Origin of the sequence: Oceanospirillum sediminis (assembly GCF_014164585.1) — a bacterium.
Lineage (GTDB): Bacteria > Pseudomonadota > Gammaproteobacteria > Pseudomonadales > Halomonadaceae > Oceanospirillum > Oceanospirillum sediminis.
In genome coordinates this window covers 182580-240250 of record NZ_JACJFM010000004.1, presented here as the reverse complement: position 1 = coordinate 240250, position 57671 = coordinate 182580, and the positions used below count along the sequence as shown (strand labels likewise).

Sequence of the window (57671 nt, the reverse complement as noted above, 5' to 3'; positions counted from 1 at the left end):
GATTGTGTCTCTTTGACAAAGTGTCCTATGAGCAACTGGAGAAAATGCTTCTCTTTAACAGGGGCATTCTTGCTCAGGCATTGATGTACTTTCCTGTTGATGGCGGGTTCCTGTATGCTGTAAACAACCTGTAGCCAGAAGGCTACAGATTGTTCTGATAAACAGGCTTAGCTGGCTTTGGGTTGTCTGCCCTGTTTGATATGGCGATCACGATTAATCGCTTTCTGGCGTTCGCTTTTTTTCAGCAAAACATAAAGCGCACCTGTACCACCATGACTTTTTTGCGCACTATTAATCGCGATGACCTGTGGGAACTGTGGCAGCCATTTGGCCAGGTAGCTTTTTACGACACAAGGCAGAGAGTCAGCGCTTTCCCCACGGCCTATTGTGATCATAGCGACCCGGATATCATGTTTATAGCAATCCTCGATAAACTGAAATACTTCTCCACGGCATACCTGGACGGTCTTCTTTTGCAGGTTGAGTGCGGCGTCAACCGGATATTTTCCTTGTTTCAGGCGCTTATAAACCCCTTCCTGTACGCCGTCCTTTTTATACTCTACCGGGTCAAATGGACCCAGCAGGTCAACATATTCTTCTGACAGGAAGTTGTTATCTTCTGCTGTTTCCTGAAGAGCGGCTTCTCTTCGGGCTTTTAAGGTGTGAGCATCCTCTTTTTTTGCGGTTTTTACATTCGCTTTATCATTCTTTCTCATCGGTACCACACCGCGCATTTCACGCAGAAAGTAGTCGAGATCATCGTCCTGGTCAGCCATAAAAGCCTCCACATAACTTTAAGGTTGCTCTTTTGTTTCAGGCCACTATATAAGGCCTGTTTATCAATAATAAAAGTCATTCCACCTATAGAATAATCACTACAAACGTAATTTCTGCCATAATTCAGGATATACTCTGACATAAGTAATATTTTTGCTATCTTCAAAAAAACAGGTTACAGAATAAACCTGTACTGAATACAGGCGATACAGGTGTTTTCCAGCACCCCCGGAGATAACTTAACCGGTCTGAACTGCCCCAAAGCATGCTGGTTTTTTCAGGAATGAATAATGAGTACGGATTCCCGACCCCAATGGATTATCCCTGCTGTCCTCGGTGCAATCATGCTGGCAGCTTTTTACGGTATTTTTCTGCAACAAGAATCTGATCAGGAATATGAACAGGAAAAAGTTCAGACTTCACTTGAAGTGGCTCACAAAATAATTACCGGCTGGATTGATGATCAGAGACATCTGGTCTCTACGTGGGCTCATTTTCCTGAGGTTGTTGTCTATGCTGATGAACTGAATCGCTTACCTCTGGAGCGTCATGCTCTGGTAAAACAGCCAGCCCGGCTGGCACTGAAAACTTTTTTTTCTCCATTGGTAAAATCTGGAAAAATAGATCGCTATACTCTGGTTGATGGCGATGGTTATATCCGGGCATCTTCCAGCAACAGTTTACTGGCTCAGCGGTCAGGCATGGCTCGTTTACCGGCGATTTTCTCTCCATTATGGCAAGGGAAAAAACAGTGGGTGCTGCCATACAATAACCCGGAACCCAGTCGCAATAAAGACGGTGTTTACGTACGTAATCAGCCTCATTTGTTAATTGCGGCTCCGGTAATGTCGGGACATGGTATGAGTGCTGCTCTGATTTTTGCTGTCAACAGTCAGAGAGAGTTGCATCGGATGCTGACACCTGTTATCAGTCCGGATATTCAGGCCATGACAATCATCTCCGGAGAGAAAACGCTTTTCGAGATCGGAACATGGGTTAAGGCCGGAGGTGATGTAAAGTTACTTGAGTGGGGTGGTCCTGATCATACTCTTGAATATCGAATACTCTATCGGTCATCTTCTTATATATCAGGCATGCAGTCGGTTTATATCCTGTATGTTCTCATCATACTGGCAGCCCTGGCGGGTATTCTGGCCAGTCGCGCTCGGGCGTACAAGCGTTACTGGACGGGGGATGGTTCAGAGTTTGTGGGAGAAGTCGTCTTTGCCAAAGGGCGTCGGGCGTTTCTGATTCTGGATAGTCTGGGGCAGGTTGTTAAAACCAATGCTATAGCGAGAGAGCTGTTATCCGGTAATACGGATACAGGCAAAAAAGAGATGCAGTCGCTACTGATTGAGCTGGCACTTAATCTTCAGACTGAAGATGGATACTCTGCCCCTGAATTTGCCGCGCTGCTCAGAGATAGTGGGAAAGAGCTGTTTTATGGTGTCTGGCGTTTAAAGCATCGAAAGTATAACGTGTCCTGTCGTTTTACTGCTCATGAAGATGGCGGTAATGTTCTGGTCGAAATTAATGATATTACTGATAGCTATGATGAAAGAAATCAGTTGAGACGACGCAGCCAGGCGCTGGATCATGCAGCAGAACTGGTTTTCTGGGTTAATAAAGAGGGACGACTGGTATATCTGAATAAAACGGCCACTTCCGTTCTGGGTTATTCTCCGGCTGAACTTGAATCTTTTGCTCTTAAAGACATCGATGCAGCCCTGAGTGATGATGGCTGGAGTCTTATCTGGGGGCGTGTTCGTCGGGGTGAAAAGGTGCAGCATGAAGCGGCTCTGGTTAAGAAAAGCGGTTCTTCTTTTCCGGCTGAAACCCATATGAGTTTTTACAGCAGCAGGACAGACTCCTTTGTCTGTATTTTTGCCCGTGATATCACCCATAAGAAACAGCTCGAAGCTGATCTGTATCGTAGCAGGACGCAGCTGACTGATAAGCTGAGTATTACTTCAAAAGAACTGGAAGCACGGGAAGAAGAGAATAAAGCGCTACTTGAATCAATACCCGATCTGCTTCTGGTGATGAACTCTCGCTTTGAAGTGATGCACTTTCAGCAGCCTGTCGGCAGTAATGATGTACTGGATATTGTCATCGGTCAGACTCTGTTTGACAGTTTTGCTCTGGATATTGCCATTCTGGAGCAGGCGCTGAAAAACGATGGCCGCTATTTTACTGAGATACAGCGCCTCTCAGGCCCGCACTGTCAGTTCCTTGAGTTGAGGATGGCCCGAGCCTCAGATAATCGTATTTCTGCTCTGGTCCGGGATATTACTGAACGTAAACAGCAGGAGCACCTGCGCCAGTTTCATAATCACCTGCTCAGTAGCCTGACGACTATGCAGACCCGTTTCATCTGCGATTTTGATAAGAAGCCTGACTTTGAAAAGCAGTTGACAGATCTGATGTCTCTGGTGGGAGCGGGTTATGGGGTTTGTCTGCTGACTGAATCTCTGAGCTGTACACTGAATATGTCCAAATGCTATGAGTTAGCAGATCCTGGCTATGACTGGCTTAGTGAGGAGTGCCGACATTTGATTATTCAGTGGTGTCAGGATTGTCTGCAACAGTGGTATACCCATAATAGCCATATCGGCCCTGAAATTATTACTATGGCGCAATGGGATCTTCCGCAACACTGCAGACTGGATAACACGCAATTGTCTCCAGGGCTGATTATCCTGCCTATTCTGGTTGGAGAAGATATTCAGATGTCTTTCACTATTCTGTTACAGGATATTAGAGGCTGGAATAATCCTGGTGTGTTTGATTCCTGGGTTGCAACTTGTGCTGCGCTGCTGGCCGGGTATGAGAATGATCGTGAGCGGGTAAGGGCCGAACAGAATCTGTTAATTGAGAAAGACCGGGCTGAAGTGGCCAGCCAGGCTAAGACTGATTTTCTTTCCAGAATGAGTCATGAGTTCCGAACACCTCTGAACGCGATCCTCGGTTTTAGTCAGTTAATGGTAATGGATCAGGACAATTTGAATGAAGAGCAGGCTGATCATCTCTTTCATATTGAAGAATCCGGACAAAAAATTCTGAAGCTGGTAGATGATATTCTGGAGCTTTCCCAGATGGAAAATAAAGAGCTGGAAGTTAATCTGCAGGATGTGAATCTTTCAGCGGTTGTACAGGATTTATTGCCAGAACTGGCTGAATCTGCAGAGAAAAAAGAGATTGTCCTGTCAACAAACCTGTCATCAGAAGTGATTAATATTCATGGCGATCCAGAGCGTCTGAAACAGGTTGTGCATTGCCTGATAGACAATGCGATTCAGTATAACCAGCCTGGAGGTTCTGTTTCAGTTGATCTGGTGTCAGGCGACAGGAGTTGTGAGCTGGTGGTAACAGATACCGGGCAGGGGATTGATCCGGATTTCCTGGAGAAAGTATTTTTGCCATTTGAAACGGCTGAAGGGCTTCTGTCGCAGGGCGTGGGCAATGGGCTGGCTGTTGCCCGGCATCTGGTTGAATTAATGGAGGGGAATATCAGGGTCACATCGGAACCGGGCAAAGGTAGTTGCTTTACCGTTTCGTTTCCGGTTACTGCCCGGATGACGGATGTAGTTCATCCTTTTATGGCATCTGTTGCGCCGCAGGATGCTTTTCCAGACCTGGCGCCTGAGTCAGCAGATCCTCAGGTTAGTGATGATTCTATTGAGTTGGGTTGCATGGCAGCAGAGTATTTTGACGTTCTTTATATTGAAGATGAACGCTCCGGACAGCGGTTAGTGAGTCAGGTAGTCGAAAAAATAAACCGGGATGGCGGTGCTGTTGGGCTTCGGCTGGCGATCAATGCTGAACAAGGCATCGAACAGTTTCTTGATAAAACACCGGATATGGTCTTACTGGATATGCACTTGCATGATGTCAGTGGTATTGATGTATTGGAAGCCATTCGTTCACTGGGAGAGGGGCAGGAGGTTCCTGTTATTGCTTTGAGCGGAGATGTGGAGCAAGAGGCTATTAATCAGGCACTGGAGTCTGGTTTTGATGATTACCTGTGCAAACCGGTTGATGTTTCCGTATTGATTGCAGTCATACAACGTTACATGAACTGATGTACAGGTTGAGTGCCTCAGCAAGCAATGAGGGATCTTGTTGATTTATGAATATGACTGACTTTATTCCAGGCGGGTATCGGGCTGGAGAAACTCAATGAAGATGTCTCTGAAAACGAAATATCTGATACTTTTTTCTGTATTCGCTGTCACGTTAATGCTGTTATTTTCCCTGGCTGTTTATGGAGAGTTGCAGAAGTTACATCGTTCTGTTTCCGAGGTCAGTCAGGAAAAGGTGACGGACTCACTGATTAATGAGGTTGTTACCAGAAGTGAAGTGTTGCTGGAAGCGATGTCCGCCAGTATTGCTTACCCCGTTTACCAGAGTAATCTGGTCGAAATTGATGAGCAGCTTGATCTGATAGCTTCGACACCGCTGGTGCATCAGGCGCTGGTGTATGACCTCAATGGGCATATTCTTCATGATGGTACTTCGGGTATAGAGCACTTTGGTAGTTTTGTTCAGAACATTCTGCCAGTGAGAATATCCCTTCAGGATGCTGGGTTTCGAGTACTTTCTGACCAGTTACTGATGAATCACCCCGTCTTTTATCAGGGGGAGAGAGTGGGTGGTGTGTTGCTCTGGCTGTCTCTGAATCCGGTACATCAATCTGTGCGGGAAGCTGATCTGGCCATATCAGAAGTACTTGATCAGTCAGAACAACAGTTTCTGCGTTTTTTGATTTATCTGATAGTCTCTTTTGCCTGCCTGGCATTGTTGTTAAGTGGTTTACTATCCCACAGCATCAGCCGACCGGTTCAGGCTCTGATGGAATACTCTCAGACACTGGCTCTGGGACGATGGGACTTACCGCCTCTGCTTTGCAAAGGTGATGAATTCAGTCGACTGGGCAGTGCCTTCCGTAATATGGCGATCCAGATTCGTAATAATGTCCGCAATATTGAGAAGCTGGCGTTTAATGACACTTTAACCGGAGCCGGGAATCGTACTTTTTTTGAGCGTAAGGTCGCTGAGTTTATTTCAGATCAGCCTGAAAGTGCTGTCACTCTTTTGCTGCTGGATCTGGACAATTTTAAGTGGTTTAACGAAACCCGTGGGTTACATGCTGGTGATGAGCTATTGAAAAAGGTAGTCGAGCATTGCCGTGTGGAGACTGAGCAATGGGCAGATCAGTGGGCTTTTTCTGATCGCCATATCCTTTTTATCCGTTTTGGCGGTGATGAGTTTGGTATTGTTCTGCTGGGACCAATATCCCGACATGGAACGGATAGTTTGCATCAGAGATTAATGGGTCTGTTTAACCCTCCGGCAGGGGGGCAAAAAATTCTGCACGGGATGCAGGCCAGTATAGGTATTGCATCTTACCCGGATAATGGTCGTTCGGCAGCGGATATTCAGAATAATGCCACCATTGCACTGAATGAGGCTAAAAAGCAGGGCAAGAATCGAGTCGTTTATTTTGAAGATGAGATGAACGTCAGGCTGCAGAGGCATTATATTCTGGAACAGGCACTTCAGGGAGCCAGAACGCGTAACGAACTCTATATGATTTATCAGCCTCAGGTCAGTCTGGAAACAGGACTGGTGACAGGGTATGAAGCTCTGATGCGCTGGCAGCACTCCGAGCTGGGCTTTATCAGTCCGGCTGAGTTCTTTCCGGTTGCAGAGCAGTCGCCAATTATTCAAGAGCTGGGCGAGTTTGTGATTAATCAGGTGATCAGAGATATTCCTCGTTTATGCCGTCAGCATGGTTATCCGGTAAAAGTTTCGCTCAATGTTTCAGCCGCTCAGTTTTTTTACCATGATGTTGCTGATCTGGTTTTGAAACGGGTCAGAGAATATAAAGTCTTACCTGAAACATTAAGTGTTGAGCTGACTGAAACAGCCTTGCTGGAAAAAGACGATGTGGTTATTGAACAGCTTCAGCGTCTGCGATCAGCGGGCATAGTGATTATGCTGGATGATTTTGGTACCGGGTATGCTTCTCTGTCATATCTGAAGGAGTTTCCTGTCAGCGGGCTGAAAATTGATCGGAGCTACACCTCTCGTCTGTGTTCAGGTGATCAGGGGGATTTTGCTCTATTTGAAAGCCTGTTATTTCTGGCCAGAAATCTGGGGCTGGCCACTGTGGTGGAGGGCATCGAAAATCATCACGAAGAGATGCAGGCAAAACTGGCAGGTGCTAGTGTCGCACAGGGGTTTAAATATGGTAAGGGCTTGCCTGTTGATGAGCTGCTGATAGCAATTGCTTGTGAACAGGGGGCTGAAGAGCCGGTATCTGACGTATAGGGTTTCTGCTTGAGTATCAGCATATTCCATTGTAGCCGGAATATGCTGATCAGGGTCGCTGAAGCGCTGGTTTTACAGTGTTTTCAGGTATTCAATCAGTGCTTTTCGGTTGTAAGGAGAAAGGTTAGTACCATAAGTATGGCCTTTATTACTGTTGCCATACAGTCGGGTATCAAAAGTGAAAGCTGACGCACTGTTCTGAGCCATACCAACTTTGATCGGATCAATATCCCAGCTACCCAGTTTAAAGGTTTCCGGGCGCTCCTCAGGCTTTTTCAACAGGTCATCCAGAGTCGGAACCGACCCGTTATGCAGATAGGGGGCTGTGGCCCAGATTCCATTCAGTGGACGGGCTTTGTAACTTTCCGGGTTTTTCCATGGGCGACTGCTTTTTACCTTCAGATATTCTATTTGAGCTGCAGTCAGTGTGGAGAAGGGCCGATTAACCAATAAGCCCAGTACCTGGTTTTTCAGAATTTCAGCCTTCAGTGCTTCCTCTCCGAATTTTTCTCCGCCAATAACGCCGACTTTTTCGCCCTGAAGAATGCCTGTATAAGCCGTGCGTAAAGCATTTCTGGCCATAACCGGATCAGTGCCAATCGCTGTCTGAGATACCATTACTGAGCGATAAGTATCCATAGGGGCCACTTTTTCGTGGCAGGATGCACAGTTCAGCTCATAGATTTTTTCCCCTCTGGCTGCCATGTCCTTGTTAATTGGGGGAAGGATATCTTCAGGCCAGGCCGGTGGATGCAGTTGTTCGATCCATTTCTCCATGACTGCCAGATTTTTGATCTGAACAGAAGACTTATAACCCAGTTTGCCGAAACGATTACTGACTTGAATATCGCCAAATACGCCCAGTACTTCACCGGCATTACGTGCCAGTGGACCGGGTGGTTTATTCGATGCAATCCCATTCCACTGCACGACATCAGACTGGGCAGTGCCCCACAGGAATGGATAGCTGACCGGTGCATCTGGTGGAGAGGCATTTTCAGGCACTCGCAGGTTTGTTGCAGAAACAGCATTAAATATTTCTCCGAAAGCATCAACACGGGCGTTGCCGTATGCTACTTCTGTTTTATTCATCAGCTCCCGTTCGCTGCGTATACGAGTCCACTTTCCGAGCTCGGTTAACAATTGCTGGCGAGCCTCAGGGTTATTGCTCTGCTCTTTCAGCATACGTTCAGCAAAACGATCAAACTTTTTAGGGTCCATATATGTGGCTTTAAGCGCTGCCGTCATATCTGTAAAGAAAGACTGAAAATCTGCCTGGGTCGGTGCACCATCAATTAACATAGCATCACCTTTATAGGTGATTACCGATGTGTGACATGCAGAACAATTAAGGCCAGCATAGGAGGCTTCAATTTTGCTGGAATCATTTTTGTTTTTCTGTACGTCCTTAGTAAAACCAATGGGGAGTCCATCAGGGTTCCAGTAGCTTTTATTTTGAGGAATATAACGGTATTTAATTATATTGTCTGGTGCAAGAATAAGTTTTTTACTATCTCTCTGTTCCAGGTTTATAAACATGTCGTAAGGTAAGAAACGACTACCCTGGCTCATATGCCAGAAGTCAGCCCGAGTGGCATCATCCCAACCCTGCTTCATATAATGAATTGTGTTGATTTCCTCTTCACTGGCTGATGACCAGGCGTCTTTAGGAGCATCATTGTTGTTGAGAGCCAGATCTTTATTACCGGGCTGAAGGTAGTTACAGCCACTAAGAATAGCTGTAGTCGCAAGACACAGCCCTGTTAGTTTAAGTTTCAAGGTAAACTCCTTTTTTGCTTATCAGGTCCGGGTAAATCAGGTTTATTATTTATCTTTGAACAGAATGATTTTATTTTTTTTTTATATGTGATGTCAGTATATGTGTAATAGATTGTAATCAGTGTGTCTGTTGTTTTTATAAGTGTAATTTTTAAAAGGCGATATATATTGTCGTTAGAGTGATTGCTCTTATTGTTTTTTATTGCTGGTGGCTTTTTGAATGGTATGCAGGCTCTTGCAAAATAGTTGTATTATCTGATGTGGTTTTTATATCTTATTTCATAGCTGGCTGAATAAAAATATTTCGATATTCTCTAGCTGCTGGTAGGAAATTATGGCTCTATCTTACATAGAAACTTCTGTTCAGGAGCTCAGGGAATAATGTGCGGTAATGATGACATATCAAATGATGTGAGAGTTCCCGGCATCGTGGCCGGGAATTCGAGAATAGCGAGAAGAGATAAGATTATTATGAATGGTAGTCATCCAGCTCAGCGGATGCTCCCTGAAATTGCAGCCGGGCCAGTTTTTTGTAAAGGGGAGAGGCTTCCAGTAACTGCTGGTGATGGCCTACGGCTTTAAGCTCGCCCTGGTCAAAGACAGCAATACGGTCTGCATGGATAACGGTGGCCAGTCTGTGGGCAATAATAAGGGTTGTTCTGTTCTCCATCAGTTCATCCAGAGCCTGTTGAACCAGGCGCTCGCTCTGGGCATCCAGAGCACTGGTTGCTTCATCCAGAAGCAGTATCTGTGGGTCGCGCAGAATCGCCCGGGCAATGGCCAGACGTTGTTTCTGGCCGCCAGAGAGCCGTATTCCCTGCTCCCCCAGAAAGGAGTGATACTGATCCGGAAGTTGCCGGATAAACTCATCGGCATGAGCCGCTCTGGCTGCTTGTATGATCTCCTCCTCTGTCGCATCCGGAGCGCCATAACGCAGATTATCCATAATACTGCCTGTAAACAGAGCTGGCTGCTGAGGAACCAGCGCAAACATGTTTCTCAGTTGTTGCAGATTCCATTCTGGTAACGGCTGATTATGGATAGATATCTGTCCTTGCTGAGGGTCTCTGAATCGTAATAGCAGATCGAACAGAGTCGATTTACCAGCGCCTGAAGGCCCCACCAGAGCAATGCGTTCCCCCGGATGGATATCCAGTGTCAGATGTTTGATAGCGGGTGAGTCAGGGCGAGTCGGATAAGTAAAGCTGATATCCCTGAAAGAGATCAGAGAGTCATAGTTGATCTCTGTTTTGTCTGACGAAGAGTGCTGGCTGATATCCTGTCCTGATGCCTGGCTTTCGTCAGGAGAACGAATAGAGCTCTGAGCAGCCATCAGTTCCTGGATGCGCTCTGCTGCTCCGGCAGCGCGCTGAACTTCTCCATATACTTCTGTGACCGCAGCCAGAGAGCCTGCCACCATAATGGCATAAAAGACAAAGGCTGCCAGATCACCCCCGGAAAGCTCTCCGGTAATGACATCATTACCACCAATCCAGATCATTCCTGCCACTGACCCCATAACCAGCAGCATTACCAGTGCAATCAGAGTCGCTCTGTGCCGGATACGTTTCAAGGCTGTATCAAAAGCGTCTTCTGCTGAGCGAGAAAACTCCTGACAGGCCATATCCTCCCGTGTGAAGGCCTGTACAATACGAATATGCTGCAGGCTTTCACCGGCCCAGGCTCCGGTATCGGCAATTTTGTCCTGACTTTGCCGGGACAAGCGTCGCACTTTACGACCAAACCAGATGACAGGGAAAACAATAGCCGGTACCGCAAGCAATACGATAAGGCTCAGTTTAAAATTGCTGAGAAACATCAGAATAATACCGCCGGTAAAGGTCAGGGTATTTCTCAAGGCGAAAGATAGTGATGAGCCTATTACCGTCTGTAACAGTGCGGTATCGGTTGTCAGACGGCTCTGGATTTCGCCCGACAGATTGTCTTCATAAAAGCCAGGGTCAAGACTGATCAGATGCTGGTAAAGCTTTTGTCTGATATCGGCAACAACCCGTTCGCCCAGCCAGGACACCATATAGAATCGAAAATATGCGCCGATGGATACCAGAACAACCAGAATCAGGAATATTGTCAGGGCATTGGCCAGGCCTTCTGGAGACTGGGCGACAAAACCCTCATCAAACAACAGGCGAACACCCTGCCCCAGTGCCAGTGTTAAACCCGCTGTACTGATAAGAGCGATGACTGCCAGTATAAGCCGGGCTTTATAAGGCCGGATAAAGGGCCATAACCAGGTGATCATAGATAACCTCTCATAGGAAAATAAAACACAGTCTTATGTACCGGAATAAAGTCAGTCAGGGCTGGAGAGTATGTCATTGACTGTAGAAACACTTTTATTCGGCAGCTCAGACTGTACATGCGTAAATCGTTTGCATGGATGCCAGAGAAAACGAATCAGAAACAACGACTGATTCGTTTTATGCCTTCCAGTACTTCTTCAGGTTTGCAGGCACAGCAATTAATACGCAGGTATCGGCTGTACAGGTCGCTGGTTGGTGAAAAAACATCACCAGGCAGAAACAATACGCCTTTTTCCAGTGCTTTCTGGTGTATGGGCATCGCTTTCCAGGGTTCAGGAAGTTCTACCCACAGCATAAAACCAGCCTGGGGAAGAGAAACGCGGGTGCCTTCCGGGAAACGCTGCAGAATCCACTCTCGGGTCTGTAGTACCCGTCCGGCATGTAAGCGGGTATTTTTACGGACACTTTTCTGGTAGAGACCCTTCTCCAGCATACGGGCTACGCTTAGCTGGCAGGGCGTACTTACACTGACATTGGTCAGAAATTTACTGGATGTTGCCGGAGCCGGAGTGCCTGCCGGTATCAGCCAGCCGACTCTGAGGGCGGGGGACAGGCTTTTAGAAAATGAACCACACTGACTGACAACATGATGCTGATCAAGGGCCTTAAGAGGGAGAACTTTCTGGCTATCGTATGCCATATCCATGTAAATGACATCTTCGATCAGGCGTGTGCCATGACTGTGGCACAGTGCTATTAGCTGACGCTTTTTCTGATCGGACATAATAAATCCCAGTGGATTATGTCCAACGGGATTGACAACGCAAGCGTTAACCCGGATAGCAGACATCATGGTGGACAGTAACTCCAGATCCATACCAGATTCTGGTGAGGTCGGAATTTCCAGTGCCTTAAGGCCCAGACTCTCCAGTTGCTGAAGAATCGTAAAATAGGTCGGGGATTCAATGGCTACAATATCTCCTGGCCGGGTACATTCGATCAGTGCAATTCGGAGTGCTTCAGTACATCCGTTGGTTATCAGTAATTGCTCTGGCTGGCAGAGAATTTCTTTTTCATGAAGATAATCTGCCAGTGCTTTCTGCAGCGCGGGTTCACCCCCTGTCGGGCTGTAGCCTCCATAAGCCCAATGTGTTCTCTGGCTGATCTGGCGCTGCACTTTTGCCAGCTCTTCCAGCGGCATCAGTTCTGGCTCAGGTACTGCTGTGCCCAGGTTGATGACGGGCTTCTGCCGGGCCAGCGACAACATTCGAATAACCAGTTCGCTCACTTTAACCCGCTCGGCTCCCGGCGTTGCTGCAGGCATTTGCGGTTGCAGAGACTGCTGGCGCTTGTCCGGTGTCAGGAAATACCCGGAACGGGGACGAACCTGAACCAGCCCTTCATCGATTAGTTGCTGATAGGCACTCTGAGCCGTACTCAGGCTGATATTAAACTCCTCGCTGATCTGCCTCAGGCTGGGAAGCTTTTGCTCTGGTTCCGTATGATGGCGGAGTAACTTCTTAAGTTTAAGACTTATGTTCAGGTACAGGTGAGCGCTGTCTGTTCTTTTTTCAGGGGGGTATGGCATCTGTATGCTGCTTTTTTCAACTGTATGCTTATTTTTAGCATATCTGTATCTATTCTGTCTGCTTGTAGTCTTCCCATAATGACCAGGCTGACCAGGGTCGGAGCATATCTGGCCTGGAATCTTCTGCTATATACCTGAGCAAAAGTGCTTTGATCTTCTCCGGTAACGGCTGAAGAATACTGCACTGTTCAGCAGAGAAACTTTTGTTCGGATATTTATACGGGATTCACCCTGATATTAAGAGGGGAATGTCCTGTTATCTGATGAGCTGATGAATAAAAAGGATAAAAGCTATGACTTCGCCTGCGCCTGAACTTAATCTGTCTGATTATGCTAATCGTCTTCCGGGTTCTCCGGTACGTGAAATTCTGCATGTCAGCCAGCAGCCTGGAATGATCTCATTTGCAGGTGGATTACCTGATGCGGCGGTCATGCCTGAAATGCCGGTACTGGATAATCTGGCTGCGATCAGTCAGTACGGCACATCAGATGGCGAAAGCAGCCTGATTAAGGAGCTGGTTAAATGGCTGGGTGAGGAAGGGCTGCCTTGCTCAGAAGAGCAGGTAATTATTACCTCTGGCTCGCAACAGGGGCTGGATCTGGCTGCACGCATTCTGGTGGATGCCGGAAGTGATGTACTGGTAGAGGATCCGACTTACCTGGCGATGTTGCAGGTTCTCAGAGGGTTAGGGGCTAATCTGGTGCCTTTTACTCTGGATGAGCAAGGAGTTGATCTGGCCGGGCTGGAGTCATTACTGCAGACTCGAAAGCCTCGTATGATCTATCTGATTCCAACGTTCCAGAACCCGACGGGATACAGCTACAGTGAGCAAGAGCGCAGGGCGGTGGCAGAACTGATTGATCGGTATGATGTCACTCTGGTGGAAGATGATCCTTACCGGGTACTGAACTATGATAATGCCTTCACGCGCCCGGTATCATCTTATCTGACAAGTGCTAAATGGCTATATATGGGCTCCTTCTCTAAAATGCTCTGGCCTGGCCTGCGTACCGGGTTTGTCATTGCTCATCCTGAGCTGTATCCGTGGATTCTGAGGGCAAAACAGGCTACTGATCTGCACAGCAATCGTCTGGGACAGGCGATTATTGGTCAGTTTCTGAAAGAGGGGCGTTTACCTGATCATGTTGCAAAGCTTAAGGCTCATTATCAGAAAAAACGGGATTATATGCAGAAATTGCTACAGCAATACCTGCCGGATAGTGTTCGCTGGCAGCTTCCGGCCGGAGGCATGTTTTTCTGGCTGACACTGGAGCAGGATACCCGTTCTGTATTACAGGATGGTATTGAAGCCGGTGTTGTTGCTCTGCCGGGCACTCCGTTTGCTGTTGAAAAATCTGCGGATAATACGCTACGCCTGAGCTTCAGTCAGATGACACCAGAGGATATGGAAGAAGGTGTTAAACGTCTGGCCGGAGTACTGGCCCGTTGATATGTGATCAATCGTTTGCTGTAACAGCTTACGGGCCATAGCCAGATTTTATCTGCCAGCTACCTCCCGATTAATTCATCGGGAGGTAGTATCTGCTAGTGGGGTCATTTGCTCAGATCCGGATACTATTTCTCACTATTATGCACTGATCTTGTGCGCCAGATCTCTTTTTCATATTTTTCTCGTTTCTTCACTGCAGGATATATTCTAGGGTTATATCCACGGCATTCTGAAATTTAACCGCTCAGTCCCTTGTCTGATACAAGTCTGAAGGTATTTCAGCAGTTATTCTCTGAGCAGGGCTGAATCTTGTGAGTATCTCGTCTCTGAATCACCTCCTGGAAAAAAAACGCTTTGATGAAGCCCTCAATGTGGCTGAGTCCTTGTTGTCTCTGGACAGTTCCCAAGGGTTGGTGTGGAAAGCAATGGGAACTATTTTTCAGAACCTTGGGCGTCCTACAGAGGCGCTGGGTGCGATGGAGTATGCTGCAGAGCTTCTACCTGATGATAAAAGTTCTCAGCTGAGCAGAATTCAGGCTTTGTTCCGTAATGATCAGTATGGTCGTGCCAGATTGTATTGTGAGCATATGACTCAGCGTTGGTCTGAGCTGCCCGAACCTTATGAGATTCTTGGTCTGATAGAAGAACTTAATCAGCAGCCGGATCGGGCCGAAAGCTATTTCAATAAAGCCCTGACGCTGGATGAAACGCGTTTGTCATCACGTGTTGGTGTCGCCAGACTGGCTGTGATCCAGGGGCATTTACCAGAAGCTGAACTTCATTACAGGAAAGCCTTTCGCTTATTGCTGAATTATAAACACTCTTCTCTGACAGATATTTATGTTGAATCTGCTGTTGATGAGCTGTTGATGCCCAGTACGGAGCAAGCAAGAATAGAGGGACAGGAAAGTGTGTTGTGGAAAGTGCTTGCACAACTGTCTGATCAGGGAATTCACGGTTTTGCGACTGGAAGTACTTTATCCGGATTACTCCGAAATGAGAAAGCTTTGCTTTCCGTACATCATCTTAGTATTGCGATGCCTTATCAGATGCTGGCGCGTGCGACAAACCTGCTGATGCAGGATGGCTGGTTGAAAGAACAGCTTCCTGTTACATTGATTAATCCGAGAATTCTGCGCAATCCTGCTAATGGCACTGTGTTATGGCTGTATGGGTTACGTATTAATCCGGAAGCCGGGCAGGTGCTGGGTGGGGTATGGATAAAAGGTTTACCGGATCACTGGCAGCAAATTACCCGCTTTCCTTTTCCGGTCTCCGTTCATCAGGAGGAGAGTGTAGCAGGAACTGTCTGGGTATTAGATGACCCTGAATCCTGGCTGAATGCTATTTTCGGAGACTGGAACAAGCCTGATGCTGGCTTTGATACGCTGGTGTGTGCTCGTAACCAGAAAGGGTTCGCACTGCTGACCCGTTGTCTGGCTTACCAGCGAGTGATTGCCTTCAGAAATGAGGGGAATCTGGAGCGGGCACTGGCAATTGCAATCAGAATGCGTCAGGCGATGCCCGATGATCAGTTAATCAGAGAAATGGTGCTGTTTCTTTACGAAGAGAGCGAGAGAGCGGCTATGCAAGGTCTGGTCAGCCCGTACTGATTTTCATCGTATCGTATCAACAGTATCAGGCCGACCCGGTAACGGAGCAGTATGCGAAGAAAAAACTGACCACATGCCAGCTCAGCCGGTACATTCGCTCACCATAGCCATCTGACTGAGCATATAACCCATAACCTGTTCCATACGCTGGTTGGCTTCATCAAACAGTTCAAGATCAACCAGCATGGCTGCTTCTGGCTGGGTATGAGGCCCATTGTCAATTTCATGAGAGCAGGCATCGATTAATTCCTGAGCGGCATCAGGTGTCGTTTCCAGATGAAACTGCAGCGCAACCACCCTGTCCTGATAGATGAAGCCCTGATTGGTGCAGGCCTCACTGCTTCCCAGGTGTACCGCTCCTTCTGGCAAAGAGAAGGTGTCCCCATGCCAGTGAAATGCCTGAAATTGCTGAGGTAAACCCAGTACCATAGCGTTGGGAGTCGCTGTGATGGGAAACCAGCCTATTTCTCTGTGCTCATGCTGCTGCACGTCAGCACCCAGAACATGGGCTACCAGCTGAGCCCCCAGGCAGATACCCAGTACCATTTTACCCTGATCAATGGCATTAGCTATAAACTGCTTCTCATCATTCAGCCAGGGGACTTTCTTATCATCATTAGCCCCCATCACGCCACCCAGAATCAACAGCAGGTCAAAGCTATCTTCATCAGGAAGGGTATCGCCTTTGTAAAAACGAGTGTAAGTAACGGGATAGTCATGTTTCTCTGCCCACAAGGCGATACTGCCAGGGCCCTCATAGGAAACATGCTGCAAAACATGTATTCGCATTATGCTTGGTGCCTCAGTCACTGCTTTTTATTTATTTTCTGGTGAAATAATGGCGTCAGGCTCCGGATGACAATTTTGTTATCCGGGAGGCTTATCTGAGCAGAAAAGCCCGCTGACTCTGCAAACAGGGAGCGACGGGAGAATACCTGATGATGATTCAGGTATTTCTGACGAAAAATTTTCGCCAGGAAAATAAGAGTGTGGGGAAATCTTAATAAAGTCAGGAAGTTATGCTTCCCTGGAGGTTCACTGGATTTTGTCATAGCGCCAGATAAAAAAGTACTCATAGAATATGCAGGATAACAGGAATTACCCGAGATGTAATGATGTAATATTACTCTCAGAACACACTTCACCATAAAAAGTTCACTCCGGATCTGTATTATCGAAACAGTGGCAGAGTGGGCGTCTGTAATAACAGGCATAACTCATGAGGGGGCCTCTAATGAGGCGCTCTCATGGCTGCATCCAGACTATCGATAAGCTCTGTCCAGTCAGAGTCTTCATCCAGTCCCTGAGCCAGGAAAGCAGTCTGAGAGTCATTGAAACAACTGGCTTCATAGATAGGCTGGCCTTCTGGCAAGGTATTCTGCAGAATAAACCGGGCTATGAATTTATCATCATTGGGCAAGCCCAGTTGAGCAAATAAAGTACTCATCGTGTGTTTTGATAAGTCCATGATCAGCCTCCTTTTGACTGCTCCATTACTGAAAACGACAATAAGACGCGGCTCAATGAATACTGACAATCCATTCTGAGTATAGAAAGAGATCTCACATTTGCTTATATGGATTTTTTTCCATTAAGGTTATTTCTGGAAAATAGCCTGTCAGGTGACTTCTTATGTATGGCGGGCTTTTGGGGGGATAAGTCGTTTGGTGTGATAGTAAGATGACTGTAGAAAAAGCAGAATATGATCTGAGTGATACAGAACTGACAACTCTGAGCGGGAATATTCCGGCGCAAAAGGGCAGCTATGTTATAGCGTTTTATCTGCCTGAAGAGCAGATTATAAGGGTGGGAAGGTTGGGTGAATACCTCTTTCAGCCCGGATTCTTTTTGTATACTGGCAGTGCTAAAGGTAGTGGTGGTTTAAAGTCCAGACTGAAGCACCATATGAGCTGCCAGAACAAATGTCACTGGCATCTGGACTATCTGCGGCCAGAAATGCAGTTAGTCGGCATCTGGTATACGACAAATACCGGTGTTTTTGAACATGCATGGGCAGATATTCTGAGTCAGTGGAAAGGTGTACAGGCCCCGGTAACAGGACTTGGCGCTTCTGACTGTAAATGCCATACACACTTTTTTCACTTCAGGCGTTTGCCTGCCATAAGAACGTTCAGACAAAAAAACAGGCAGCTCATTGTGGAGCCACCTGATATAAAAGAGGTCAGGCGTACGCAGCAGCCTTTTCCTGTTCTGCCAGCAAAACTTCGGTCAGGGCTCCAGAGATAACCTGGGCCGCATCTTTCCAGTTACTGTCCAGCATGAAACCATGCCCTGAATCTATCCAGTGTGGCTGACAGCCATAGGTCGCAGCAGTCATTGTCACGATAACCCGTGGTACCAGACGATCATGCAAAGCTCCCGTGACGGCTATTGGTGTTCGGGATACTTCAAAGGGGTTCGGCAGATTATGCCAGCTCATATCCCACAGCAGGCGCTGAGATTCAGGTACGAGGCGTTCCAGCCAGCGTTCCAGTTTGTCCTGATCAACGGGACCGGCAAACAGATAGCGACGTAGCTGCTCTGTCGTGGCCAGCTCTGGCATCAGGTAGGTTTGGGTCATTTCCATGGTGGTTAACGGATCCTGCCAGAAGCTTTGCCATGAGAGCGGCATCATGCCCTGGGGGGGGATGCTGCTGGCCAGTACTGCTCCTCGGGCTTCATGGCGGCTCAGGAAACGCTGAACCACCATGCCTCCCATGGAGTGCCCGACCAGCAAAGGGGGTTGTTTATGAGTGCTTTCGATCGTCTGTATTGCGTCTTTCAGATCCTGCACATAATCATTCAGAGTATACTGTCCCAACGGGTCAGGCGCGGAGGAGCGACCATGCCCCCTTAAACTAACGGCATAGGCGTGATACCCCCGTTGTGCAAACCAATCCAGAAAATGTTCTTCCCAGACCCAGGCTCCACAAAAAATACCGTGGACAAACAGTACAGGAACCGCATCTTCCTGTCTGGCTAGTCGATAAACCAGTTCTAACTTTGAAATACTCAAACTGCACACTCCTGTTGCGACCGGTTTTAAACCATATATCTGATCTGACCGGTTCTGTATAACATGGCGGTCAGTGTAGATAGATTTTTTTTCGTTTTTGCGACAGCGAAATAATTTACTCCTGTATTAGATTATTACTGCCAGATGTAACTCGCCATAGATAAAAAGCCGTAGTCATAACTATCATGCAGGACCTGTCCTTCAGACCCCTGTCCGGCACCCGCTGCAACCAGCAGAGGCAGAAAGTGTTCCGGAGTCGGATGGTGCCACTGGCCATAAGGGGCGTTCTTGTAATCCAGCAGAGCGGCTTTGTCTTCTTGTATGACAGCCTGATGTAACCAGTGAATAAATTCAGTGGCTGATGGATCGGGTTGCTGATGACGGGAGTGGGCCAGACGCAGGGATGACAAATTATGAGTTGCAGAGCCACTGCCAATAATCAGACAATTTTTACACCTGAATGGCCTTAAAGCCAGACCCAGTTGCCAGTAAATCTGTTCAGGCATATTACGAGGTAATGATATCTGTATCACAGGAATATCCGCATCGGGCCAGATCATAGCCAACGGTGACCATACACCATGATCAAGCCCTCGGCTCGGATGCAGGCGGGCATCTATATTTTCTGTGATCAGATGTTGCTGAATACTGCGTGCCAGATCCGGTGCTCCGGGAGCAGGATAATGTATCCGGTATAACTCATCAGGAAAACCGTAGAAATCATGTATAGTTGCCGGATGCTCCGCTGCTGTGATGGCGACTACCGGTGATGGCGTCTCCCAATGAGCAGAAATAACCAGAATCGCATCAGGCTGGCAGGTATACCCGGTGAGTCTGTGGTTCAGGTTTCTCAGAAACACACTGGCTTCTGTCTGAGCCAGTATCAGATCCGGTGATCCGTGAGAGATAAAAAGGCTGGGTTGTCGATAGTTGCCCGGTTGCGACGATTCTGAGCTGAGTGGGGAATGGGGCATAGTAAGAAATCCTTATTTATTTTCCTGTCAGTTTATGAACTTACGCTACCCTGAAAAACAGCCTGTTACGGAAAGCAGTGTTAACTATAAGTAAACAATGATATCGCATCTTGTTTCTGGTGATTGCTGGTGCACTTTTGCGGCATAGGATAAGATCTCTCCGCTACCGGAAATCAGGTAATAAACAGGAAAAAAAATGTCCGAAACTACCTCTGCTGTTGATCTGTATTTTACTGAACAGGGCGAAGGCTCTGCGCTGATTATTATTCACGGCTTGTTTGGTTCAGCTGATAACTGGCGGACTCTGGCAAAAAAGTTTGCTGAACAATACAAAGTTTACTGTGTGGATCTGCGTAATCATGGCCGGTCACCTCATACTGAAGGTATGAGCTATCAGGCGATGGCGGCGGATCTGCTGAAATTTATGCAGGATCAACAGATTAATCAGGCTCGTATTATCGGGCATTCCATGGGGGGGAAAGTGGCGATGCAGCTGGCATTGTCCCACCCGGAAAAAGTGGATCGACTGGTAGTGGCTGATATTGCACCGGTTCAGTATGACCATGGCCATGATGACGTGATTGCCGCCTTTTATGCGGTACGCCAGGCCGGTGGTGCGACTTCCCGTAAAGAAGCGGATCAGCTGATGAGCGAGCATGTCAGTGAGTTGGGTGTGCGTCAGTTTCTGATGACGAACCTTGAGAAGAAGCCATCAGGTAAACTGGAGTGGCGTGTGGGCCTGGATTATATCCGTGATGACTATGATGCCGTGACTCAGTCTCCTCAGGGAGATGGTTTTGCCGGTCGGAGCCTGTTTATTCGTGGTGAACGTTCGGAGTACGTACGTGATGATTATCTGTCCCGGATTAACGCTTTATTCAGTGGCCATCAACTGGTAACCATCAAAGATGCGGGTCACTGGCTGCATGCTGAAAAACCACTGGAATTTCATCAGAAGGTCAGTGAGTTTCTGATTCAGTAACCCGGAATATTGTCAGACAGGATGGTCTGTTTTGAATGATCATCCTGTCTGAAACAGCTTTTAATCGCTGTTGCTTCAGTCTGTTTTTATCAATTTCCGTCTGCTTTATACTCAGGTGATAGGGCATCCAGAGGGTGTAAGATCAGATGTTTTCCCTGTTTTTTCAACTGAGCGATCAGTACCTTATAGATATCCCGGTCAAAAGCTGGCAGCCTGGTTTGCGCCGTTTTGTCCTGATAGCGCTCGTTTGCCTGCTGCAGGCCGTCAAAACAACCGAGATAACGCCAGTTGTCAAATAACAGGAAGTCGCTTTGTCTGCTTTGCCTTTTCTGATTGGTATAAGGCGTCTGAGCATCCTCCTGAATAACCAGGGCACCGGGAAATGGCCAGGCATCCAGTTTTAACCGGTTCAGCGCATTGCTCTGCCGTTCTGTGTAGCTGCCCCGATCTTCCCGACCAGCACATACGCCGTCACAACGTCCAATCTGGCTGCCAAAGCAGGCGCCACGTCCTTTTTCGATACCCAGCATTTTCAGGCATAGACGGAACTCTTCCGCCAGGTTTCTCAGGGTGTTATCGGCATCTTTCTTATTGCGGAACAGACCATAAAACTGATCACACTGGTGAAAGTTAAGACTGGAAGCGTCCAGAATCCTGGGCGCTTTCTTCAGTGTGCCATCCCACTGCAGACTCATCAGTTGCTGTTTTTTTCTTAACTGCCGGTTAAATACCGGGCTCAGTTGTTTCACCTGCTCTGCTTCCAGTAACAGGGCTCCCAGTTCACCGGCGGTTTGCTGAAAATCAATCCGGCGAATCTGTTGTAGCATCTGCATCTCTTTATCAGAATGGCGATCATCGTAGAAATGAGAGCGAACCCGACTTCTCAAGGTAACACTTTTACCGACATATAATGGCAACTCATTCTCGCCATAGAAGCGATAGATGCCTGGGGTATCAGGCAAAGCCTCAATCGCACCGGGATCAATATGACTGGGCAAGGCCTGCTGGCGCATCACTTGCTCTATAGCCTGATCCAGAGCATCACTGCCTGTTCTTTCCGGCAAGCCCTGAAACCATTGTGCCAGTGCCTGAGCATCCGACATGGCCCGGTGACGGTTTTCTGCCGGGATATTCGCTGCTATCAGAAGTGCATCCAGATTGTGTTTCTTCTGCGCTGGAAACAGACGACGGGATAGTTTAACTGTACATAGCACCTGACAATGCAGCTGCTCCTGAAGACGGTTGAACTCATTGCGCAGAAAACCGTAATCAAAACGAGCATTGTGAGCCACCAGAATAAAACCTTTTAGTCTGTCTCTTATTTCATCGGCCAGTTCTGCGAACCGGGGGGCCGGATCAGTCATACCCTGGTGGATACCGGTCAGCTGCTGTATCTGATCAGGAATCGCCATGTCCGGATTGACTAACTGACTCCAGCGATCCAGCTCTTTTCCATTCTGATAGCGAATAATAGCAACCTCGGTTACTCGGTCCCGTGTGGTGCGAAGACCTGTGGTCTCAAGATCGATAAATGCCAGTGACTGCAGGTGCATTGGCGTTTTTTTACGTAAGGTTTGTTGGTTATCAGGCATGATTAAACGAGCTGTCTGGTAATAGGTACTGTTATTTTATACATGATTTATGATTTGCCAAATTTATCCTCTGCTGAGGGCGCGATATCAACCATCGAATCTGGTGGATACAGAGCGTCTGAAAACTAAGACATGTCTTTATATATGGACAGTCAGCTGTCTGTTTTCTCAGATGATTGAATATTTATTCTTGTATTTTTCTTTTAAAACATATGGTTACTGATTTGGCATAGGATTTGGAATAAAAAATCAGACTAATTGGTTTGATCAATGAGCCGTGGTTTCGGCCAACCGGATAAAAACAACAAATGAGGTTGCTATGCAAAGGACATTACTGCTTACCGCTGCCAGTTCTCTGATTCTGGCAGGGTGTATGGGTTCTTCTTCCGATAATACAAAAGACAGTGCAGCCAGTTATCGGGCTGTTCCTGCATGGAGTGACGGCAACGTTTCCGTGCTGAATACTGATGGCACAGCTGATGATTTGCTGACAGGGGCATCTCTGGATGTTACGACGGGTGCGGTGTCTCCGGTTGCTGTCAGCACTGCATCAGATCATGCAGAGATTCGCCGCTATCAGCTGGGGAATAATTACCGCAGCATGATGGATCCGGTGACGCCCGGAGGCTGGGGTGTTCATTGGGGGCCTTTAGTCACTGAAGGTATTCAGTCTCACTCTGTAGAGAATTTTACTGGAGTAGTGACAGGTGTTGAGTATGCTACTGCAGTGGACAGCGGTGATGGCAGAACGAATGTCAGACTGGTGGTCCAGATTCCTTCGTCTTTTAATGTGGAAGCGCCGTGTCTGATCGCAGGCCCCTCATCCGGTTCTCGTGGTGTCTATGGTGCGGCGGGTACGGCCGGAGATGCTGCGCTGAAAAGAGGTTGTGCTGTTGCTTATACCGATAAGGGGACCGGGGATGGTGTACATCTGATTGGTTCAGATGAAGTGCTGACTCTGGATGGAAAAATGACAGACGCCGCTGCTGCGGGTATCCAGTCGGCTTTCACCGCAGATTATGCTGAGGGATTCAGAGAAACCACTGATGCCAGAACTGCGACGACAAAGCATGCTCACTCCCAGCAGAATCCAGGGAAAGACTGGGGACTGAATACACTGCAGTCCATTGAGTTTGCTTTTTATGCACTGAACCAGGCTTATCCTGAAACGGCAATGCATCCGGATAATACCACCGTCATTGCAGCTAGCTGGTCTAATGGAGGGCGTTCTGTACTGATGGCTGCTGAGCAGGATAGTAAGGGTTTAATTGATGGTGTCGTAGCGGTAGAACCCAGTACCGCGATGGCTGAAAGTCAGTTTACGATTATTCAAGGGAGTAACAGCTGGGGGCCGGATTCTGTTGGCTGGAGTTTGTACGATATGCATGCTTTCGGAGCCATGTATCAGACCTGTGCAAATAATCTGACCGCTAATGCCGCAGCCGATCTGACCAATGCTGCTAAGTCACCTGAGCGATGTAACCGATTAAAACAGCTGGGTCTGCTGTCCTCTGATTCAGATGATCTGCAGGTGCTGGCTCAGGAAGCTCAGGATCTGATGAATACGACCGCAGGACTCCTGCCGGAGCAGAACCTGGCCACTCCGGCTTTCAGCAGCGTATTCTCAGAAATTACTAATACTTATGCTAACTCATATGGCCGCTATCGTATTTCTGATGAACTGTGTGGCATCAGTTTTGCGTCTTATAACGGTAATACCAAACAGTTCGAAACATTATCTGCAGAAGATAAAGCGTTGCGCTTTCTGGGACAGAATATGATTGCCGGTGGCAGTCGTTGGATTCAGCCTGTGAATATGAAGGCAGCTGACCCTTATGCAGCAACGGCTTTTAACTCTACGGCTGATCATAATCTGGATGCTGATCTGTGCTTTTTTGCTATGTCTCAGTATGGACATGATAAATTAAGCGAGTTGGGTATTCTGGATACTTATAAACAGAATGGTGATTTTGAACGGGTACAGGGAGGTATTCAGGAAGCCATGATGTCAGGCGATTTACAGGGTAAACCCACTGTGATTCTGCATGGCCGGTCAGACCAGGTGGTTGCACCTAATCATGGTGGCCGGGCTTACTATGCCCGTAATCGTCAGTTAGCGAAACAGGATAATGTGGTGTACTGGGAAGTTGAGAATGGCCATCATCTGGAGATGTTTGGTTATCTTCTGGCTCCCAACCTGGGGTTTTATGCTGATCCATCAGATATGAAGCATCGTTATGGTTACATCCACCCGTACTTTGAACAGGCGCTTGATCAGATGTTTGCTCATCTGAAAGAAGGTACGGCTTTGTTTCCGAGCCAGGTGATCAGAACCACACCTATGCTGGAAAGTGGACTGGAAAGTATTACAGACAGTATGTTTGGTGAAGTCCACCAGCAACCGGGTGCAGATCAGATCCTGTGGTCAGAAAATACGCTGACCATTCCTGATTGAGCCGCTGAAAAAGTTTCTTAGTCAGAGACTGCGATATTCATTCCTTCATGCTTTTCGATTTTTACTGCTCTTGCTTGTAGTGTTACCTGTAAGAGATTATCGCCCGGTCATTTACAGGATGTAATGACCGGTTTTTTTTGCCCTGAGAATGATAGATTTTTATCTGCTGAAGAACTTTATTTATAGCTTCGGTATCTGATAATGAACAGATACCGGGTATGTTGCTCTGTTCTATCTATCGCTTTTTCAGAACCCGAATCGGTTGGTGTCCCGCACTGGGATATCATATAACAGATGTTCTGGAGTCTGGTATTAGATATAGCATATGAAATGGTGATAAATAATTGCCGTGTTACCTGATACCCGATACCTGATCTTAACTCAACATGAATAACCTGATGCAGGATAACAGATATGTGTGATATCTATGCCAGTACAGATCCGGCTCTTTACCAGACACTGACCCGCTCTGTTCGTATAGATTCCGTTGTCACCAGTATACGTCTGGAGCAACGGTTCTGGGATATTCTGGATGAAATTGCTGCTGGTGAAGACTGCAGTACACCTCAGTTTATCAATAAGCTGTACCGTGAAGTGCTTGAGCGTCGGGGAGAAACAGGCAATTTTACCTCTTTGCTCAGGGTGGTGTGCACAGTTTATCTGGATAATAAAGAAACCGCCTGATGCTCACAGCATTGCAGGCGGTTTTATCGACTGCCCGACAGGCATAAGCCTGTTCCATTGGGACTGGACAGTGATGACTGATTATTAATATTTAAAGCGCTTAACGCTTTCGGTCAGATACATGGAAACAGATCTGAGCTGTTCACTGCTATCTGCTGTCTCGCTGGCACCTTGTAGTGCCCGGTCAGCGACGCTGCTGATTTGCTGCACATTACGCAATAGTTCTTCTGCCGTTGCCGATTGTTGCTCTGTTGCAGAAGCAATTTGCAGGTTCATACCGGATATTTGTTTCATTTCATCAGAAATTTGTTCTAATACCTCTCTGGCTTTTTCTACATCATTGACACTGGCTTCCGAACGTTGCTGGCTGAGGTTCATCTGATGCACTGCAGTTTCTGTCTGTTGTTGCAGATTCGCAATGGTGTTTTCAATTTCCTGTGTTGATGAATGGGTTCGGTTTGCCAGTGTGCGTACTTCATCTGCTACTACAGCAAAGCCCCGGCCATGCTCTCCGGCTCTGGCTGCTTCAATTGCGGCGTTCAGTGCCAGAAGATTGGTCTGATCTGCAATTTCCCGGATTACATTAATGACATCGCCAATCTCCTGGCTACCTTGCTCCAGGGCGCTGATGGCTTTAGCCGCCGTCTTCAGATCATCTGCTTGCTGGCGAATGCTGTGAACCACTGAATCAATAATCTTCTGGCCATTGCTGACCTGTTGATCGCCGATTCTGGTTGAGTCCGAGGCATGCTGGGCATTGTTGGCCACTTCAGAGACTGTAGCACTCATCTGATTCATGGCTGATGCGACCATTTCCACTTCATGGCTTTGTTGCTGAGCATCGTCTCGTGAACCCTGACTATGGCCTTCCAGTTGAACAGATATGGCTGAAATTTGCTCACTGCGCTGAGCGATATCTGATACCAGACTACGGATACGTTCAGCGAAGGTATTAAAGGACTGGCTCAGCGTCGCCACTTCGTCTGATCCTTTCACATCAAGACGCCGGGTCAGGTCGCCATCCCCATGAGCAATATCATTCAGGGCTTTGGCCAGATGGGATAAAGGGCTGGAGATGTTTCTGGCGACAACGATAATCATCATAATCAGTGCTGCCAGAGAAACCAGGCAGATAATAAGAATATGTCTGACCAGTAAGTCGGCTTCTTCCGTGACTTTACTCATGGGTACGGCAACAGCCAGGTTCCAGTGATATCCGGTATCACTCAGTGCAATGCTGTCATTCAGAATCAGTGTCTTACCTTCGAATAACGGGGTTTCAGTGACTGTTTCAAAAGCGTTGCCAGAGCGTATGGATTGCAGTAATGCTGGCAGGGCCTCTCCGGATATATCACCTTCTGTCTGTTCTGCATTCTTACCCAGGCGTTTCTCATCCGGATGGGCAACAATGACAGCGTTGTTGGTAAACAGTGCCGCGACGCCTGAGTCATAAGGATGAATTTTGGATACCTGCTTCTGAATCTCTTCCACCAGCAGGTCAACTCCGACAACACCTTTAAAACGACCATTTTCCAGTACGGGGACAACGATAGACGTAATCAGCCTGGGGCGACCGTCAATTTCATAAAAATAAGGATCAAGGATGGTTGCTTTCAGGCTTTCTTTTGATAGCTGGTAGTAATCTCCTGCACCGGGGGATTCATAATCTACCAGGGCCTCGGACTGAATATTGCCCTGACCATCACGGTACCAGTATGGAATGTAGCGGCCAGAGGCGTCGTGGGTGGCTGTATTACGATAATTATCATCCAGGCCGTCAAAGGCATCCGGTTCCCACAGAGTCCAGCTGCCAATCAGTGCTGGTCTGTCCTGCAGGTATTGTTTCAACAACGCATCAAAATGCTGACGACGTTGTTTTGCGGGTACCAGTGTACGGCTTCTGGCTACACTGGCTAGTCCTTTTAACTGTTGAAGTTCATAGTTCAGCTGACTCAGTACATGATTGCCTTCCTCCGTGGCTAACAGATGAGCGGCGTCAATTGCCTGGCGGCTGCTGGTATCTTTAACTTCCGTATTCAATAGTAAAGTGATTACCAGCAAAGCGATCATTATCAATGGCACCAGAGTGACCATGAGTTTACGAGTCATTGACAGAGAATTCAGCATCCTCTTTTCTCCTCGAATCAGGAGCCAGGCAAAGCTTTCTTATCGTTATACATATCTGAATAAAAGTATTTCGATATTTTCCAGACAAAGTCTGAAAAATATGGCAGCTATCTAATTGAATGGGGGGACTTTTATTCAGCGGTTTAGCAATGCCTTCAGCCCTTTAAGTTATTATTTTCTCTCCTGTATTTGATGATATGTCTAAATTAGAAGCTAATAACCTGGTAGGCGTGACCGAATGTTCACATAAAGTTACAGTTTAAATGAATGAATTGCTTGGAAATGATATAGAGCCTTTAAAAACAGTAGGTTAGCTCTTGTAATATTTATCAGATTAAAGAGGGTTGTTCGACTAAAGGATATAGCCGGGTTATCTGAATAAGATCTGGGTTAATAACAGATATTCCGGCGTAACCCGGAATATCTGTTGCTATGGTGATTGAAGTGCACCAAAAAGAAGCGTGTTGCCTTATCCCAGGGAGGGTAAGCCTGTCAGACTGGCTGATTTAAACGTACCTGCCTGCTGACCAGCAAAGCCCCCAGAGCCAGTAGCGCAAAAGAGACAAACATTGGGTACAGCGTCTGATTATAAAGCTGCCCGATCAATCCACCGAAAACAACGGAAACCAGAGTAGACAGAGCACCGATGACGGATGAAGCTACCCCTGCAATATGTCCCAGAGGTTCTATTGCCAGTGCGTTCATATTGCCGAACAACAGACCAATGCAGCCAAAAATCAATGCTGAAGCGAGCATGAAAACGATGAGAGGGAGCTCTCCACCGTTTATTAATAACAGGGCCACCACCATCGCAGACAATCCTGCCATAGCCTGCATTGCTCTGGTGGCTAATAATGACATGCCATATTTCATTACCAGGCGGCCATTAATCAGAGAGGCCATACCGACTGATAGAGCCAGGGCTGCAAAATAGAAAGGAAACATTGCTTCAATCTGAAATATATCCCGGAAAAGTAGCTGTGATGTACTCAGGTAGGAGACAAATGCACCAAAAATAAGACCTGAAGCCAGAGTGTAAGAACGAGCTACAGAGTGAGCCAGTGTTTCTTTTGTACCCCTGATAATGGTTCGTAAGTCAAATGGTAAGCGTTTTTCTGGGGCCAGTGTTTCCTGTTGCCGAATTGCAAACCAGGCGAAAGCTATCGTAGATAACAGCATGAAAGCATAGAAAATGTCATGCCAGCTGCTCAGATAAAGAATTGCAGCACCAATACTGGGTGCCAGAGCAGGCATAATGATAAATACAGCCATAACAAAAGACATGATTCTGGCCATGGCTCGACCTTCAAACTGATCACGTACTAAAGCAACAGCGACAACTTTCGGGCCTGATGTTCCCAGACCCTGAATAAAGCGGCCAATCAGCATGGTTTCATAGCTTTCTGCCAGAGCAGAGATAAGAGAGCCAATAAAAAAGGTTATTAACCCCAGGTAAATTGCGGGTTTGCGGCCATAACTGTCAGATAACGGACCATAAATAATCTGGCCTATGGCGAGGCCTGCAAACAGAACTCCAACCAACAATTGCAGATCATTACTGTTTTCTATCTGATAGCTTTCGCCAATAGCAGTCATGGCGGGTAATACGGCATCAATGGCCAGGGCTATTAAAGACATTAACAGCGCCAGTAAAGCAACAAACTCACCAAGAGGTAAGTTTTTTTTCTGATCTGAAGACATGTTAGCCTGCCAGGTTTTTGAAGAGGATGACAAAATCGGACAGTGGGACTGTCGGAGGAAACGGCATTGTACGCTGCTTGAAGAGATTTTTCCCTGAATAAATTATTCAGTTTGCTTCGCTATACAGAATTTCAGAGCAGTCTGAGAGACAGGGTGTATTAAAAACGTACTTGATAATCATTATCATTTGTTTTAGATTGTGGCTATCGGAAGTTCAGAATGGAGTAATAATCATGATCGCAAAAATGTTCTCTGGTGTCGCTGGTGGTCTTTCTCTGGCAATTGCAGCCAGTTGCTGGCTTTCATTGTATCTGCCTGCAGGCGATCACGAACGCTGGTTTGTTGCCGGTTTGATTATTTTTCCTTTGGCGCTGGGCGGCTGCCTGGCTTTATGGCTTGAGAATGCAAGAGCCAGCTGGAGTAGCCTGGCGATCAATGCTGCGTTTGCCACTATTGCACTTAACTATCATCTGACGGCTTATACCGCGCTGAGTTGAGCTTCTGAATAACCATTTTCTATAGAAATGACTGTATTTTCCAGCTGCTGACTGGAGAGTGCTGAGGAGCTTCTGTTTTGCTACGCCATGCCGAATAGAGCATTTTTAACGAGATTAACTCTGAGAATTGACTGACACAAGTCATGCTTTGTCTGTTCTGGGCTGATATTTGGCCGAGTGATACATTTTTTTAGTTGTCTGAAGTTCATAGACAGGATAAAGGTAGTACAACCTTTTAAGCATCAGAACAAAAGTTTTTTGTATTCAGCAAAGATTGCCGAGCCTTTAAGCCTGCGGCATGGGAATATCGAAACACTGCGTTCAGGTATGTATATACCCTGCAATAACAATAAAAAGAGTATCAACAGGAAGGTATCTTGTTATGAGTAAAATCAGAAAGAGTGATTCTGTCAGTCATAAGTTCGTATACGGCGTTATTGCTATGATCCTGGTAATCGGTGTTATGATAGAGACTTTATAACACTTTGACTTGAATACTGAATGTTTGCCTTTGCTCCGGGCAGCATTTTACAGGTAACAGGCAGACGCAATCATGAATGATAAACGTCTTCAGAATCAGATTATCCTGATTCTGGTATCGTTGGTATTACTGGCTTCGATGGTGATGAGACTGCTGGACTGAATCAGCAGGTTTCACCTGAGAGTTTTTATTATGCGTATAACCCTTCTGGGTTATACGCCGCAGCCTCCGCCAGAACAACCTCCACCGCTCATGCAGGGTGGTACCCCTGGGTTTTTCAGCGCTGAGCTGCTGACAACGCCCGCTGTGGTTAGCACTTTTGATACCGGTGTTTGTGGATCAGTATTTGCCGGGTCCAGCTGACCGACTTCACAGAGTTCTCCCCAGGTGCTGATAGTTTGCGCCATAGGGTGACGAACTTCATATATTTTTCCATCCGCTTCACAGCGATAATCATAGGTTGGCATAAAAAAGACCTCTGATCTGTCCTGGGGAAAGGACACTCTCCCTCACTATGTTTACTTTCTGCAATAAAGCCTTTCAGAATGCAAGGTTATAATGGACAGTCAGAGGTTAATGCAAGTAAAACTGTCGTAAAATGGTCAGGCTGCTTTCCGGTATAGTATTGAAATGACCAGAAGCAGAAGCTTCTGGCTCATACGCTGTTTCTCTTAGTTTGATTTCGCAAAGCGTTTTTTCAGCAAGTGGTCAACGGACAATGCACCGGGTCCGAAAACTGCAGTCATAAGGAACATCAGCCCCCACAGCTGGTGGTCGTAAAAACCGCCATCCCAGATCGCCGGATAAGAAATCACTGCAATGATGTTAAATACAAAAAGTACAGAGGCTGTACCCCGACTCAGCAAACCCAGAATAAGCAGTGGTGGCAGAATAAGTTCAACAGCGGTTCCCAGGTAGGCTGCCATTTCCCATGGCAGAATTGGTACCTGATACTCTTCTTCAAACAGATACAGGGTGCTGTCCCAGCTCTGGATCTTTACCAGACCAGACTGTAAAAATGCTTTAGCAGCCCAGATGCGGACAAACAGTAAAAGCAGAGGTGTTATCAGGGCCTCAAGCCCACTATAAAAGCGGGTGTAAAGGGATGTCAGTTGGGAAATCATAATGCTGTTCCTTTATGTTTAAACAACAGGAATAGGGTCATAAGGAATCTGAGAGGTGTTATTTATTCAGTGGCAGGTCTGTATCTGATACCTGCTGAGGTTTAAGGATAAAGCCGCAGATTAATCCCTGGCTGATACTCTGTTGTAGCAGGGTGTCAGCATGTTCTGATGGACAATGACTGAACAGAGAGCCGCTCTGGCAGAAGTTCAGGAAATCAGATAATTCTGGTGTAATTGACTGAACTTCAGTTTCTGCTAATCCGGTTGTTACCACATATCCTTGTTGTGGTTGTTCCAGATTCAGTCCATCTAAAGGGGCTTCTTCGGTCTGGCAATCATCGTTATCTCTGGTATTAAGCCAGGGTTTCAGGCGCTGAAATAACTCAATGACAGCCCATTCAGATTGGAATAGAGTCAGATCCGGGTTCAGCGTAAAGTTCAGATAATCATAGTCTGCCTCATTCAGTTCAGCCAGAGCATCGTAGGGAAAGCTGTCAGCCTGAGGCATACGATTAATTCGCCAGCTGTAAAGCCATTCCAGGCGTGCCAGATCAATCAGGTATGGCATCTCACTGAGCTGTTCCAGTTCAGACATAAACCGGGGCAGCTGATCGCCAAAGTCTGCAATCGCAGCTTTTTCCAGAGGAGTCTGGCGAATAAAGGCTTTTGCCAGCTGAGCAAAAAAATCGTCACCAACCATTGCTCTGAGTACCGGAAAGGTATTTTCCAGTACTTCAGTCAGGCTCAGCACAAAGTTGTTGCGGTAAATTTGCAGCAATTGATCTGCTGCAAAATGACTTTCGCCAATTTGCTGATACAGAGCGGGCTTTTCTCCGGGCGAGGTCAAAGCCTCAGCAAACTGAAGCTGCAATGTCTTTAATGCTTCAGGCATACTGAACCTCCAGCTCTGTCTGAATATTCTCAGCTTTTTCAACTTCTTCTAATAGTACTGACATATCAGGAATATCTGTGTCCCATTCAATCAGAGCTGGTGCCTGACAGTTCAGTTGATGACGAACCTGCGCGAATAAAGCCCAGACCGGGTCACTGACTCTGTTGCCATGGGTATCAATCAACATGCGGCCTTCATCGTATTCATTGACAGAGAATCCTGCCAGATGCAGTTCTCCGACAGTATCCAGATTAATATTGTCCAGATATTGCTGACATTCAAAGCTGTGATTAACTGAATTGACATAGATATTGTTCAGATCCAGCAGTAACCCGCAGCCTGTACGTCGGGTAATCTCGTTCAGAAAATCCCATTCAGTTAATTCAGAGCCTTTGTAATGCAGATAGGCCGTCGGATTTTCAATCAGAATCTGGCGTCCCAGGGTCTGTTGTGCCTGGTTAACCTGATGACAAAAATGATCCAGACTCTCATATGTATAAGGGATAGGGAGTAAATCATTAAAATATCGGCCTGAAACTGAGCTCCAGCTCAGATGCTCGGATAATAAAGCCGGGTTAAATTCATCAATCAACTGCTTCAGAGCGTCCAGATGTGCAGGATTCAAAGGGTCACTGGAACCCAGTGACAGGCCTACACCATGAAAGCTGAGAGGATAGTGCTGCGCCACTTCACGCAGAATATGGCGTTGTACACACTGTTTATCCAGATAATTCTCACTGTGCACTTCCAGCCAGCACACTGCAGGGCGCTCGGTTAACAGATTATGGTAATGGGGTGCTCGCAGCCCTATACCAACAGAGCCAGATGCAATGGACAAACTGGCATTTGAATGTTGTTCTGAACTAGCCATAATCAGCTCCGAGAATTCCGGTGGCTCATTTATTATCATCATGAGTCAGCGGCCTGAATCATGCGTCAGAAAATCAGCCGTTAAGATCATTAATCTGAAGGTTTCAGGAGCCGTATAAGATACCGGCTCCCGGAAGATGGTGTAGTACAAGCACTTTCAGACAGAATCATCGTCTCTGAGTGTTATTTTACTCTCAGAGTTGTACTGATTCTTAATAGTGGGTACTTAAACCTTTAACGGTGAAAGCTTAGCCTTTAGGCGTCAGGCTACCACCAGACAGTTTGCCACACAGACCTTTTGGTACTGCAACGAATGCATCGCCCTGGTTGTCTGTTTTAGATGTCCCGGCGCATGAACTGTTATTGGTTGCACAGTCGTTGTGGCCTGCTTTAGCTACGCCGTAGCATTTCTCTTTACCGCCAGCCAGGGCAGGTGTTGCTGTTGCTGCACCCAGAGCGATAATACCCGTCATTACAGAAGCCATAGCCAGTTTAGATTTAGTCATAACGTTCACCTTTATATATTTTGTTCTGTCTTTTAATACCCGAATCGTTATTTCGGGAGTAGCCGGACTGACGGAAATAGTACACAGAGTGGGCAGCCCGGATATCTGCAGGATTAACAGGCTGCTTAGCCTTTAGGTGTCAGGCTGCCACCAGACAGTTTGCCGCACAGACCCTTAGGCACTGCGACGAAAGCATCACCCTGGTTATCCGTTTTAGAGGTACCTGCGCAGGAGCTGTTATTGGTTGCGCAATCGTTATGACCTGCTTTAGCTATGCTGTAACATTTCTCTTTACCCGCTGCCATAGCCGGAGTTGCTGTCGCTGCACCCAGAGCGATAATGCCAGTCATTACAGAAGCCATAGCCAGTTTCGATTTATTCATTGTTGTCACCTTCTTGCGTAAGAGCTTTTTTTCGGGTTTTAAAAGTTGTTTTAAGCGCGCTTAGTAACATTTACGCCAGTGATTTTGTGCTGGATGCAAAAAAATCAGTTATTTTTTAAAAATAATCGATAATTTTTAAAAGTCTTTATTTTTCAATCGTTTAGCATATGCTGAATTGTTTTAGCTTTCGATAAAGGGTTCTTTCACTGACATCCAGCAGGGCTGCCAGCTGCTTTTTATCACCATTGAGTTGCTGCCATGCCCATTGTAGATAGTGTTTTTCTACCTGATGAAAAGGTATTGGAGACAATACATTCATTTGTCGGAGCTGTTCAGTCTGTTGAACAGAGTCTGCCTGCCAGTGGCTGGCTTGTTGACACTGGGCTGGCAGATGTTCTGGTTCAATGATCATATCGTCCACCAGAAGACAGGCTCTTTCTAAAATATTGCGCAATTCCCGGACATTACCGGGAAAATGATATTTTTTCAGGCAGGAGATGGCATCAGGGCTCATTGTCAGGCTGCGTTCACCAGCAAACAGTGGTAGCAGGTTTTCAATGAGTAAGGGGATATCATCTATTCTGTCCCTGAGTGCAGGCAGATCAATCGGGAAAGCATTAATTCTGTAGTACAGATCCATGCGAAACTCGCCGTCAGTGACCTGCTGTGCCAGATTTCTGTGTGTGGCACATACCAGCCGGAAGTTCGCTTTCAGTGTTTCAACGCCGCCAACACGTCGATAAGTGCCAGTTTCCAGTAAGCGTAACAGTTTGACCTGTTGTGGTAGTGGAATATCACCGATTTCATCCAGAAATAAGGTGCCTCCGGCTGCTGATTCAACCAGACCTGTCTTGCGATTATTCGCTCCTGTGAACGCTCCTTTTTCATGCCCGAACAGCTCGCTTTCAAACAGGGTTTCTGTCAGTCCTGAACACTCTACTGGAACAAATGGACCCTGGCTGCGCTGGCTGCCTTTGTGTACTGCCTGAGCCATCAGCTCTTTACCCGTGCCGGACTCACCCAGTAATAATACTGTTGTTTCGCTGGGCGCGACGCGTTCAATCAATCCCAGCGTTTCAGTAAATCGGGCAGAACGTCCTACGAGAGCTACTCCTCCTGGCCTGGGGCTGGCCAGTTTGCTATAGCGCATGACTTCCAGAAAATATTGCGTGTTACCGGAAGACGAGGCAACCGGGTACAGCTCAACATCCACATGTTCTTCGCCATGACAGGTATGGTGCAGATGGAAGACCCGTTGCACTTTTCCTGTCTCTATACAGCGTTTCATAGGACAGGATTCACCCATCAGATCACAGGGTTTGTCGTAATGATGGGATACTTCATAGCAATGGCGTTGCGCCATACTGACGTCATCATAAGTCCTGCGATAGATGTCATTGGTTGCCAGAATCTTATAATCGGAAGAGAGCAGCACTGCCGGATCCGGATAAGTTTCCAGCATAGAGAGCATCTCTTGTGGGATGCTGGTGTCAATCATGTCTATTTTTTCAGCCATACAGCCTCCGGTAATCTATTTATCGGGTTTATCTTATGTAATGTGTTGCTAACTGTCATTTATGGCGAATATAAAATATTTTGACTGACATTTATGTCAATTGGCGGGGGGTGAGCTACCTGAGAGGTTTTTATTGTTATTAATCATAGAGTTATATGATCTTTGCTTGGTGGCATAAGCCTTGCTATTTTTATAATAGGATATCGGAAATCATCAGATAAAAAACGATATAAATCAGTCAGCTGTGTCCGTTTTTACTGTAATTACTTTGTTGTATCGGCAGAGAGGGAAAATGAAACGACCTGAAATTTTCCAGCATCCACTGATCAGAGAGATCAGTATTGTTTTTCTGATTACACTGGTTTTGCTGTACGGGCTGGTTAATTTTATCGTACCGGAAAATACCTCGGAGATTGATCGGAGTGCCGTAAATCGTGCTTTGATTCATCAGAACAAAGATAAGGCTCGTGTTTTATCTGCTCCTGGCTCTGGTAAGGCATCGCAAACTTCAGCTCATTCTTTCATTAAGCATTTTCATACCGAGCTTAGATCAGAGTAATTGTTACCTCATATTGGTGCTTCTGTTTCTGGGTGTCATTCCGTAGATGATACTGCATGGTATGTAGTAATGAGTGCCTATAGGGTCGGATTAAACATAACCCCCTGTTTTACTGTTTTTGCGCTATTACTGGCTCAGACGACGTTTCTGAGCAAGAAAGGGAAAAATACTGTGTGGTACTTTGTATTGGCACCTGGGGGTGCTGCTTGCTGTGTCATTCAGCATTATCAATGCAATATGGCTGAAAGTTTATTCGGGAATTTTATTCGGATAGTGCAAAGGATAGCTGAGTAAGACAGCGGCAATTCTGTATCACAGTCCCATATCAGGCAGGATTGATAAGCCTGTGCCCACTCTGGCTCAGGGCCCTATGAGCCGGGGTGAAACTTATCATCTGCAAATCTGATATTACCCTGCTTAGCCAGTGATGGTCCCCTAACCATCACTGGCTTTTTTTATCTGATTGACATCGCTTAAACTTACGACACCTGATGATTATGGTGTTTGATTTAAATAGGCCTGAGCTGCATTCATGCCATCATCTGTTCCTGCTTGTCTCTGCTCCAGAGTGGCATAATCTATTTCTGTATCAATCTACGCCGCCGGATATTGTAGCCTCCAGCTGAGCTGGCGGTGGCTCGGATGGGCTGGTTTTATTGTTATCACTGCCATTGCATCCTGATAACATAAGCGCTGTCAGCAAAAGTGAGCTGATGTATTTTTTTTGCATTACTTTTCCTTCAAAATTTCAGATAATTCGTATCTGCAAAATTAAGTGGCTGAATCTGGCGTTTATTGTGCCTGTCAGCAGGACGCGGCTTCTTTATGGTCTGAGTAAAGGCGCTGATGTCAAACGTTATGGTTTGTAATGACTTGCCGGGGTGAGAATGTCTGAAGCAATAACAAATGGAACCATTCTGGTTGCTGAGGATGATGAAAAACTGGGCGATCAGATCGAACGTTTTCTGAAAAAATATCACTATGATGTATTTCGGGCGCGGGACGGATTAGAAGCGATTGAACAAATCAGACGACAGCAGCCTGATATTGTTGTGCTGGATCTGATGATGCCCGGAGCGGATGGTTTTCAGGTCTGCAGAGAAGTCAGAGCTGATTTTACCGGTGAGATTCTGATGCTGACAGCCAGTCAGGATGATATGGATCATGTTGCCGGACTGGAAGGGGGGGCTGATGGTTACCTGATTAAACCTGTACACCCTCGTGTGTTGCTGGCCCATATTCGCTTACTGGAGAGAAAGCACAAACCAGCATCAGGTGAATGTGATACCGTCGATGAAGCCAGTGAAAAACTGATCCGTTTTGGCAAGCTGGACATTCACCCTGTGCAGCGTTCTGTTCATCTGGCTGGAGAAAACATTACTTTGACTCCTGCAGAATTTGATGTGCTCTCATTACTTGCACAGCGGGCTGAAGAAGTGGTGAGCCGGGACGAGATTCTGAAAACTCTGAGAGGGATCGAATATGATGGTTTTGATCGTTCTGTTGATGTAAAGGTTTCTGCCCTGCGCAAAAAGCTGGGCGATAATTTATCTCAGCCCCGTCGAATTATTACTGTTCGGGCAAAGGGGTATCTGTTTGTTCCTGATGCCTGGTCATAAAACAGACTTTCACCTGCTGGTGTGATCAGGCTTCTCTCCCGGTTTTCAAGGGGGATTATCAGCACGCTATGGCGGTCTTTGTTATATCTGGCCAGGCTTATAGGGCTAATAGTTTACGTAACTCTGTACCATGATGAATAATGTGATCAGCCTGCCATTGATTGATATCGTCATCATCTTCAATATATCCCCAGCTGACAGCAATCGTTTTCATGCCGGCTGCCTTGCCTGCCTGAATATCCCGAATATGATCGCCGACGTAGATTGCATGCTGTGGAGCGGCCTGAATAACCTCGCAGGCATGAAATAACGGACGTGGATCAGGTTTCGCAATACCCAGATCATCAGGGCATACCACAACATCAACTATGGGGGTAATCGCCATAGCGTCCAGTAGCAGGTCGGTATAAAGGCGGGGTTTATTGGTGACGATACCCCAGGGAATACCCTGTGAGCGAAACGTGTATGCCAGCTCCTCCAGCCCATCAAACCACTGACTGTGTCTGGCAATATTATTCTCGTAGTAATGCAGTAAGCGATGGCGTAAATGCTCTGCTCGTTCTTCATTAAGAGAGGAACCAAAGGCCATTCTGATCATAGCATTTGCGCCATTTGATACCTGCTTGCGGGTTACTGAAAAGGGCAAGGCTGGCTGACCCTCTTCTTCTAGTAGCAGATTCAGACAAGCAGACAGATCATCAGCGGTGTCAATCAGAGTGCCATCCAGGTCAAATAACACGGCAGAAACAGACATAAAATACCCTTAAGTTATGCTGACAACGACGATCAGGTCGCTGCCAGCTTATTTAAGTAAGCGCCTTTGCTAAGATATTATTCAGCAGGTTTTCGGCACTGCAGCAGGTAGTTAACCTGAACATCGTTCGGGTCCAGTTTATACTGCTTTGTCAGAGGGTTGTAAGTCATACCGGTAATATCGCCCAGTTCAAGACTGGCCTGACGACACCAGTTACCCAGCTCAGAGGGACGAATAAACTTACTGAAATCGTGAGTGCCTTTTGGCAGCATTTTAAGTACGTATTCTGCACCAACAATGGCAAACAGATACGCTTTAGGGTTACGGTTGATGGTTGAAAAGAATACCTGACCACCGGGCTTGACCAGACGAGCACAGGCTTCAATAACGTTTCCTGGCTCCGGTACATGTTCCAGCATTTCCAGACAGGTCACAACATCGTATTGTCCGGCTTCCTGCTCAGCCAGCTCTTCTGCCGTAATCCGGCGATAGTTAATCTCCAGACCACTTTCAAGCTGGTGCAGTTTTGCCACAGACAGAGGGGCTTCACCCATATCAATACCGGATACATCGGCACCGCGTAACGCCATACTCTCGCTCAGAATGCCACCACCACAGCCAACATCCAGTACCTTTTTGCCAGCCAGCCCGGCACGTTCATCAATAAAATTCAGGCGCAGAGGATTAATGTCATGCAGAGGTTTAAACTCACTCTCACGGTCCCACCAGCGAGTTGCCAGGGCTTCAAACTTGGCCACTTCGGAGAAGTCTACATTCCGGGTGGTCTGCTGGTCAGTCATTGCGTTCTCCTGCACGAATTTTTTCTCCCCATTCACGGGCTTTAAGTTTCAATTGGTCAGTATCAATATGCGTTAGCATGCCACTACGAACCAGATGTTCCCCATTAACCCAGACATGGTCTACTTTGTCAGCCATGCGGGTATATACCAATTGAGATTCCGGGTGGTATACGGGTAGTGTTTCCAGCTGGTTCATATCGACAGCAATCAGGTCGGCTGCTTTTCCTGCTTCCAGGCTGCCGGTTATTTTATCAATGCCCAGCGCTTTTGCACCATTGATTGTGGCCATAGCAATTGCTTCGTATGCCGGTAGTGCAGCTGCATCACCGGATACCGCTTTGGCCAGTTGAGCGGCTACCTGCATTTCACCGAACATGTCCAGGTCATTGTTGCTGGCCGCTCCATCTGTTCCTAGTGCGACGTTAATACCTGCCTGCTGTAATTGATGCACCGGGCAAAAACCACTGGCCAGTTTCAGATTGGATTCCGGGCAGTGGATTACACTAACCTTGTAATCTGACAGAGTTTTCAGATCATCATCACTGACCTGAGTGACATGGACGGCCTGAAAGTGGGGGCCAAACAGTCCGAGTTTTTCCAATCGAGCAATAGGGCGTGCACCATTTTTCTCTGCTTCTGAGACTTCAAAAGCGGTTTCGTGCACATGCATCTGTACCGGGATCTGTAATTCTTCCTGGTAAGTCGCAATTTTTTTCAGCGGCTCATCTGATACGGTATAAGGTGCGTGAGGGCCAAAAGCGATACTGATTAGCGGGTTATGGCGGAAGCTTGTATGTACTTCAATCGCTTTATGAATACCTTCGTCGGCATCAGCAGCCCATGGGGTTGGGAAATCCAGAATCGGACAGCACACCTGGGCTCGCATTTTCAGTTCACTGGCGGTTTCGGCACAGACATCCGGGTAAAAATACATATCACTGAAACAAGTTGTCCCTGATTTCAGCATCTCAGCGATCGCCAGACGGGTACCATCTCGAACAAAGTCCGGGCTGACCCACTGGCCTTCTGCTGGCCAGATGTGCTCCTGTAGCCAGGTCATCAGAGCCAGGTCATCTGCCAGGCCTCTGAACAGGCTCATAGCGGCATGACCGTGGGCATTGATCAGTCCGGGCATTATTGCGTGATCTGTCAGCTCCAGTGTATGACCGGCAGTATAATCTGTTCTGGCCTGTTCTGTTGGCAGTATCGCAAGAACCCTGCCTTCAGCAATTGCCAGGCTATGGTGCTCCAGTACAGAGCGTTGTGGATCAACCGGAATAATCCAGCGAGCATGCAACAGAGTATCGACTTGAGTCGGCATGGCAGAAAATCCTGATATATAACAAAAAATTCCGTACAGTATAGGCACTTTTTTGTCTGCTGGCACTGTCGATTTGAACTCCCGTGGTTATAATACGCGCCTTTGTTTATTTATCTGAATACAAGTGCTGGAGTCATGAATGAGCGCCTCTGATCAAAATGGTGTTGAAGCTATAATCTGGCGGGAAGATCGTCTGGAACTGCTGGATCAGCGAATCCTGCCGGAACAGGAAAACTACCTGATTTATGAGACAGCAGAGGACGTGGCTCAGGCTATCCGGGACATGGTTGTTCGAGGGGCTCCGGCAATTGGTATTACTGCTGCTTATGGTGTTGTGCTGGCAGCACGTCACTGTTTTGCCCGTGATAGCTTTATGTGGAAAGAAAGCATTGGCAAGTATATTAAAATACTGGCTGATTCCCGGCCTACTGCGGTAAATCTGTTCTGGGCTTTAGAACAGATGGAGAAGCGCATCGCTTTACAGGCGGATGATCTGAATCCTGAAAAAAAACTGCTTGAGGAAGCGGTTCGCATCCACGAATCTGATATTGCTGCCAATAAAACCATGGGTGAGTTCGGTGCAGATATTATTGCTGCATCCCAGGATTCAGGGCGTTCAGTAATGACTCATTGCAATACCGGCGCTCTGGCAACCGGAGGTCTGGGAACTGCTCTGGGTGTGATTCGTACGGCATTTGATAAAGGGATTATTGATCATGTGTTCGCTGATGAAACCCGTCCCTGGTTTCAGGGCGCGCGTCTGACCGCGTGGGAATTAATGCGTGAAAATATCCCGGTTTCTCTGAATGTTGAGGGTGCAGCAGCGCATATTATGAAAACTCAGGATATATCCTGGGTGATTGTGGGTGCCGATCGCATCACAGCCAACGGTGATGTGGCGAATAAGATTGGTACATATAATCTGGCAGTACTGGCTTTACACCATGGTGTACGTTTTATGGTAGTCGCACCTGTCAGTACGATTGATATGTCTCTGGAAACCGGAGAGGATATTCCGATTGAAGAGCGTGGTGCTGATGAAGTGGTTGCTGTAAAAGGCCAGCAAATAGCTCCTGATGGTGTCGAAGTTTTTAATCCGGTTTTTGATGTGACCCCGGCTGACCTGATTGATGTTATTGTCACAGAGAAAGGAGTGGTGGAGCGTCCTGACAGGGATAAGATGGAGCTGCTTATGAGCAATGATCATCTGCACTGAGCAATGATTGTTATCTGCGTGTTGAATGATTACGACTAAAACAGCAGGCATAGACACAGAGTATAAAAAAGCCGTTGTCTGAAACCAGACAACGGCTTTTGTTTTACCGGGCTGTTATTGGTTTTGGTATCAGGCTTTATGCATTCAGCCTTTCCAGTACCGCATTAGCCAGTTCATTAGCGTCGAACTTAGGCAGGAAATCGTCTGCACCGACCTTCTCAACCATAGCTTTGTTAAATACACCACTTAACGAGGTGTGCAGAATGATATACAAGCCCTGCATATCCGGATTTTCTTTGACCCGTCTGGTTAATGTGTAGCCATCCATTTCAGGCATCTCAATATCTGAAATCATCAGCAGGAAGTCATCCGTTGGCTTCTTGCCGGACATAGTGAGGTTTTCAAGAAACTGGTAAGCTTCCAGCCCGTTTTTCAAAAGAGTACAGGTGAACCCCGCTGTTTCCATACAGCGTTTAATCTGGTTGCGGGCAACGACAGAGTCATCGACTACAATAACCTGTTTACTGGCTTGTTTGCTTTCCTCTGTGGCTTCCGGGGACTCTGATTTTTCTTTCAGAGCAGTATCCAGAGCCTGAGACATTGGTTCATCCATCTGCTCATTAAATGGCATAATTTCAGCAATGATTTTTTCAACATCAATGATCTCAATGATTTCATCCTGATGTTTAGATATTGCTGTCAGATAATGCTCATTACCCACTCCCTTTGGTGGTGGATGAATATCACTCCACTCCAGATTGATAATATGTTCAACTTTATCAACCAGAAAACCCTGCATTTTACGGTTATATTCCGCAACAATGACACTCTTACCACGGATATTTTCTGAATTACCGTGGCCTACGGCCAGTTTCAGATCAAGAATTGGCAGAGGGCCATCCATTGTATTGGCAACGCCAAGGGCAATAGGATGACGCCCCGGCATTTCTGTTAATGCCGGACAGGTGATGATTTTCTTAACTTTAAATACATTGATGCCGTAGAGCTGTTTATCTTCAAGGCGGAACAGCAGTAACTCAAGACGGTTTTCACCGGCTAACTGTGTTCTCTGGTTGACGCTGTGAAGAAGCTTACTCATATCTTCAACACTCCTGTGAATCCGCTATTGCCATTAAGCTTTGCTGTAACGCGGTTGCCCATCGACTTGCTTCCAGGTAAGCCGAATGTGCCAGATCCTTTTCAAACTGGCTATCCTCAATTTTTTGCCAGTCTACATTTTCATAATACATCGCGCACTGCAATGCTGCACCGGTTCTGCCTTCATAATGTAGCACGGCATTTTTGATTGCCGTGTTCAAAGGCAGTTCCGATAGAATCACTCCCATTGGTATATCAAGAAGAATATCCAACAAAGAGATTAAGCCTGCATTAAAGAAAATAGATGCATTGGGCCACCCTCTGGCTTCAGCCAGTAATTCACTCATTCTTGCTCTGGTCAGAGCCAGATAAAACAGGTCTGGTGACTGAGTACAGGTTTCTGAAAGAGCGATGACCAACGTCAGACTACGCAAAGCGTTCAGTCCGAGATAGATAAGAGCTTCCTTAATGCTGTTGATTTTACGATTAAAACTATAATACGCAGAATTGATAAATCTTAACAGTTTATAGTAGAGCTGTAAGTCCTGAATAATAAGTTTTTCAAGATCTTCTAATGGGACATTGATATCACTGAGCTGATTAAGAATTTCCAGTGCAATCAATTTATTACTAGGAAATCGTTTGATTATGGATTCTTCCGGATGAGGCAAATAAGCGCCCTGAATGCTATTCACTCCGGTTATGTTTAACTGTTCGAAAAGACTTTTGCTATCAACATCCGTGGCGATAGTCATCCAGTGAGTTTCAATATGGACTTCAAGTGACCCGGATAAGAAGTATTCTCCCGGCGCACGCAGAATACCAATCAGGGTCCGAAGCTCCTTGTCTATATCTGGCATCCTATCTGAATTAAGGTGTAAGCCAAAACGTGCCCCGCGTTTTTTCAGGTTTTTTACCAGAGCAGGAGGAATTTGATTAATCTGATCGCTGCTACAGATCAGCCAGAATTGCTCCAGGGGGAAATTCATCTGGCTGCTGAGCTGTGCCAGCATTTTCTCCTCAGACAGAATAAGTGCCGGGCGCTGGTTAAGCAGGTCGCTGATTGCAGGGTCGGTCAGAGCATAAGCAATCATTTCGGGCAGATTCCCGGAAGTACTGGTCTGAAGGTCAGAAACCAGTTCATAAGCCAGTACATTATAGTTCCGGTCACACACCGGAATACGGGCAAAGCATATTGATGGTATATCTGGTCTTTTAGCCATTGAGGTCATCAGCTGTTGTATCCGTATCTCTGGTTCAATGCTTATTAGCGGCCCCATTGAAACTTTATAAAAAATGCTTGCGTATCAATTGGATAGCTGTATAATTCGTTTCATCTCTTACAGAGATCCCTGATAGCTCAGTTGGTAGAGCAGTAGACTGTTAATCTATTGGTCGCAGGTTCGAGTCCTGCTCGGGGAGCCAGATTCGAAAAGCCAGCATTTTTGCTGGCTTTTTTTATGCCTGTTATTCAGAACTATAGCTGATAATATTTTTTCAGGCATAAAAAAGACCTCTGATATGAGGCCTTTTATTTCATTTCTTTATGATGCTTACAGCTCGTCTGGCTGGAAATCAACCAGTGGGTTGACATCGGCATCGTAATCAACACCATCAATACCGAAGCCAAACAGCTTCAGGAACTCATCCTTGTATAGCTGATAGTCCGTCACATCAAACAGGTTTTCTGTTGTAACTTGTGGCCATAACTCGCGACAGGCATTTTGTACTTCTTCTTTCAGCTCCCAGTCATCCAGACGCAGACGGTTAGAGTCATCTGTATCCGGAGCACTCAGATCATCCTTATATAGCTGGGTGCTGAACATACGATGAATCTGTTCCATACAGCCTTCATGTAAACCTTTTTCACGCATAATGCGGAAGACCATTGCCAGATACAGAGGCATAACAGGAATAGCGGAGCTGGCCTGAGTTACAACCGATTTCAGTACGGCAACATTAGCACCACCGCCGTTAGCGGACAGTTTTTCGTTCAGTGCTGAAGAGGCTCTGTCCAGATCTTCTTTAGCTTTACCCAGGGCGCCGTGCCAGTAAATTGGCCAGGTGATATCACTACCAATATAGGAGTAGGCCACTGTACGGCAACCGTCAGCCAGTACACCGGCATCAGATAGGGCATTAACCCACAGCTCCCAGTCCTCGCCACCCATAACGGTCACTGTATCTGCAATTTCCTGCTCGGTAGCAGGTTCTATTTCAGCATCAATAATGACGTTTTTATTCGTATCGATAGCTGTGGATTTATAAGGCTGGCCAATGGGTTTCAGGCTGGAGCGAATTACCTCACCGCTGTCAGGCAGTTTACGCACTGGGGATGCCAGAGAGTATACAACCATGTCAACAGATCCCAGGTCCTCTTTGATGATATCAATAACACGTGAGCGGGCTTCATGGGAGAAAGCATCGCCATTGATACTTTTAGCATAAAGACCTTCTTCTTGTGCCGCTTTTTCAAACGCAGCAGCATTATACCAACCGGCTGTTCCGGTCTTTTTCTCTGTACCCGGTTTTTCAAAGAAAACGCCAAGTGTTGAAGCGCCAGAGCCAAAAGCCGCCGCAATACGTGAAGATAAACCATAGCCGCTGGATGCACCAATCACCAATACACGTTTTGGTCCGTTTTTAATTGGGCCTTGCGCTTTGGTGTAGGCGATCTGTTCCCGCACATTGGCTTCACATCCTGTGGGATGGGTTGTTGTACAAATAAAACCGCGAATTTTTGGTTTGATGATCATAATTCGTCTGCGTTGTTGTGACTTCGGATAAAGCGGGGCAGGGCCTTGTCAGGCTGACAGTATGCTGGCATACCTTACATTTCCGTCCCCAGTTTTGCGGGTAATAATACCCTACAATTCTGTGGAGGTCTTCCAGGCACAGAGGAATTGATCACAGGATCAGGCCGCTTTCAGGTTTCTGCTTTTCTTTTGCTGGCTTGATGTACAACTGCGACAGTATTTCAGATAAGTGCGTTCAGATGGCAGATAAAATTCAGAGCGGGGAAATTTTCTGAAGCAGCATTCACAGGTAAATCCAGAGAAGTGACCGGGATAACGAGTGTGTCGCATAGCTTGATCCTCACTTTGGTAATGTCAGGTCGGTGTTAATCAGCTGCGTATCACTATGTCAGGCTGGAATGACGGAATTGTTAAGAGAAGATAACCGCTTGATGACAACTGGCGGGCTGTCTCAGCTGGCTGAATCAGTTCCTTTACAGACAGAAACTGGTCGGACCTTTGTTACTTTTCTCTAATTCCCCTTGCCAGAGCAGGTGTCCATACTCCAACATCTGCAAAAATTTATATCATTGAGAGTGTTATGCTATACGGTTTTCTGGTGCTTCTGATCTGCCAACTGGTGGGTGAGCTTATTGTTCGTTATCTGGATCTACCCTTCCCCGGACCTGTGGTTGGTATGGCCATACTTCTGATTGCTCTGATGATCAATGGTGGTGTACCTGACAGCATTCGACAAGCCAGTGAAGGGCTGCTGTCCTATCTGGCATTATTGTTTGTTCCTGCTGGTGTAGGGTTAATGGTTCATTTTCAATTGATTGCTGCTGATGGTCTGACCATTTTAACAGCCCTGGTGCTGAGTACGGCTCTGACTTTGTTAGTGACAGGATTTATTCTTAATCGAATGGCTCCCGATGCCATTGAAAAAGATCAGAAGGGCTGAAGGACAAGAGAACGATGAATGATATTGTTAATATCTGGGTTTACCTGTCAGCCAGCCCTATTCTGAGTATTGTGATTACAATCACTGGCTTTCTGATTGCAACTCGTATTAACCGACTGGCGGGAGGAAGTGCTTTTCTGCATCCGGTCATTGTGGCAATCGCTTTGATTGTGGCGTTCCTGACGCTGGTAGAAACATCTTATGAGCAATACTTTGAAGGCGCTCAGTTTATTCATTTCTTGCTGGGACCTGCGACGGTTGCATTGGCGGTGCCGTTATTCGATCATCTCGATAGAGTCCGGTTGATGTTCTGGCCCATTATCATTGCTTGTTTTTCCGGTATTCTGACAGCGGCTTTATCCACTATCGGAATTGTATTGCTGATGGGGGGCAGCCGGGAAACAGTATTATCTTTAACTCCTAAATCGGTTACTTCACCAATTGCTATGGGAATTGCAGAAAAAATTGGTGGCTTTCCGTCACTGACAGCTGGACTGGTGCTGGTCACCGGAGCCATCGGTTGTGTCATCGGGCCTGTGCTTTTCCGGTTGTTGCGTATCAGAGATCATAGTGTACAAGGGTTTACTATGGGACTGGCAGCTCATGGCTTTGGAACAGCGCAGTGCTTTACCATCAGCTCTGTTGCTGGTGCTTTTGCTGGCCTGGCGATGGGGATGACGGGAATGGTCAGTGCATTTGTATTGCCTGTTCTGGTGAAAGTCCTGGGGATATGATGGCAGCCTGTATTCAGGCGTTTGAGTGCTGGTACTTTGAAGTGTAATTGAAGGTTTGGAGTTCAGGGGGGAAGAAAAAGACTGCCCCCTGATAAAAGGAGGCAGTCAGATTTATTTCAATTCAGATCTGGTATCACTCAATCTTCAATTTTTCCTGTTTCCAGGCGTTTCTGATGAATGGCTTTCAGTTTGTACAGATCCTGTTGCAGTTCGAAGAAACCGTGCCAGTGGGCGTAGTCCGGTGCTCCCATCATTGCTCCATGACGGGCCCGACGGCCTTCATGGTGCCATAAATGGTAGAAAGTAATCTGGAATTCATCTATCCACGGATTATCCTTCAGCAGGCCTTTGGATTTCAGTTCATCCAGCATCGCTTTTGCAGGTGCATAGTACTCGACGTTGTACAGTTTTACGGCTTTATCACCCTGTTTAAAGAAGCCCTTCGTATGAGTGGTACTGTGACAGGAGCTGCAGACCTGTTCCATTTTCTTTCTGCCTTCAGGACCATTACCCAGCAGAGGACTCATCACATCATCTGAGTTACGCACTTTGGATACTTTGGCCCACAGGTTCCAGTACAGGCGTTCATTAATGTTGTGAGTGGTATTCAGCTCGCCAATACCGCTCATATGGCAAGTGGCGCAGGTTGGTGCTCGATAATCACCAGGCTCCCAGCCATCTGGTGGAGAATCCCACTTCCAGTTATTGCCATCAGCATTGAAAATATGGCCGTGTTTACTGTTGTTATATACCTCTATATCCGGATGATCCGGCCCCAGGTGGCAGGATGCACAGGCGGCAGGTTTGCGGGCTTCTGCAATAGAAAACTTATGTCGTGTATGACAGGCTGCGCAATTGCCGGTTGAGCCATCTGGATAGATATTGCCCATTCCCATATTTGGCCAGGTTTCAGGAGAGGGTTTGCCCTCTTTATCAAGGCGAATTTTAGTGCCGTGACATTGCATACAACCTGTCTCATCCGGAGCATTGCCCAGTTCTTTGTTATTTCTGCCTTCATGTACTTTGACTAAGGCATGAAGACTGTCTTTTGGGATAATCTGGCGATAGGACCGGAAATGACCGCTCTGATTAAACTGCTCCTGTTCCTGGCTATGGCAGCGTCCACAGACGGCAGGAGACACCAGAGGGGTGATATAAACATTTTTCAGTTCACCCTTGTTATGCAGTCTGGCATCCGGCTGGTTTTTGTCAGCCTGGTGACAGTCATTACAGCCGACACTGACATGACTATGTCGGCTGTCTTTCCAGTCACTGACAATACCAGGCTGAACTTTCTGATGGCAGCTGACACAGGCTTTATCCGTTTCGCTGAGGCCTCGTTTAAAGCTGATTGTTTTAACCTGGCTCATATCTGTACTTACCTGAGACGAGTTATCTTCTGCCTGTGCACTTAAACTCACCAGGATAAAAAACAGTAACAGAAGAAAATAGTACAGGATACGAGAGAGCGGTTTATCTGGTATCAGATTACCCGGTATCTGCTGTGTGTGATGGTTCATAGTTAACTCCTTTTCCGGCTAATCATCCGGTTGGGTCGGTCGAGTTGTTATATTTATTAATTATTCTGAGTGACGCTTCTTATCGGCAGATAGGAGGCCAGGTTTTTATGTCCCACGCTATGGCAGTCTATGCAGCTCTTCTGGGTGGTTTCCTGGAAGTAAGGTTTGTGAGCGACGTACTGCTTATTTATGCGTTCAGAACCTTGTTCAAGATTGTTGTGGCATTTCAGGCAACCTGAGTCATAAACATAATCATTGGCATGATTCAGTTTCTGGTGCCAGTCGACGTCTTCTGCTCCGAGAACATATTCTTTCAGAACATCCCAGGCCCCATTCCGGGCTTTGACATACAGGTATGTCGCATAGTTATCCTGTGGCAGATGGCAATCAGTACATAGTGCCTGTATACCTGTGGGAGAGTTCCCACCATGAATATCTTGCAGAAAAGAGGCCTGCATCGGCTTCATGCTATGACAGCTACCGCAGAATTTCTGACCGGATGTAGCATGAAGAGCGGCATCTGTACCTATCCAGCTTAAAATGGCAACTATGCCTGATAGAGCTGCTGATATCAGGATAAACAGCAGACGATTTCTTTTTCGGCGACCAGAGGGTGATTTAATGTAATGCAATTCACTATTCCCTGTATGGTTTTACACTTTGTAGACTACTCCTTTAACCTTTGTTTCAACAGGGTTTTTTTATTGCTGGCAGGTAATGTATTTATGTCCGATTGTAAGTTCAGATTAAAGGCTTGCTCTGTAGCATGGATGCAATCATGGGCTCATATTGTACAGGCCTGAAGAGATGGTAACGGGGCAGAAATATTCGGGCAGATACCGGTATCAGTTTAAAAACTGATACCGGTATCTGGCGATAGGAATATAATGATAAAAAGTATCAGACGTTTGAAGAAAGCACCGCCAGACCCTGCTTGTATCCCAGGCCGCCATTGCCATGTACGATACCTGTCTGACCTGGCGCTTGCTGTAAAGCTTCGCACATGGCTATCAAACCGTTCAGGGCCGGATTGTTCCATGGTGCGCGAGCCAGGTTCATGCCTCCTGTCTGGGTAAGAGGTCTGGTTGCCAGAAACTCTGAAATGGCTTCAGGGGTCGTGGCTGCTCCGGAAATTATCAATAGGGCCAGTGGTACTACGGGGTAACAGGTATAGGCATCCAGTAATACTTCCGGGGACCTGATGCTCTGGCATAAATCGATACCAGATTGAATACTGGCATAATGCAGTGCTTTTTCCAGTGCGTGGTATTCCGCCAGGGTTTGTGTATAGTGAGGACCATCCTGATCAGCGATACCTATACCTGTGCCGCAGACTTTGACAGGGGGCATACTGGTTTCCAGACTGTTTACAATATCAGGGTGGGCAACAATCAGGATGCCATCAAAATCAATGCCCGGATTTGCGCAATCCACGCCCCTGAACAGATCTGTTAAAGGGGTGAACCAGCGTTGATCCGGCAGACTGATGCCCTGTTGTTCAGCGGTTCTGCTCAGGTTCTGAAAAATCTGATCTCTCAGATTTATAAACTCTTGTTCTGACAGTCCCTGCAATCTGCAGAAGTGGCGTGTGAGCTGGGTATAAGCTTCCGGGATGCTGATATCATCTTCATAGATAGTCATAAGCTGATGACGTTCTTCGCGGCTGTATTCTGATTTCAGGTAATCACGCCCCCGGATAGCGACAACATCGGCTTCAGACTGACTGATCATACGGTTCGCAACAGCCAGAGCCTCAATTGGTCCACAGCCGCTCCTGAAATGTCCTTCTTCCAGAGGGCTGTTCCAGTCGGTGCTCAGGGGATCTATACTCAGGCTGGCCTGTTTTAAGCCAGCCTCTCTGGCCTGTTCCAGAATATTCAGGCTGGCACTGATGTCTCCGGCCTGATCAATATTGCGCTGAGCGCTGATAATAATGCCATTTGCCATAACGTCGTTCCGAGTTGTTGTTTTTAATTATTCTTTACTGGCTGATTTTATTATTGTGCAGACAGCCGGATCCAGATAAAAATATTGATATGTCCCGGCCTGCAGGCAGAGCGTTGCGAGTTATTTTGCAAAGCATTTTTGATCCGGGGGGTTATAATATTATGAGGCCTGAGAGGATTTATCTTCTTTGTCTGCATGATCAGGCCATAGACGTTTGGCTACAGGGCTATGGCTGGCCAGGGCATGGCAGGTATTCATAATTCTCGGAGGGCTATCATTTTTTTCTTCTCTGGCTTTCAGTTTCTGATACAGGGCCTGAAATGCTGTCGTTGCCATAGGGCCTAATAATTCTGTGTGATGGGTGCATCCTTTGCTTTGTCCAAGCAGTGTTTTAACTTTTTTGTTCCATCCGGGGCCTATTTTTAGTCCTATCAGTTTTTTATAAGCTGAAGTGATATTCTGGCACAGATTGAATGGCGCATAGTCAGTACTGGCTTCAGCATCATGAATGGTCATATCAAGATCTATGGTGATGCGCAGCCACATTTCATGGATGGGTTCTCCTGCCTGAATAACCCCGCCTCTGTCCTGGTTAGCGACATCCGTTGTTTTTATATCTGTCATATGGCCTTCAATATCCCATAGTCCGTCATGTCTTGACCATGCCCGACAGGTGACTGTTCTGGTGTGTAGTAGCTGGCGTTCGTTTCTGGTAGTTAAAGGCATATCTTGTTCCGCAGAGAGATAAACAGTATAGGGTTCGGGAAATGAATATCCTGATCTGGCGGATAATACTTAAAAGCCGATGTTTGTCGCAATGATCCTGAATCATGACAAACATCAGTTTTACAGATAAGGGATTGTTCAGCTAACTGATTGTAAAAAAGAGTGTATTTCATCCAGAGAGATAAACTTCTCTCTTGGTCTGGTTGAATCGGCTCGGGCTATTTCTTCCTGATCTATCCTGAACCAGTCTGCTTTGCTGATGATTGGTATACCTCGTTCCTTAATCAGTTTGTCCAGAGCTTCAGGTCCCGGTCTGCTGTCAGTGACTGCTTGTTCTTCCAGATCTGCCAGTAAGCGTTTAGCCACTGACAGTGCATCAGCCTTATTCGCGGGTATGACACCGTTGGGGCCTCGTTTACACCAGCCCGAGGTATATACTCCGGGCTCAACATAGCCATCCTGATTTTTTATAGTATTTTTCTCTGTATCCCATGGGATGCCAGGAATCATTTCGCTGTGATAGCCAATAGCGGTGATCAGAATGTCTGTCGGAAGTCTGAGGTTTTCGCCGTCTTCAGATTGATCTGTCGACTGAAATTCAAGTTCATTAATTCTGCCCTGAGCAGAAATCACACGAACTGGTGTATGATTAAACAGGAAATGCAGTCTGACGGGTTTATCTGCTTTATTGGTTGCAAAACTTTGCAATACTTCCAGATTTTTTTGTTTGCTGCGTGCTTCTCTGGGATCAGTATTTTCCGACGGTGTGTCCGGAATGTCATCATTGGTGAGTGGTGTGCACTGATGAAGTTGTCCCAGCTCTTCCAGTTCGTAAGGAGTAAAGCTGGCTTCGGCAGGCCCTCGGCGCCCGACTATCCAGATGTCACTGAAATGGGTGTGGGTCAAAGTATTTCTGGCATGGGCTGGAATATCTGCTTCGATTAATTCTTGCTCCGTTTTGGCCAATATTCTGGCAATATCAAGTGCGACATTGCCGTTCCCGATGATCACTGCTGTGCGGCCGCTGAGTTCCGGAGATAAACCGGCATGATCCGGATGACCGTTATACCAACCTGTGAACTGAGCTGAACCAAATATTCCTTCACAATCTGTTCCCGGGATGTTCAGCTTCCTGTCTTTATAGGCACCTGTTGCCAGAATAACTCTGTCATAGTTGCTTTTCAGCTCCTCATAGCTCAGGTCTTTTCCTAGCTCCAGATTACCAATAAAACGAATACGTTCGTTATTCAGGGTGCGCTCGAACTGACGTATTGTATTTTTTGTGCCGATATGATCTGGTGCAACACCGGCTCTTACCAGTCCATAAGGAACTGGCAGGCGCTCAATAATGTCAATCCAGCTCTCAGGTAGTTTTCTGGATAGAATTTCAGCCAGGTAGAAGCCGCTGGGGCCGCTACCGATAATTGCAATTGTCAGAGACATAGCTTCTCCCTGAGTCGGCAGAGTTAAAGACCGCCAAACCGTTTGTAGAATGATGGTGAAGCATCAGGCAGAGGGCCTTCTGCTGTTTCAAGGCAGACAGATAAATGTTGTTCGGTATTGCTGGTCACTAACCGATAGAGGTTTCTGCAAAGTAAGCGGGCAGCAGTGCCTTCCCAGTCACTGGGTAGCAGTTCTTCAGGAAGCTGAGGGTCTCGTAACAGAACCCGCCGGTACTCATGAATCAGAAGTGTTCGCACCAGAAAGCAGTCTTCTGGATCCAGATAATCCTCATTTTTGAGTTCATTCCAGATAGGGCGGAATTTATTCAGAAACAGACGATAGCTTTCAGATAACTCATCAAGATTCCAGCAATCTTTAACCAGCAAACGTAAGGGGCGACTGCTGACCAGTTCCTGTTGGGTGGTTTCAAAAATAATGGCATCATCCAGAGCGTTGATATCTTTCAGAGTGGTGCGCAGTTCTGCCATATCTGCCATTGGATGAGCAAAAACTCCGGGGGAAATATTGCCAAAACCCAGCCAGCCCAGCTCTTCTTTAACAGGCTTACGCAAATCCTGGTCAATCTGGTTGGCCAGTACAATGCACCAACGACCATCCCAGTCAGGCAGTACAGGTGCGTAAACCCGCTTAAATGCTTTTTCAAAGCGCCTGCGTCCTGAGCCTGTCAGGCTGTAGTAACTACGGCGGCCTACTTGCTCTGATGTCAGCCACTCTTCTTTGGCGAGTCGGAAAACAGAGGTCCTGATCAGGCGTTGGTTGAGACCCAGGGGTTCAAGAATATTGATCAGACTGCCCAGCCAGACTGTTCCTCCGCGTGGTGCAATGGAGTCTCCATATACTGTGATGATCAGTGAGCCTGCACGAATAGGTCGTTGCTGGCAAAACTCTTCTGTTAACTGTTGTACGGCACGATTTTCTGGCATGGCTCTGTTTTTTGTATCATTTGTTGTATAAGAATGATTATTCTTCGATTGTAAGTCTAGTCTGTTGTGCTAACAAGCAGGATTGTTATTCCACAGTTTATAGATTCAAAGTGATGGCTGTTTTCAGTCTGTGAAGTTACGTCCTTATAACTATTAAATTTTTCTGGTCTTTATCAGGTGTTTTATCGATGCTTTTAAATTAGTAATATTTCTTGTTTGAGATTGATTAAATAAAAATCTTATATTCCGCGCTTGTTTCGACTTATCGCTAATTTTTATCATTTTTGTATTCGGTACTGTGCATATCTTGTGCTGATGTTTTCTGGAGTGTGGTAATGAAATGGATTCGCCTGATATTGGGTGTGTTATCTGTCTTGTGGGGAGGAAGCAGTGTTTGTGTGGCCGGAGATATCTGGCCCGGAGATGAAGCAAAGGATACCGGGCCTGTTAAGATCGGTGTATTCCTTGCCTTGACAGGCGAAGCTGCGTTTCTGGGGCAGCCTGCAATGAATACGCTTCAGTTATATGTGGATGAAATTAATCGTGCCGGGGGAGTGATTGGCAGGCCGCTGAAACTGATTGCTTACGATACAGAAGGCAAAGCATTGATTGCCAGGGAGAAAGTTATACAGTTGATAGAAACCGATCAGGTTCACTTGTTGATCGGGGGAAGTACCTCAGGTAGCTCTCTGGCGGTTATTCCTTTGGTTGAGAGGGCAAAAATACCATATATCTCCCTGGCGGCTTCTGTAGCGATTACAGAGCCGGTAAAGAAGTGGGTGTTTAAGACGCCTCATACTGACCGGAATGCAGCAGAAAAGATTTTCTATGATATCAGTCAACGAGGTTTAAGGCGTGTTGCTCTGATTTATAGCTCAGGAGGCTTTGGGCGCTCCGGTCGAATTCAATCGAGAAGTGTACTGGAGAAATACGGGCTCGAACTTGCCGAAGAGATTGTTTATCAGGCTGGTGCTGAAGAGCTTGGGCATAAACTGAGTCAGTTGCGGAATAGAACAGATCTTGATGCTGTAGTTAATTTTGATTCGGGGAGAGGGGCTGTAATTGTGACGAAAGCCTTCAGGGATGCAGGTATTGGGCTGCCTCTTTATCAGTCTCACGGTGTGGCATCGGAGCGTTATATTGAGCTTGCGGGCCGGGCTGCAGACAGGGTTCGTTTTCCTGCACCGGCGATACTGATCGCTGAGCAATTACCTGACGGTGATGAGCAAAAAGATATTCTGCTCAGTTACATTAACCGTTATCAGGAAGTTTTTCTTGAGAGACCATCGGCATTCGGTGGTTATGCTTATGATGCATTGATGTTAACGATAAGGGCTCTGGAAAATACAGGTACAACCAGACGCGTCCGGATTCGGGATGCGCTGGAGCGTACGGCAAACTACGTCGGTACTGCAGGTCTGGTGAATATGAATAGCTCTGACCATTTAGGTCTCAGCTCGTTATCATTTATGATGCTTGAAATTATTGATGGACAGTGGAAAGTTGTCAGGCCGTAGCAGAGACTGTGGGGAGGCCTCCCCACAGTCGGTGCAGTTGCCAATCAGGCACGGGTATCTATTTTGTTACCCAGGTGTGGTTCGACGGATTGAGCTGGCTGCACAGTATTAATTGAACCCAGAAGGGTTTCCATAGTACTTTGCGCATTGTCCTGTGCGGACTTGAACAGCTTAATCTGAACTCCCAGTAAAGGGTCTTGTCTGGCCGCACTATTGGCAGCGCTTGATACGTCCATCGTCATTCTCCTGTTTTTGCAGATCTGCAGTATCAGTTAACGGCTGGTCTGAATGAAGCTTAAGCTGTCAGGTTAATGAATAATGTAACGTTTTGTACTGTGTTTTCGGGCTTTTAGCCCTGGTTTAAAGAAATATCATGGTTTTCAGCTGCTTGCAGGGTATTTTCAAGCAGAGCTGCTCGGGTCATAGGGCCTACGCCTCCTGGTACAGGGGTAATCCATCCGGCACGCTCTGCTGCAATATCATAGTCTACGTCGCCAACCAGCTTGCCATTTTCCAGGCGGTTAATGCCTACATCAATGACAATGGCTCCTTCTTTAATCCATTCTCCTTTCACTAAGCCCGGCTTACCTACAGCAACAACCACAATATCAGCATTAGCAAGAGTACCCGGAAGATCCTGGGTGAATCTGTGCGTAACGGTGACGGTGCATCCAGCCAGTAAAAGTTCCATTGCCATTGGGCGGCCAACGATGTTAGAAGCACCAACAATAGTTGCATTCATACCCCGGATTTTTTCTCCTGTGCTTTCCAGCAGAGTAATGATGCCTTTGGGAGTGCAGGGGCGTAACGCAGGCAGGCGTTGTGCAAGGCGGCCCAGATTATATGGATGGAAACCATCAACATCTTTATGAGGCTTGATGCGTTCCAGAATCAGATTGGCATCCAGATGCTCAGGTAAAGGCAGCTGAACAAGAATGCCATCCACTTCCGGTTTCTCATTCAGTTCATCGACCAGTTTCAGAAGCTGTTCCTGAGTGGTATCTGCTTTCAGGTCATATGAAAAAGAGCGGAAGCCTGCTTTCTCGCAATCCATCTTCTTATTGCGAACATATACTTCAGAAGCCGGATCATTTCCGACAAGCACCACTGCCAGTCCGGGAACCCGTAAACCTTCGGCTTTGCGCTTTTCTACTGCGGATGCCACATTGTTGCGTACGTTTTCAGCGATCTGTTTGCCATCAATAATATTGGCGCTCATCGTTCTGGGTTGCTCCTGCCGATAGTTCAGTCGTAAATGGTTACAATTTTGGGGGTATATTGTCGCACGATGAAGCGTTTCGGGGAATATTCTATGATAAGGTGTTGTATCTAAATGAAAAAATTAAAAAAATATATAAAATAGTGTTGACTATGTTTTAGTGTGTGTATAGAATGCGTCGCCATGTTGAGACGGCTTCTCTGGGAGTCGGTTAACAAGCAAAGATTTTCGGGATATAGCGCAGTCTGGTAGCGCGCCTGCTTTGGGAGCAGGATGTCGGGGGTTCGAATCCCTCTATCCCGACCATCCGAACTTTGTGGGCGCCTATAGCTCAACTGGATAGAGCAACGGCCTTCTAAGCCGTAGGTTGCAGGTTCGAGTCCTGCTGGGCGCGCCATTTATAGTTTTTTGCTGGTGAGCGTAGCTCAGTTGGTAGAGCCCCGGATTGTGATTCCGGTTGTCGTGGGTTCGAGTCCCATCGTTCACCCCAGTTTGCTTGTTTTGTAGTTGTCGGGATATAGCGCAGTCTGGTAGCGCGCCTGCTTTGGGAGCAGGATGTCGGGGGTTCGAATCCCTCTATCCCGACCATTCTCCAGAGTTTTTGTGGTGAGCGTAGCTCAGTTGGTAGAGCCCCGGATTGTGATTCCGGTTGTCGTGGGTTCGAGCCCCATCGTTCACCCCATTGTTTCTTCATATCTCTTGTCGGGATATAGCGCAGTCTGGTAGCGCGCCTGCTTTGGGAGCAGGATGTCGGGGGTTCGAATCCCTCTATCCCGACCACTCCTTCTGGAGTTTTGTGGTGAGCGTAGCTCAGTTGGTAGAGCCCCGGATTGTGATTCCGGTTGTCGTGGGTTCGAGTCCCATCGTTCACCCCATTGTTTCTTCATATCTCTTGTCGGGATATAGCGCAGTCTGGTAGCGCGCCTGCTTTGGGAGCAGGATGTCGGGGGTGC

The 57671-nt window shown here is 46.8% G+C and carries 50 protein-coding genes and 9 tRNA genes (2 of these 59 cut by a window edge); 26 read left to right on the top strand and 33 right to left on the bottom strand.

Going from position 1 to position 57671, the window contains the following annotated elements:
- On the top strand, window positions 1–2 hold a 2-nt sliver of the coding sequence (gene uvrB / locus H4O21_RS05285) for an excinuclease ABC subunit UvrB (protein WP_182807796.1). It extends 2023 nt beyond the left edge of the window; a 2-nt sliver of its 2025-nt coding sequence is all that appears in the window; its start codon lies off the left edge, out of view; only part of the stop codon is in view: it crosses the left edge, with 2 bases visible at window positions 1–2.
- Between the two features lie 165 nt (window positions 3–167).
- Here the strand turns inward: uvrB and smrA are convergent, their stop codons facing one another.
- Window positions 168–776, bottom strand: a complete 609-nt coding sequence (gene smrA, locus H4O21_RS05280; RefSeq protein WP_182807795.1) for a DNA endonuclease SmrA — start codon at window positions 774–776, stop codon at window positions 168–170.
- A 291-nt stretch (window positions 777–1067) separates the two neighbouring features.
- Between smrA and H4O21_RS05275 the strand changes: the two genes are divergently transcribed.
- The gene (locus tag H4O21_RS05275; RefSeq protein ID WP_182807794.1) at window positions 1068–4859 is read left to right on the top strand and encodes an ATP-binding protein; all 3792 of its coding nucleotides are present in this window, start codon (window positions 1068–1070) and stop codon (window positions 4857–4859) included.
- 97 nt (window positions 4860–4956) lie between these two features.
- Window positions 4957–7110, top strand: coding sequence for a putative bifunctional diguanylate cyclase/phosphodiesterase (locus H4O21_RS05270; protein ID WP_182807793.1), 2154 nt, complete (start codon window positions 4957–4959; stop codon window positions 7108–7110).
- Between the two features lie 72 nt (window positions 7111–7182).
- On the opposite strand, the gene H4O21_RS05265 is transcribed toward H4O21_RS05270, so the two are convergent.
- From H4O21_RS05265 to H4O21_RS05255, 3 genes are all read right to left on the bottom strand, one after another.
- Window positions 7183–8889 carry a di-heme-cytochrome C peroxidase gene (locus tag H4O21_RS05265; RefSeq protein ID WP_182807792.1) on the bottom strand — a complete coding sequence of 569 codons (1707 nt, stop codon included), beginning with the start codon at window positions 8887–8889 and terminating at the stop codon, window positions 7183–7185.
- A gap of 469 nt (window positions 8890–9358) precedes the next feature.
- Entirely contained in the window at window positions 9359–11152 is a 1794-nt protein-coding gene (locus H4O21_RS05260) for an ABC transporter transmembrane domain-containing protein (RefSeq protein WP_182807791.1), read from the bottom strand.
- 155 nt (window positions 11153–11307) lie between these two features.
- A complete protein-coding gene (locus H4O21_RS05255; RefSeq protein ID WP_182807790.1) occupies window positions 11308–12741 on the bottom strand; it encodes an aminotransferase-like domain-containing protein in 1434 nt (477 codons plus the stop codon).
- Between the two features lie 293 nt (window positions 12742–13034).
- Between H4O21_RS05255 and H4O21_RS05250 the strand changes: the two genes are divergently transcribed.
- Complete coding sequence (locus tag H4O21_RS05250) at window positions 13035–14192, top strand: aminotransferase-like domain-containing protein (RefSeq protein ID WP_182807789.1); 1158 nt, start codon at window positions 13035–13037, stop codon at window positions 14190–14192.
- A 311-nt stretch (window positions 14193–14503) separates the two neighbouring features.
- Window positions 14504–15805: a tetratricopeptide repeat protein gene (locus H4O21_RS05245; protein ID WP_182807788.1), complete on the top strand. Its 1302-nt coding sequence runs from the start codon at window positions 14504–14506 to the stop codon at window positions 15803–15805.
- 81 nt (window positions 15806–15886) lie between these two features.
- Here the strand turns inward: H4O21_RS05245 and H4O21_RS05240 are convergent, their stop codons facing one another.
- The 3 genes from H4O21_RS05240 to H4O21_RS05230 all read right to left on the bottom strand — a co-directional run bounded on the left by H4O21_RS05240 (window position 15887) and on the right by H4O21_RS05230 (window position 17273).
- Complete coding sequence (locus H4O21_RS05240) at window positions 15887–16594, bottom strand: type 1 glutamine amidotransferase (protein ID WP_182807787.1); 708 nt, start codon at window positions 16592–16594, stop codon at window positions 15887–15889.
- A gap of 17 nt (window positions 16595–16611) precedes the next feature.
- Window positions 16612–16881: a hypothetical protein gene (locus H4O21_RS05235; protein ID WP_182807786.1), complete on the bottom strand. Its 270-nt coding sequence runs from the start codon at window positions 16879–16881 to the stop codon at window positions 16612–16614.
- 155 nt (window positions 16882–17036) lie between these two features.
- On the bottom strand, window positions 17037–17273 hold the full coding sequence (locus H4O21_RS05230) for a DUF2789 domain-containing protein (RefSeq protein WP_182807785.1): 237 nt from the start codon (window positions 17271–17273) through the stop codon (window positions 17037–17039).
- A 212-nt stretch (window positions 17274–17485) separates the two neighbouring features.
- Here H4O21_RS05230 and H4O21_RS26265 point away from each other — a divergent pair, with 212 nt between their 5' ends.
- On the top strand, window positions 17486–18052 hold the full coding sequence (locus H4O21_RS26265) for a GIY-YIG nuclease family protein (RefSeq protein WP_182807784.1): 567 nt from the start codon (window positions 17486–17488) through the stop codon (window positions 18050–18052).
- Here H4O21_RS26265 and H4O21_RS05220 read toward each other — a convergent pair.
- Both H4O21_RS05220 and H4O21_RS05215 read right to left on the bottom strand, forming a co-directional pair.
- The gene (locus H4O21_RS05220) at window positions 17988–18821 is read right to left on the bottom strand and encodes an alpha/beta hydrolase (protein ID WP_182807783.1); all 834 of its coding nucleotides are present in this window, start codon (window positions 18819–18821) and stop codon (window positions 17988–17990) included. The genes H4O21_RS26265 and H4O21_RS05220 overlap by 65 nt on opposite strands.
- Before the next feature lie 134 nt (window positions 18822–18955).
- Window positions 18956–19795, bottom strand: a complete 840-nt coding sequence (locus tag H4O21_RS05215; protein ID WP_182807782.1) for a DODA-type extradiol aromatic ring-opening family dioxygenase — start codon at window positions 19793–19795, stop codon at window positions 18956–18958.
- Window positions 19796–19991: 196 nt separating this feature from the next.
- On the opposite strand from H4O21_RS05215, the gene H4O21_RS05210 reads away from it, so the two are divergent.
- Window positions 19992–20777 carry an alpha/beta fold hydrolase gene (locus tag H4O21_RS05210; protein WP_182807781.1) on the top strand — a complete coding sequence of 262 codons (786 nt, stop codon included), beginning with the start codon at window positions 19992–19994 and terminating at the stop codon, window positions 20775–20777.
- Window positions 20778–20866: 89 nt separating this feature from the next.
- Here the strand turns inward: H4O21_RS05210 and H4O21_RS05205 are convergent, their stop codons facing one another.
- The gene (locus tag H4O21_RS05205; RefSeq protein ID WP_182807780.1) at window positions 20867–22369 is read right to left on the bottom strand and encodes a 3'-5' exonuclease family protein; all 1503 of its coding nucleotides are present in this window, start codon (window positions 22367–22369) and stop codon (window positions 20867–20869) included.
- A gap of 319 nt (window positions 22370–22688) precedes the next feature.
- Between H4O21_RS05205 and H4O21_RS05200 the strand changes: the two genes are divergently transcribed.
- Together H4O21_RS05200 and H4O21_RS05195 are read left to right on the top strand one after the other, a co-directional pair.
- On the top strand, window positions 22689–24824 hold the full coding sequence (locus tag H4O21_RS05200) for a 3-hydroxybutyrate oligomer hydrolase family protein (protein WP_182807779.1): 2136 nt from the start codon (window positions 22689–22691) through the stop codon (window positions 24822–24824).
- Between the two features lie 414 nt (window positions 24825–25238).
- Complete coding sequence (locus H4O21_RS05195; protein WP_182807778.1) at window positions 25239–25508, top strand: ribbon-helix-helix domain-containing protein; 270 nt, start codon at window positions 25239–25241, stop codon at window positions 25506–25508.
- Between the two features lie 84 nt (window positions 25509–25592).
- Here H4O21_RS05195 and H4O21_RS05190 read toward each other — a convergent pair whose 3' ends face one another.
- A complete protein-coding gene (locus H4O21_RS05190) occupies window positions 25593–27635 on the bottom strand; it encodes a methyl-accepting chemotaxis protein (protein WP_182807777.1) in 2043 nt (680 codons plus the stop codon).
- Window positions 27636–28127: 492 nt separating this feature from the next.
- Window positions 28128–29336 (bottom strand): multidrug effflux MFS transporter, encoded by a 1209-nt coding sequence (locus H4O21_RS05185; RefSeq protein ID WP_182807776.1) that lies wholly within the window; start codon window positions 29334–29336, stop codon window positions 28128–28130.
- 233 nt (window positions 29337–29569) lie between these two features.
- On the opposite strand from H4O21_RS05185, the gene H4O21_RS05180 reads away from it, so the two are divergent.
- Window positions 29570–29833, top strand: a complete 264-nt coding sequence (locus tag H4O21_RS05180) for a hypothetical protein (protein WP_182807775.1) — start codon at window positions 29570–29572, stop codon at window positions 29831–29833.
- 693 nt (window positions 29834–30526) lie between these two features.
- Here the strand turns inward: H4O21_RS05180 and H4O21_RS05175 are convergent.
- From H4O21_RS05175 to H4O21_RS05145, 7 genes are all read right to left on the bottom strand, one after another.
- Window positions 30527–30781: an FmdB family zinc ribbon protein gene (locus H4O21_RS05175; RefSeq protein ID WP_182807774.1), complete on the bottom strand. Its 255-nt coding sequence runs from the start codon at window positions 30779–30781 to the stop codon at window positions 30527–30529.
- 204 nt (window positions 30782–30985) lie between these two features.
- On the bottom strand, window positions 30986–31438 hold the full coding sequence (locus tag H4O21_RS05170) for a DoxX family protein (RefSeq protein ID WP_182807773.1): 453 nt from the start codon (window positions 31436–31438) through the stop codon (window positions 30986–30988).
- 58 nt (window positions 31439–31496) lie between these two features.
- Window positions 31497–32330, bottom strand: coding sequence for an HvfC/BufC family peptide modification chaperone (locus tag H4O21_RS05165; RefSeq protein ID WP_182807772.1), 834 nt, complete (start codon window positions 32328–32330; stop codon window positions 31497–31499).
- Entirely contained in the window at window positions 32323–33243 is a 921-nt protein-coding gene (bufB, locus tag H4O21_RS05160; protein ID WP_255487140.1) for an MNIO family bufferin maturase, read from the bottom strand. The genes H4O21_RS05165 and bufB overlap by 8 nt, the downstream gene beginning before the upstream one ends.
- Before the next feature lie 205 nt (window positions 33244–33448).
- Window positions 33449–33706, bottom strand: coding sequence for a BufA1 family periplasmic bufferin-type metallophore (locus H4O21_RS05155; RefSeq protein WP_182807771.1), 258 nt, complete (start codon window positions 33704–33706; stop codon window positions 33449–33451).
- Window positions 33707–33831: 125 nt separating this feature from the next.
- A complete protein-coding gene (locus tag H4O21_RS05150) occupies window positions 33832–34089 on the bottom strand; it encodes a BufA1 family periplasmic bufferin-type metallophore (protein WP_182807770.1) in 258 nt (85 codons plus the stop codon).
- 160 nt (window positions 34090–34249) lie between these two features.
- Window positions 34250–35605: a sigma-54 interaction domain-containing protein gene (locus H4O21_RS05145; protein ID WP_255487139.1), complete on the bottom strand. Its 1356-nt coding sequence runs from the start codon at window positions 35603–35605 to the stop codon at window positions 34250–34252.
- A gap of 292 nt (window positions 35606–35897) precedes the next feature.
- Here H4O21_RS05145 and H4O21_RS05140 point away from each other — a divergent pair, with 292 nt between their 5' ends.
- The 3 genes from H4O21_RS05140 to H4O21_RS05130 all read left to right on the top strand — a co-directional run bounded on the left by H4O21_RS05140 (window position 35898) and on the right by H4O21_RS05130 (window position 37783).
- Window positions 35898–36164, top strand: a complete 267-nt coding sequence (locus tag H4O21_RS05140) for a hypothetical protein (protein ID WP_182807769.1) — start codon at window positions 35898–35900, stop codon at window positions 36162–36164.
- 181 nt (window positions 36165–36345) lie between these two features.
- On the top strand, window positions 36346–36438 hold the full coding sequence (locus tag H4O21_RS26260; protein WP_370463910.1) for a cytochrome bd oxidase small subunit, CydX/CbdX family: 93 nt from the start codon (window positions 36346–36348) through the stop codon (window positions 36436–36438).
- Between the two features lie 613 nt (window positions 36439–37051).
- Complete coding sequence (locus H4O21_RS05130; protein WP_182807768.1) at window positions 37052–37783, top strand: response regulator; 732 nt, start codon at window positions 37052–37054, stop codon at window positions 37781–37783.
- A 97-nt stretch (window positions 37784–37880) separates the two neighbouring features.
- Here the strand turns inward: H4O21_RS05130 and H4O21_RS05125 are convergent, their stop codons facing one another.
- The 3 genes from H4O21_RS05125 to H4O21_RS05115 all read right to left on the bottom strand — a co-directional run bounded on the left by H4O21_RS05125 (window position 37881) and on the right by H4O21_RS05115 (window position 40658).
- Window positions 37881–38537 carry an HAD family hydrolase gene (locus tag H4O21_RS05125; RefSeq protein WP_182807767.1) on the bottom strand — a complete coding sequence of 219 codons (657 nt, stop codon included), beginning with the start codon at window positions 38535–38537 and terminating at the stop codon, window positions 37881–37883.
- 77 nt (window positions 38538–38614) lie between these two features.
- A complete protein-coding gene (ubiG, locus tag H4O21_RS05120) occupies window positions 38615–39337 on the bottom strand; it encodes a bifunctional 2-polyprenyl-6-hydroxyphenol methylase/3-demethylubiquinol 3-O-methyltransferase UbiG (protein ID WP_182807766.1) in 723 nt (240 codons plus the stop codon).
- Window positions 39330–40658 (bottom strand): TRZ/ATZ family hydrolase, encoded by a 1329-nt coding sequence (locus H4O21_RS05115; protein WP_182807765.1) that lies wholly within the window; start codon window positions 40656–40658, stop codon window positions 39330–39332. The genes ubiG and H4O21_RS05115 overlap by 8 nt, the downstream gene beginning before the upstream one ends.
- Window positions 40659–40797: 139 nt before the next feature.
- On the opposite strand from H4O21_RS05115, the gene mtnA reads away from it, so the two are divergent.
- A complete protein-coding gene (gene mtnA / locus H4O21_RS05110) occupies window positions 40798–41874 on the top strand; it encodes an S-methyl-5-thioribose-1-phosphate isomerase (RefSeq protein ID WP_182807764.1) in 1077 nt (358 codons plus the stop codon).
- Window positions 41875–42010: 136 nt separating this feature from the next.
- On the opposite strand, the gene H4O21_RS05105 is transcribed toward mtnA, so the two are convergent.
- Together H4O21_RS05105 and H4O21_RS05100 are read right to left on the bottom strand one after the other, a co-directional pair.
- Window positions 42011–42973, bottom strand: a complete 963-nt coding sequence (locus H4O21_RS05105) for a chemotaxis protein CheV (protein WP_182807763.1) — start codon at window positions 42971–42973, stop codon at window positions 42011–42013.
- Between the two features lie 4 nt (window positions 42974–42977).
- Window positions 42978–44195 carry an EAL and HDOD domain-containing protein gene (locus H4O21_RS05100; RefSeq protein WP_182807762.1) on the bottom strand — a complete coding sequence of 406 codons (1218 nt, stop codon included), beginning with the start codon at window positions 44193–44195 and terminating at the stop codon, window positions 42978–42980.
- 126 nt (window positions 44196–44321) lie between these two features.
- Here H4O21_RS05100 and H4O21_RS05095 point away from each other — a divergent pair.
- Window positions 44322–44397, top strand: a tRNA-Asn gene (locus H4O21_RS05095).
- Between the two features lie 128 nt (window positions 44398–44525).
- Here the strand turns inward: H4O21_RS05095 and fabV are convergent.
- Window positions 44526–45728 (bottom strand): enoyl-ACP reductase FabV, encoded by a 1203-nt coding sequence (gene fabV / locus H4O21_RS05090; RefSeq protein WP_182807761.1) that lies wholly within the window; start codon window positions 45726–45728, stop codon window positions 44526–44528.
- A 580-nt stretch (window positions 45729–46308) separates the two neighbouring features.
- On the opposite strand from fabV, the gene H4O21_RS05085 reads away from it, so the two are divergent.
- Window positions 46309–46668: a CidA/LrgA family protein gene (locus H4O21_RS05085; RefSeq protein WP_182807760.1), complete on the top strand. Its 360-nt coding sequence runs from the start codon at window positions 46309–46311 to the stop codon at window positions 46666–46668.
- 14 nt (window positions 46669–46682) lie between these two features.
- Complete coding sequence (locus H4O21_RS05080; protein ID WP_182807759.1) at window positions 46683–47402, top strand: LrgB family protein; 720 nt, start codon at window positions 46683–46685, stop codon at window positions 47400–47402.
- Between the two features lie 137 nt (window positions 47403–47539).
- Here H4O21_RS05080 and H4O21_RS05075 read toward each other — a convergent pair whose 3' ends face one another.
- From H4O21_RS05075 to paaX, 6 genes are all read right to left on the bottom strand, one after another.
- Window positions 47540–48922 carry a multiheme c-type cytochrome gene (locus tag H4O21_RS05075; RefSeq protein ID WP_182807758.1) on the bottom strand — a complete coding sequence of 461 codons (1383 nt, stop codon included), beginning with the start codon at window positions 48920–48922 and terminating at the stop codon, window positions 47540–47542.
- 56 nt (window positions 48923–48978) lie between these two features.
- Window positions 48979–49554, bottom strand: coding sequence for a cytochrome c3 family protein (locus H4O21_RS05070; protein ID WP_255487136.1), 576 nt, complete (start codon window positions 49552–49554; stop codon window positions 48979–48981).
- Window positions 49555–49822: 268 nt separating this feature from the next.
- A complete protein-coding gene (locus H4O21_RS05065; RefSeq protein WP_182807757.1) occupies window positions 49823–50869 on the bottom strand; it encodes a hypothetical protein in 1047 nt (348 codons plus the stop codon).
- A gap of 159 nt (window positions 50870–51028) precedes the next feature.
- Window positions 51029–51595, bottom strand: coding sequence for a DUF2889 domain-containing protein (locus H4O21_RS05060; RefSeq protein WP_182807756.1), 567 nt, complete (start codon window positions 51593–51595; stop codon window positions 51029–51031).
- A gap of 138 nt (window positions 51596–51733) precedes the next feature.
- Window positions 51734–53038 carry an FAD-dependent oxidoreductase gene (locus H4O21_RS05055; RefSeq protein ID WP_182807755.1) on the bottom strand — a complete coding sequence of 435 codons (1305 nt, stop codon included), beginning with the start codon at window positions 53036–53038 and terminating at the stop codon, window positions 51734–51736.
- A 23-nt stretch (window positions 53039–53061) separates the two neighbouring features.
- A complete protein-coding gene (gene paaX, locus H4O21_RS05050; protein WP_182807754.1) occupies window positions 53062–53982 on the bottom strand; it encodes a phenylacetic acid degradation operon negative regulatory protein PaaX in 921 nt (306 codons plus the stop codon).
- Between the two features lie 335 nt (window positions 53983–54317).
- Here paaX and H4O21_RS05045 point away from each other — a divergent pair, with 335 nt between their 5' ends.
- Window positions 54318–55499 carry an ABC transporter substrate-binding protein gene (locus H4O21_RS05045; protein WP_182807753.1) on the top strand — a complete coding sequence of 394 codons (1182 nt, stop codon included), beginning with the start codon at window positions 54318–54320 and terminating at the stop codon, window positions 55497–55499.
- A gap of 44 nt (window positions 55500–55543) precedes the next feature.
- Here H4O21_RS05045 and H4O21_RS05040 read toward each other — a convergent pair whose 3' ends face one another.
- Together H4O21_RS05040 and folD are read right to left on the bottom strand one after the other, a co-directional pair.
- The gene (locus tag H4O21_RS05040) at window positions 55544–55735 is read right to left on the bottom strand and encodes a putative motility protein (protein WP_182807752.1); all 192 of its coding nucleotides are present in this window, start codon (window positions 55733–55735) and stop codon (window positions 55544–55546) included.
- 113 nt (window positions 55736–55848) lie between these two features.
- Entirely contained in the window at window positions 55849–56718 is an 870-nt protein-coding gene (gene folD, locus H4O21_RS05035; protein ID WP_182807751.1) for a bifunctional methylenetetrahydrofolate dehydrogenase/methenyltetrahydrofolate cyclohydrolase FolD, read from the bottom strand.
- Between the two features lie 229 nt (window positions 56719–56947).
- Between folD and H4O21_RS05030 the strand changes: the two genes are divergently transcribed.
- The 8 genes from H4O21_RS05030 to H4O21_RS25425 all read left to right on the top strand — a co-directional run.
- A tRNA-Pro gene (locus tag H4O21_RS05030) sits at window positions 56948–57024 on the top strand.
- A gap of 14 nt (window positions 57025–57038) precedes the next feature.
- Window positions 57039–57115, top strand: a tRNA-Arg gene (locus H4O21_RS05025).
- Window positions 57116–57132: 17 nt separating this feature from the next.
- A tRNA-His gene (locus H4O21_RS05020) sits at window positions 57133–57208 on the top strand.
- Window positions 57209–57229: 21 nt separating this feature from the next.
- Window positions 57230–57306, top strand: a tRNA-Pro gene (locus tag H4O21_RS05015).
- An 18-nt stretch (window positions 57307–57324) separates the two neighbouring features.
- Window positions 57325–57400: transfer RNA gene (locus H4O21_RS05010), tRNA-His, on the top strand.
- A 21-nt stretch (window positions 57401–57421) separates the two neighbouring features.
- Window positions 57422–57498: transfer RNA gene (locus H4O21_RS05005), tRNA-Pro, on the top strand.
- A gap of 19 nt (window positions 57499–57517) precedes the next feature.
- Window positions 57518–57593: transfer RNA gene (locus H4O21_RS05000), tRNA-His, on the top strand.
- A gap of 21 nt (window positions 57594–57614) precedes the next feature.
- A tRNA-Pro gene (locus H4O21_RS25425) sits at window positions 57615–57671 on the top strand; it runs 120 nt beyond the window's last position.

Bases quoted from the DNA above. Each gene is read 5' to 3' on its own strand.
- smrA (WP_182807795.1), bottom strand. From the start codon at position 776: ATGGCTGACCAGGACGATGATCTCGACTACTTTCTGCGTGAAATGCGC.
- H4O21_RS05275 (WP_182807794.1), top strand. From the start codon at position 1,068: ATGAGTACGGATTCCCGACCCCAATGGATTATCCCTGCTGTCCTCGGT.
- H4O21_RS05270 (WP_182807793.1), top strand. From the start codon at position 4,957: ATGAAGATGTCTCTGAAAACGAAATATCTGATACTTTTTTCTGTATTC.
- H4O21_RS05260 (WP_182807791.1), bottom strand. From the start codon at position 11,152: ATGATCACCTGGTTATGGCCCTTTATCCGGCCTTATAAAGCCCGGCTT.
- H4O21_RS05255 (WP_182807790.1), bottom strand. From the start codon at position 12,741: ATGCCATACCCCCCTGAAAAAAGAACAGACAGCGCTCACCTGTACCTG.
- H4O21_RS05250 (WP_182807789.1), top strand. From the start codon at position 13,035: ATGACTTCGCCTGCGCCTGAACTTAATCTGTCTGATTATGCTAATCGT.
- H4O21_RS05240 (WP_182807787.1), bottom strand. From the start codon at position 16,594: ATGCGAATACATGTTTTGCAGCATGTTTCCTATGAGGGCCCTGGCAGT.
- H4O21_RS05235 (WP_182807786.1), bottom strand. From the start codon at position 16,881: ATGAGTACTTTTTTATCTGGCGCTATGACAAAATCCAGTGAACCTCCA.
- H4O21_RS05230 (WP_182807785.1), bottom strand. From the start codon at position 17,273: ATGGACTTATCAAAACACACGATGAGTACTTTATTTGCTCAACTGGGC.
- H4O21_RS26265 (WP_182807784.1), top strand. From the start codon at position 17,486: ATGACTGTAGAAAAAGCAGAATATGATCTGAGTGATACAGAACTGACA.
- H4O21_RS05215 (WP_182807782.1), bottom strand. From the start codon at position 19,795: ATGCCCCATTCCCCACTCAGCTCAGAATCGTCGCAACCGGGCAACTAT.
- H4O21_RS05210 (WP_182807781.1), top strand. From the start codon at position 19,992: ATGTCCGAAACTACCTCTGCTGTTGATCTGTATTTTACTGAACAGGGC.
- H4O21_RS05205 (WP_182807780.1), bottom strand. From the start codon at position 22,369: ATGCCTGATAACCAACAAACCTTACGTAAAAAAACGCCAATGCACCTG.
- H4O21_RS05200 (WP_182807779.1), top strand. From the start codon at position 22,689: ATGCAAAGGACATTACTGCTTACCGCTGCCAGTTCTCTGATTCTGGCA.
- H4O21_RS05195 (WP_182807778.1), top strand. From the start codon at position 25,239: ATGTGTGATATCTATGCCAGTACAGATCCGGCTCTTTACCAGACACTG.
- H4O21_RS05190 (WP_182807777.1), bottom strand. From the start codon at position 27,635: ATGCTGAATTCTCTGTCAATGACTCGTAAACTCATGGTCACTCTGGTG.
- H4O21_RS05185 (WP_182807776.1), bottom strand. From the start codon at position 29,336: ATGTCTTCAGATCAGAAAAAAAACTTACCTCTTGGTGAGTTTGTTGCT.
- H4O21_RS05180 (WP_182807775.1), top strand. From the start codon at position 29,570: ATGATCGCAAAAATGTTCTCTGGTGTCGCTGGTGGTCTTTCTCTGGCA.
- H4O21_RS05175 (WP_182807774.1), bottom strand. From the start codon at position 30,781: ATGCCAACCTATGATTATCGCTGTGAAGCGGATGGAAAAATATATGAA.
- H4O21_RS05170 (WP_182807773.1), bottom strand. From the start codon at position 31,438: ATGATTTCCCAACTGACATCCCTTTACACCCGCTTTTATAGTGGGCTT.
- H4O21_RS05165 (WP_182807772.1), bottom strand. From the start codon at position 32,330: ATGCCTGAAGCATTAAAGACATTGCAGCTTCAGTTTGCTGAGGCTTTG.
- bufB (WP_255487140.1), bottom strand. From the start codon at position 33,243: ATGATGATAATAAATGAGCCACCGGAATTCTCGGAGCTGATTATGGCT.
- H4O21_RS05155 (WP_182807771.1), bottom strand. From the start codon at position 33,706: ATGACTAAATCTAAACTGGCTATGGCTTCTGTAATGACGGGTATTATC.
- H4O21_RS05150 (WP_182807770.1), bottom strand. From the start codon at position 34,089: ATGAATAAATCGAAACTGGCTATGGCTTCTGTAATGACTGGCATTATC.
- H4O21_RS05145 (WP_255487139.1), bottom strand. From the start codon at position 35,605: ATGGCTGAAAAAATAGACATGATTGACACCAGCATCCCACAAGAGATG.
- H4O21_RS05140 (WP_182807769.1), top strand. From the start codon at position 35,898: ATGAAACGACCTGAAATTTTCCAGCATCCACTGATCAGAGAGATCAGT.
- H4O21_RS05130 (WP_182807768.1), top strand. From the start codon at position 37,052: ATGTCTGAAGCAATAACAAATGGAACCATTCTGGTTGCTGAGGATGAT.
- H4O21_RS05125 (WP_182807767.1), bottom strand. From the start codon at position 38,537: ATGTCTGTTTCTGCCGTGTTATTTGACCTGGATGGCACTCTGATTGAC.
- ubiG (WP_182807766.1), bottom strand. From the start codon at position 39,337: ATGACTGACCAGCAGACCACCCGGAATGTAGACTTCTCCGAAGTGGCC.
- H4O21_RS05115 (WP_182807765.1), bottom strand. From the start codon at position 40,658: ATGCCGACTCAAGTCGATACTCTGTTGCATGCTCGCTGGATTATTCCG.
- mtnA (WP_182807764.1), top strand. From the start codon at position 40,798: ATGAGCGCCTCTGATCAAAATGGTGTTGAAGCTATAATCTGGCGGGAA.
- H4O21_RS05105 (WP_182807763.1), bottom strand. From the start codon at position 42,973: ATGAGTAAGCTTCTTCACAGCGTCAACCAGAGAACACAGTTAGCCGGT.
- H4O21_RS05100 (WP_182807762.1), bottom strand. From the start codon at position 44,195: ATGGCTAAAAGACCAGATATACCATCAATATGCTTTGCCCGTATTCCG.
- fabV (WP_182807761.1), bottom strand. From the start codon at position 45,728: ATGATCATCAAACCAAAAATTCGCGGTTTTATTTGTACAACAACCCAT.
- H4O21_RS05085 (WP_182807760.1), top strand. From the start codon at position 46,309: ATGCTATACGGTTTTCTGGTGCTTCTGATCTGCCAACTGGTGGGTGAG.
- H4O21_RS05080 (WP_182807759.1), top strand. From the start codon at position 46,683: ATGAATGATATTGTTAATATCTGGGTTTACCTGTCAGCCAGCCCTATT.
- H4O21_RS05075 (WP_182807758.1), bottom strand. From the start codon at position 48,922: ATGAACCATCACACACAGCAGATACCGGGTAATCTGATACCAGATAAA.
- H4O21_RS05065 (WP_182807757.1), bottom strand. From the start codon at position 50,869: ATGGCAAATGGCATTATTATCAGCGCTCAGCGCAATATTGATCAGGCC.
- H4O21_RS05060 (WP_182807756.1), bottom strand. From the start codon at position 51,595: ATGCCTTTAACTACCAGAAACGAACGCCAGCTACTACACACCAGAACA.
- H4O21_RS05055 (WP_182807755.1), bottom strand. From the start codon at position 53,038: ATGTCTCTGACAATTGCAATTATCGGTAGCGGCCCCAGCGGCTTCTAC.
- paaX (WP_182807754.1), bottom strand. From the start codon at position 53,982: ATGCCAGAAAATCGTGCCGTACAACAGTTAACAGAAGAGTTTTGCCAG.
- H4O21_RS05045 (WP_182807753.1), top strand. From the start codon at position 54,318: ATGAAATGGATTCGCCTGATATTGGGTGTGTTATCTGTCTTGTGGGGA.
- H4O21_RS05040 (WP_182807752.1), bottom strand. From the start codon at position 55,735: ATGGACGTATCAAGCGCTGCCAATAGTGCGGCCAGACAAGACCCTTTA.
- folD (WP_182807751.1), bottom strand. From the start codon at position 56,718: ATGAGCGCCAATATTATTGATGGCAAACAGATCGCTGAAAACGTACGC.